The 55,145-nt window shown below is 69.5% G+C and carries 54 protein-coding genes and 1 tRNA gene (2 of these 55 only partly in view); 20 read left to right on the top strand and 35 right to left on the bottom strand.

Annotation, left to right across the window (positions count from 1 at the left end; translation table 11 throughout):
- Both ligA and FGM06_RS06810 read right to left on the bottom strand, forming a co-directional pair.
- Positions 1 to 7: the start of an NAD-dependent DNA ligase LigA gene (ligA, locus tag FGM06_RS06815; RefSeq protein WP_144798354.1), read on the bottom strand. 2,147 nt of this gene lie to the left of the window's left edge; 7 of the gene's 2,154 nt are visible here — the first part of the coding sequence; its start codon is at positions 5 to 7; the stop codon falls past the left edge of the window.
- Positions 8 to 78: 71 nt separating this feature from the next.
- On the bottom strand, positions 79 to 1,272 hold the full coding sequence (locus tag FGM06_RS06810) for a metal-dependent hydrolase family protein (protein ID WP_144798353.1): 1,194 nt from the start codon (positions 1,270 to 1,272) through the stop codon (positions 79 to 81).
- Positions 1,273 to 1,390: 118 nt separating this feature from the next.
- Here FGM06_RS06810 and FGM06_RS06805 point away from each other — a divergent pair, with 118 nt between their 5' ends.
- The gene (locus FGM06_RS06805) at positions 1,391 to 3,073 is read left to right on the top strand and encodes an HVO_2922 family protein (protein WP_144798352.1); all 1,683 of its coding nucleotides are present in this window, start codon (positions 1,391 to 1,393) and stop codon (positions 3,071 to 3,073) included.
- Between the two features lie 37 nt (positions 3,074 to 3,110).
- Here the strand turns inward: FGM06_RS06805 and FGM06_RS06800 are convergent, their stop codons facing one another.
- Positions 3,111 to 3,377: a glutaredoxin family protein gene (locus FGM06_RS06800; protein WP_144798351.1), complete on the bottom strand. Its 267-nt coding sequence runs from the start codon at positions 3,375 to 3,377 to the stop codon at positions 3,111 to 3,113.
- Between the two features lie 125 nt (positions 3,378 to 3,502).
- Positions 3,503 to 4,684 (bottom strand): CBS domain-containing protein, encoded by a 1,182-nt coding sequence (locus FGM06_RS06795; protein ID WP_144798350.1) that lies wholly within the window; start codon positions 4,682 to 4,684, stop codon positions 3,503 to 3,505.
- Between the two features lie 194 nt (positions 4,685 to 4,878).
- On the opposite strand from FGM06_RS06795, the gene FGM06_RS06790 reads away from it, so the two are divergent.
- Positions 4,879 to 5,289: a cupin domain-containing protein gene (locus tag FGM06_RS06790; RefSeq protein WP_144798349.1), complete on the top strand. Its 411-nt coding sequence runs from the start codon at positions 4,879 to 4,881 to the stop codon at positions 5,287 to 5,289.
- Between the two features lie 24 nt (positions 5,290 to 5,313).
- Here the strand turns inward: FGM06_RS06790 and FGM06_RS06785 are convergent, their stop codons facing one another.
- Complete coding sequence (locus FGM06_RS06785) at positions 5,314 to 6,117, bottom strand: M14 family metallopeptidase (protein WP_144798348.1); 804 nt, start codon at positions 6,115 to 6,117, stop codon at positions 5,314 to 5,316.
- A 69-nt stretch (positions 6,118 to 6,186) separates the two neighbouring features.
- The gene (locus FGM06_RS06780; RefSeq protein ID WP_144798347.1) at positions 6,187 to 6,741 is read right to left on the bottom strand and encodes a DUF309 domain-containing protein; all 555 of its coding nucleotides are present in this window, start codon (positions 6,739 to 6,741) and stop codon (positions 6,187 to 6,189) included.
- Between the two features lie 129 nt (positions 6,742 to 6,870).
- Between FGM06_RS06780 and FGM06_RS06775 the strand changes: the two genes are divergently transcribed.
- Both FGM06_RS06775 and FGM06_RS06770 read left to right on the top strand, forming a co-directional pair.
- Positions 6,871 to 7,788: an EamA family transporter gene (locus tag FGM06_RS06775; RefSeq protein ID WP_144798346.1), complete on the top strand. Its 918-nt coding sequence runs from the start codon at positions 6,871 to 6,873 to the stop codon at positions 7,786 to 7,788.
- Between the two features lie 81 nt (positions 7,789 to 7,869).
- Positions 7,870 to 7,953 (top strand) — tRNA-Leu (locus tag FGM06_RS06770).
- 208 nt (positions 7,954 to 8,161) lie between these two features.
- On the opposite strand, the gene FGM06_RS16005 is transcribed toward FGM06_RS06770, so the two are convergent.
- Positions 8,162 to 8,596: a hypothetical protein gene (locus FGM06_RS16005; protein WP_186310983.1), complete on the bottom strand. Its 435-nt coding sequence runs from the start codon at positions 8,594 to 8,596 to the stop codon at positions 8,162 to 8,164.
- Positions 8,597 to 8,712: 116 nt separating this feature from the next.
- Between FGM06_RS16005 and FGM06_RS06760 the strand changes: the two genes are divergently transcribed.
- From FGM06_RS06760 to FGM06_RS06740, 5 genes are all read left to right on the top strand, one after another.
- Positions 8,713 to 9,984 carry an outer membrane protein assembly factor BamB family protein gene (locus FGM06_RS06760; protein ID WP_144798345.1) on the top strand — a complete coding sequence of 424 codons (1,272 nt, stop codon included), beginning with the start codon at positions 8,713 to 8,715 and terminating at the stop codon, positions 9,982 to 9,984.
- A gap of 134 nt (positions 9,985 to 10,118) precedes the next feature.
- A complete protein-coding gene (locus FGM06_RS06755; protein WP_144798344.1) occupies positions 10,119 to 11,774 on the top strand; it encodes a CTP synthase in 1,656 nt (551 codons plus the stop codon).
- Positions 11,775 to 12,692, top strand: a complete 918-nt coding sequence (gene guaA, locus FGM06_RS06750; protein WP_144798343.1) for a glutamine-hydrolyzing GMP synthase — start codon at positions 11,775 to 11,777, stop codon at positions 12,690 to 12,692.
- Complete coding sequence (locus FGM06_RS06745; RefSeq protein ID WP_144798342.1) at positions 12,692 to 13,078, top strand: DUF7126 family protein; 387 nt, start codon at positions 12,692 to 12,694, stop codon at positions 13,076 to 13,078. The genes guaA and FGM06_RS06745 overlap by 1 nt, the downstream gene beginning before the upstream one ends.
- A gap of 396 nt (positions 13,079 to 13,474) precedes the next feature.
- A complete protein-coding gene (locus FGM06_RS06740; RefSeq protein ID WP_144798341.1) occupies positions 13,475 to 14,782 on the top strand; it encodes an acetamidase/formamidase family protein in 1,308 nt (435 codons plus the stop codon).
- A gap of 10 nt (positions 14,783 to 14,792) precedes the next feature.
- On the opposite strand, the gene rdfA is transcribed toward FGM06_RS06740, so the two are convergent.
- Positions 14,793 to 15,440, bottom strand: a complete 648-nt coding sequence (gene rdfA / locus FGM06_RS06735; protein WP_144798340.1) for a rod-determining factor RdfA — start codon at positions 15,438 to 15,440, stop codon at positions 14,793 to 14,795.
- 150 nt (positions 15,441 to 15,590) lie between these two features.
- On the opposite strand from rdfA, the gene lhgO reads away from it, so the two are divergent.
- Both lhgO and FGM06_RS06725 read left to right on the top strand, forming a co-directional pair.
- Positions 15,591 to 16,799, top strand: coding sequence for an L-2-hydroxyglutarate oxidase (lhgO, locus tag FGM06_RS06730; RefSeq protein WP_144798339.1), 1,209 nt, complete (start codon positions 15,591 to 15,593; stop codon positions 16,797 to 16,799).
- Between the two features lie 214 nt (positions 16,800 to 17,013).
- Complete coding sequence (locus FGM06_RS06725; RefSeq protein ID WP_144798338.1) at positions 17,014 to 18,486, top strand: acetyl-CoA hydrolase/transferase C-terminal domain-containing protein; 1,473 nt, start codon at positions 17,014 to 17,016, stop codon at positions 18,484 to 18,486.
- A 36-nt stretch (positions 18,487 to 18,522) separates the two neighbouring features.
- On the opposite strand, the gene FGM06_RS06720 is transcribed toward FGM06_RS06725, so the two are convergent.
- The 8 genes from FGM06_RS06720 to FGM06_RS06685 all read right to left on the bottom strand — a co-directional run bounded on the left by FGM06_RS06720 (position 18,523) and on the right by FGM06_RS06685 (position 26,061).
- Complete coding sequence (locus tag FGM06_RS06720) at positions 18,523 to 18,756, bottom strand: hypothetical protein (protein ID WP_144798337.1); 234 nt, start codon at positions 18,754 to 18,756, stop codon at positions 18,523 to 18,525.
- Positions 18,753 to 20,744: a TRAP transporter permease gene (locus tag FGM06_RS06715; RefSeq protein WP_144798336.1), complete on the bottom strand. Its 1,992-nt coding sequence runs from the start codon at positions 20,742 to 20,744 to the stop codon at positions 18,753 to 18,755. Before FGM06_RS06715 ends, FGM06_RS06720 begins: the two co-directional genes overlap by 4 nt.
- Before the next feature lie 155 nt (positions 20,745 to 20,899).
- Positions 20,900 to 22,033: a TAXI family TRAP transporter solute-binding subunit gene (locus FGM06_RS06710; protein ID WP_144798335.1), complete on the bottom strand. Its 1,134-nt coding sequence runs from the start codon at positions 22,031 to 22,033 to the stop codon at positions 20,900 to 20,902.
- Positions 22,034 to 22,144: 111 nt separating this feature from the next.
- The gene (locus FGM06_RS06705; protein WP_144798334.1) at positions 22,145 to 22,573 is read right to left on the bottom strand and encodes a universal stress protein; all 429 of its coding nucleotides are present in this window, start codon (positions 22,571 to 22,573) and stop codon (positions 22,145 to 22,147) included.
- A 106-nt stretch (positions 22,574 to 22,679) separates the two neighbouring features.
- A complete protein-coding gene (locus FGM06_RS06700) occupies positions 22,680 to 23,501 on the bottom strand; it encodes a fumarylacetoacetate hydrolase family protein (protein ID WP_144798333.1) in 822 nt (273 codons plus the stop codon).
- Between the two features lie 39 nt (positions 23,502 to 23,540).
- Complete coding sequence (locus FGM06_RS06695; protein ID WP_144798332.1) at positions 23,541 to 23,888, bottom strand: cupin domain-containing protein; 348 nt, start codon at positions 23,886 to 23,888, stop codon at positions 23,541 to 23,543.
- The gene (locus FGM06_RS06690; protein WP_144798331.1) at positions 23,885 to 24,673 is read right to left on the bottom strand and encodes an SDR family oxidoreductase; all 789 of its coding nucleotides are present in this window, start codon (positions 24,671 to 24,673) and stop codon (positions 23,885 to 23,887) included. Before FGM06_RS06690 ends, FGM06_RS06695 begins: the two co-directional genes overlap by 4 nt.
- A gap of 62 nt (positions 24,674 to 24,735) precedes the next feature.
- On the bottom strand, positions 24,736 to 26,061 hold the full coding sequence (locus tag FGM06_RS06685) for a DUF362 domain-containing protein (protein ID WP_144798330.1): 1,326 nt from the start codon (positions 26,059 to 26,061) through the stop codon (positions 24,736 to 24,738).
- Between the two features lie 114 nt (positions 26,062 to 26,175).
- Between FGM06_RS06685 and FGM06_RS06680 the strand changes: the two genes are divergently transcribed.
- The 3 genes from FGM06_RS06680 (at position 26,176) to FGM06_RS06670 (ending at position 29,816) form a co-directional block, all read left to right on the top strand.
- Entirely contained in the window at positions 26,176 to 27,285 is a 1,110-nt protein-coding gene (locus FGM06_RS06680; RefSeq protein ID WP_144798329.1) for a mandelate racemase/muconate lactonizing enzyme family protein, read from the top strand.
- A 28-nt stretch (positions 27,286 to 27,313) separates the two neighbouring features.
- Positions 27,314 to 28,531, top strand: coding sequence for a mandelate racemase/muconate lactonizing enzyme family protein (locus FGM06_RS06675; RefSeq protein ID WP_144798328.1), 1,218 nt, complete (start codon positions 27,314 to 27,316; stop codon positions 28,529 to 28,531).
- 124 nt (positions 28,532 to 28,655) lie between these two features.
- Entirely contained in the window at positions 28,656 to 29,816 is a 1,161-nt protein-coding gene (locus FGM06_RS06670) for an acyl-CoA dehydrogenase family protein (protein ID WP_144798327.1), read from the top strand.
- 40 nt (positions 29,817 to 29,856) lie between these two features.
- Here FGM06_RS06670 and FGM06_RS06665 read toward each other — a convergent pair whose 3' ends face one another.
- On the bottom strand, positions 29,857 to 30,816 hold the full coding sequence (locus FGM06_RS06665; RefSeq protein WP_144798326.1) for a D-2-hydroxyacid dehydrogenase: 960 nt from the start codon (positions 30,814 to 30,816) through the stop codon (positions 29,857 to 29,859).
- An 88-nt stretch (positions 30,817 to 30,904) separates the two neighbouring features.
- Positions 30,905 to 32,155: an MFS transporter gene (locus FGM06_RS06660; protein WP_144798325.1), complete on the bottom strand. Its 1,251-nt coding sequence runs from the start codon at positions 32,153 to 32,155 to the stop codon at positions 30,905 to 30,907.
- Positions 32,156 to 32,302: 147 nt separating this feature from the next.
- On the opposite strand from FGM06_RS06660, the gene FGM06_RS06655 reads away from it, so the two are divergent.
- A complete protein-coding gene (locus tag FGM06_RS06655; RefSeq protein ID WP_144798324.1) occupies positions 32,303 to 33,088 on the top strand; it encodes an IclR family transcriptional regulator in 786 nt (261 codons plus the stop codon).
- 635 nt (positions 33,089 to 33,723) lie between these two features.
- On the opposite strand, the gene FGM06_RS06650 is transcribed toward FGM06_RS06655, so the two are convergent.
- Complete coding sequence (locus FGM06_RS06650; protein WP_144798323.1) at positions 33,724 to 35,019, bottom strand: MFS transporter; 1,296 nt, start codon at positions 35,017 to 35,019, stop codon at positions 33,724 to 33,726.
- Positions 35,020 to 35,131: 112 nt separating this feature from the next.
- Positions 35,132 to 36,004 carry a zinc metalloprotease HtpX gene (gene htpX / locus FGM06_RS06645; RefSeq protein WP_144798322.1) on the bottom strand — a complete coding sequence of 291 codons (873 nt, stop codon included), beginning with the start codon at positions 36,002 to 36,004 and terminating at the stop codon, positions 35,132 to 35,134.
- 147 nt (positions 36,005 to 36,151) lie between these two features.
- Here htpX and FGM06_RS06640 point away from each other — a divergent pair, with 147 nt between their 5' ends.
- Positions 36,152 to 37,090 (top strand): NAD-dependent epimerase/dehydratase family protein, encoded by a 939-nt coding sequence (locus FGM06_RS06640; protein WP_144798321.1) that lies wholly within the window; start codon positions 36,152 to 36,154, stop codon positions 37,088 to 37,090.
- Between the two features lie 192 nt (positions 37,091 to 37,282).
- Positions 37,283 to 37,735, top strand: coding sequence for an OsmC family protein (locus FGM06_RS06635; RefSeq protein WP_144798320.1), 453 nt, complete (start codon positions 37,283 to 37,285; stop codon positions 37,733 to 37,735).
- 56 nt (positions 37,736 to 37,791) lie between these two features.
- On the opposite strand, the gene flaJ is transcribed toward FGM06_RS06635, so the two are convergent.
- From flaJ to FGM06_RS06585, 10 genes are all read right to left on the bottom strand, one after another.
- The gene (gene flaJ / locus FGM06_RS06630) at positions 37,792 to 39,528 is read right to left on the bottom strand and encodes an archaellar assembly protein FlaJ (protein ID WP_144798319.1); all 1,737 of its coding nucleotides are present in this window, start codon (positions 39,526 to 39,528) and stop codon (positions 37,792 to 37,794) included.
- A 57-nt stretch (positions 39,529 to 39,585) separates the two neighbouring features.
- Positions 39,586 to 41,259, bottom strand: a complete 1,674-nt coding sequence (locus tag FGM06_RS06625; RefSeq protein ID WP_144798318.1) for a type II/IV secretion system ATPase subunit — start codon at positions 41,257 to 41,259, stop codon at positions 39,586 to 39,588.
- Between the two features lie 73 nt (positions 41,260 to 41,332).
- A complete protein-coding gene (locus tag FGM06_RS06620; RefSeq protein WP_144798317.1) occupies positions 41,333 to 42,085 on the bottom strand; it encodes an ATPase domain-containing protein in 753 nt (250 codons plus the stop codon).
- Between the two features lies 1 nt (position 42,086).
- Positions 42,087 to 42,584 (bottom strand): flagellar protein G, encoded by a 498-nt coding sequence (locus FGM06_RS06615; protein ID WP_144798316.1) that lies wholly within the window; start codon positions 42,582 to 42,584, stop codon positions 42,087 to 42,089.
- Positions 42,585 to 43,046 (bottom strand): flagellin, encoded by a 462-nt coding sequence (locus FGM06_RS06610; RefSeq protein ID WP_144798315.1) that lies wholly within the window; start codon positions 43,044 to 43,046, stop codon positions 42,585 to 42,587.
- On the bottom strand, positions 43,036 to 44,892 hold the full coding sequence (locus FGM06_RS06605; RefSeq protein ID WP_144798314.1) for a FlaD/FlaE family flagellar protein: 1,857 nt from the start codon (positions 44,890 to 44,892) through the stop codon (positions 43,036 to 43,038). Before FGM06_RS06605 ends, FGM06_RS06610 begins: the two co-directional genes overlap by 11 nt.
- 146 nt (positions 44,893 to 45,038) lie before the next feature.
- On the bottom strand, positions 45,039 to 45,590 hold the full coding sequence (locus tag FGM06_RS06600; protein ID WP_144798313.1) for a chemotaxis protein CheD: 552 nt from the start codon (positions 45,588 to 45,590) through the stop codon (positions 45,039 to 45,041).
- The gene (locus FGM06_RS06595; RefSeq protein WP_144798312.1) at positions 45,587 to 46,795 is read right to left on the bottom strand and encodes a chemotaxis protein CheC; all 1,209 of its coding nucleotides are present in this window, start codon (positions 46,793 to 46,795) and stop codon (positions 45,587 to 45,589) included. The genes FGM06_RS06600 and FGM06_RS06595 overlap by 4 nt, the downstream gene beginning before the upstream one ends.
- Positions 46,795 to 47,151 (bottom strand): chemotaxis protein CheY, encoded by a 357-nt coding sequence (gene cheY / locus FGM06_RS06590; RefSeq protein ID WP_144798311.1) that lies wholly within the window; start codon positions 47,149 to 47,151, stop codon positions 46,795 to 46,797. Before cheY ends, FGM06_RS06595 begins: the two co-directional genes overlap by 1 nt.
- A gap of 118 nt (positions 47,152 to 47,269) precedes the next feature.
- Positions 47,270 to 49,651, bottom strand: a complete 2,382-nt coding sequence (locus FGM06_RS06585) for a BGTF surface domain-containing protein (protein WP_206668671.1) — start codon at positions 49,649 to 49,651, stop codon at positions 47,270 to 47,272.
- A gap of 250 nt (positions 49,652 to 49,901) precedes the next feature.
- Between FGM06_RS06585 and FGM06_RS06580 the strand changes: the two genes are divergently transcribed.
- Positions 49,902 to 50,375 carry a zinc ribbon domain-containing protein gene (locus tag FGM06_RS06580; protein WP_144798310.1) on the top strand — a complete coding sequence of 158 codons (474 nt, stop codon included), beginning with the start codon at positions 49,902 to 49,904 and terminating at the stop codon, positions 50,373 to 50,375.
- A gap of 15 nt (positions 50,376 to 50,390) precedes the next feature.
- On the opposite strand, the gene FGM06_RS06575 is transcribed toward FGM06_RS06580, so the two are convergent.
- From FGM06_RS06575 to FGM06_RS06560, 4 genes are all read right to left on the bottom strand, one after another.
- Positions 50,391 to 51,062, bottom strand: coding sequence for a DUF7500 family protein (locus FGM06_RS06575; RefSeq protein ID WP_144798309.1), 672 nt, complete (start codon positions 51,060 to 51,062; stop codon positions 50,391 to 50,393).
- A gap of 85 nt (positions 51,063 to 51,147) precedes the next feature.
- Entirely contained in the window at positions 51,148 to 51,837 is a 690-nt protein-coding gene (locus tag FGM06_RS06570) for an archaellin/type IV pilin N-terminal domain-containing protein (RefSeq protein WP_144798308.1), read from the bottom strand.
- Between the two features lie 2 nt (positions 51,838 to 51,839).
- A complete protein-coding gene (locus FGM06_RS06565; RefSeq protein WP_144798307.1) occupies positions 51,840 to 52,430 on the bottom strand; it encodes an archaellin/type IV pilin N-terminal domain-containing protein in 591 nt (196 codons plus the stop codon).
- A gap of 350 nt (positions 52,431 to 52,780) precedes the next feature.
- Positions 52,781 to 53,119 (bottom strand): hypothetical protein, encoded by a 339-nt coding sequence (locus tag FGM06_RS06560; RefSeq protein WP_144798306.1) that lies wholly within the window; start codon positions 53,117 to 53,119, stop codon positions 52,781 to 52,783.
- Positions 53,120 to 53,305: 186 nt separating this feature from the next.
- Between FGM06_RS06560 and FGM06_RS06555 the strand changes: the two genes are divergently transcribed.
- Positions 53,306 to 53,644, top strand: coding sequence for a helix-turn-helix domain-containing protein (locus FGM06_RS06555; RefSeq protein ID WP_123113422.1), 339 nt, complete (start codon positions 53,306 to 53,308; stop codon positions 53,642 to 53,644).
- A 65-nt stretch (positions 53,645 to 53,709) separates the two neighbouring features.
- Here FGM06_RS06555 and FGM06_RS06550 read toward each other — a convergent pair whose 3' ends face one another.
- Positions 53,710 to 54,438, bottom strand: coding sequence for an RAD55 family ATPase (locus FGM06_RS06550; RefSeq protein WP_144798305.1), 729 nt, complete (start codon positions 54,436 to 54,438; stop codon positions 53,710 to 53,712).
- Positions 54,439 to 54,587: 149 nt separating this feature from the next.
- Between FGM06_RS06550 and FGM06_RS06545 the strand changes: the two genes are divergently transcribed.
- Positions 54,588 to 55,145, top strand: the 5' portion of a protein-coding gene (locus tag FGM06_RS06545) for a HalX domain-containing protein (protein WP_144798304.1). Its footprint extends 6 nt past the window's final position; 558 of the gene's 564 nt are visible here — the first part of the coding sequence; its start codon is at positions 54,588 to 54,590; the stop codon falls past the right edge of the window.

Genomic DNA, 55,145 nt, shown 5'->3' with positions numbered 1-55,145 from the left:
TCGTCATCGGCCGACCCTTGCGGCGGCTCGGGTTAAAAACGCGGGTTCGCTCTCGCGGCCCCGGCGCGGAGATCTACCCTACGCGACGCGGTCGCCGGCGGCGAACACCGCCTCCGGCTCCTGCCACGCCGCGACGTCCTCGGTCGGGTCGGCGTCGAGGAGGACGAGGTCGGCGCGGTATCCTTCCTCGACGCGGCCGACGTCGTCGAGCCCGAGCAGGTCGGCGGCGTTGACGGTGGCGGCCTCCAGCGCGCGCTCCGGCGAGAGGCCGTAGTCGACCATGTACGCCAGCTCCCGGGGAATGTCCTCGAAGAAGTTGAACGGCGTGCCTGCGTCGGTGCCCATCGCGATCGGCACGTCGGCCGCCAGCGCGTGGTCCCACGCGTCGTCGAAGCGGTCGGCGGCGTCCTCGGCCTTCGCGACGGCGTCTTCGGGGATCCCGGCCTCGATCCCGTTGTCGACGATGCCGCGGAGCGCGCTCGCGGTCGGCACCCAGTAGGTGCCCCGGTCGGCCATCATTTCGGCGGCCTCCCGGTCCATGAACGTCCCGTGCTCGATACTCGTGATCCCGGCCTCGACGGCGTTCTTGATCCCCTCCTCGCCGTGGGCGTGGGCCGCGGTCGGCGTGTCCGTCGGCGCGGCCGCGTCGGTGAACGCGGCGAGCTCCTCGGGCGTCAGCTCGGGGGCGCCGGTCACCGCGCCCTCGGTGAGGACGCCGCCGGTCGCCATGCACTTGAGCACGTCCGCGCCCGCCTTCAGCTGCTCGCGGGCCGCCTTCCGGACCTCCGCCGGGCCGTCGGCCTCGCGCCCGAACCAGTTGCCGTGGCCGCCGGTCATGATCACGTTGCGGCCGCACGCGACGACCCGCGCGCCGTCGATCTCGCCGGCGGCGACCGCCTCGCCGGCGTCGAGCGCGAGCGTCCCCCGGCTCCCGAGGTCGCGGACCGTCGTGACGCCGGCCTCGACCGCCGCCCGCAGGTTGCCCGCGGCCCGGTAGCTCGCGGTGTAGTCGCTGTCCGACACCGCGGTCGCGACGTCGGGGCGCCCGTCCATCATCACGTGGACGTGCGCGTCGATCAGCCCGGGCGCGACGACCTTCCCGGCGGCGTCGACCTCGGTGACCTCCTCGCCGCTCCCGTCGGCGACCTCCGCCACCGCCTCGTCGATCGCTTCCGAATCGCCGACCGCGACGATCTCGCCGTCCGCGACCGCGACGTCTGCCCCGCGACTCCCGGCCGCGTCGACGACTCGTCCGCCTCTGAGAACGTGCATACCCCTACGAGGGACCGTTCGACGGGTAAACGCTCGGGTCGCGGTAGTCCGGTACTAGGTATATGTTATTGTGTCACACACCACCACTTATAACCGGACGGCCGGAGTCTCCGAACTCATGGCAACAGATGATCGGCCGGACCGAGGCGGCGGACTGTACGCGCGGCGGATCGGCACGCCGACCACGAACGACGAGGTGAACGGCTACTGGCTGTTCGGGTTCGGGGTTCTGCTCGGGCTGGCCGGGGTCGCGCTGTTCTTCCTCACCGAATCTGCGACGTCGACCCGCGGCATCGCGTACGCGCTGGCCGCGCTGGCGCCGCCGTTCATCATGCTCGGGGCCGTGATCCGGTTCCCGCTCCGCCGAACGGGGACCTATCTCGGCTACCTCGGGACCGCGGTGAGCGTCCTCGGCGTGGTGTGGTTCGTGAACATCTTCCCGGAGGGGTGGTTCACCGCGTCCGGCGATTCGACCGTGATCGCGCTGTACGGGGTCGGACTGCTCCTCATCGGGCTCGCGGGGACGGTCGTCCCGCTGCTCTCCGACCCGGTGTACGAGGATTACGAGCGGATGCGAGGCGAGACGGACGCCGCCACGGCCGAGCGCGACGAGACGAGCGCCGAGCTGGAGGCGACGCGGGAGGAGCTCGCGTCGACGGAGGGCGAACTCGCGTCGACGCGCGAGGAGCTGGCCGCCGCGGAGGAGCGGGCCGAGGGCCTCGACGCGGAGGCCGCGGCCGCGCGCGCCGAGACCGAGTCGCTCCGCGAGAGCAAGGCGCGCTTCGAGCTGTTCGAGGACGCGAGCGGGAAGCCGCGCTGGCGGCTCCGGCACCGCAACGGCAACGTCGTCGCGACGTCCGGACAGGGGTACAGCAGCCGCGGGAAGGCCCAGCAGGGGCTCCACAGCGTCCGGCGGAACGCGCTCGGCGCCGGGATCCTCCGGATCGAGACGCCGGTCGAGGAGGCGGCGGCCGTCGCGGCGGACGACGGCCCGGAGCCCGAGGACGCCGCGGCGCCGGACGTGGCGGTTCCGAGCGAGGACGAGTCGATCGAGAGCGCGGCGACGTTCGAGCTGTTCGAGGACGCGAGCGAGGAGTGGCGCTGGCGGCTCCGGCACGACAACGGGAACGTCGTCGGCGACTCCGGCGAGGGGTACGCCTCGAAGTCGAACGCGAAGCGCGCGCTCGCGAGGGTCCGCGAGCACGTCGCCGCCGCGGACTACCTCCGGGTCGATCCGACGGCCTTCGAGATGTTCCGCGACGCCGCCGGCGAGTGGCGCTGGCGGCTCATCCACGAGAACGGGAACGTGCTCGCCGACTCGGGCGAGGGATACTCCTCGCGCTCGAAGGCCCGTCAGGGGCTCGACAGCGTGCGGTCGAACGCCGCCGAGGCCGCCCTCGACGACCTCGACGCCGAGGACGCGGCAGCGGGCGCGAGCGACGCGAGCGCGACCTTCGAGCTGTACGAGGACAGGGGCGGCGACTACCGCTGGCGGCTCCGGCACCGCAACGGGAACGTTATCGCCGACTCGGGCGAGGGGTACGCCTCGAAGTCCGGCGCGGAGGACGCGATCGAGCGCGTCCGCGACTACGCGCCGGACGCGTCCGTGCTGGAGGTCGGCGACGCGGCCTTCGAGATCTACGAGGACGCGAGCGAGGAGTGGCGCTGGCGGCTCCGGCACCGCAACGGCAACGTCGTCGCCGACTCGGGCGAGGGGTACGCCTCCCGGTCGAACGCGGTCGAGGCCGTCACGAGGGTGAAGGCGAACGCCCCGGGCGCCGGCGAGGAGACGGTCGCGTAGGGGTCTCGGTCGGTCGCCGAACCGATTTTTCTCCCTCTCAGGACGCCGCGAGCAGCTTCAGCCGCAGCTCGCGCTCGTCGACCTCGTACTTGAACGCCGGGTGCCCGTCGATCAGCACGTAGGGGACGCGCTCGCCGTACTCGTCCGCGAGCGCGGGGTCCTCGTCGACGTCGACCATCTCGAGGTCGATCGCCACGTCGAGCCCCGCGGCGGTCTCCTCGATCGTCTCCCGTGCGGCGTCACAGAGGGTGCACTCCTCGCGAGTGTACACCGTGACGGGGACTGCGGAGTCCGAATCGCTCATGGGCGTCGGTAGGGCCGTCGACGCCGAGTCGCTTTCGGTCGACGGTCGACGACCGGCGATCGCCCCCAGTCTCCCGATCGACGCCCGCTCCCGAGCCGCCGGACGCGACGCGGGCTCGGTCCGTCTCAGAACACGTCGGGGTCGTCGCCGATCTGTCGCCGCCCGCTGATGATGCTCGGGGTGCCGCCCGTCTGGATGATGTTGAACGCGGTCATCAGGTCCGATCGGGAGATGATCCCGACGAGTCGCTCCTCGCGGTCGACGACGGGGAGGCGCCCGACGCCGTGCTCCTGCATCGTCTGGAGCGCGGTCATCGCGTCCGTCTCCGGGCCGACCGCGACCACGTTCGTCGCCATCACGTCGCCGACGGTGTACGCGTCGCGCTCCACCTCGCGGACCGACCGCGCGTCCTCTAAGGTCACCATCCCGACGAGGTCGTCGCCGCGGAGCACGGGGTAACCCGTGTGCCGCTCCTCGAACATCCGGCTCATCAGCTCGGCGACGGAGGTGTCCTCCGCCACGGTGTGGAGTTCCTCGCGCCCGGTCATCACGTCGCCGACGGTCACGTCCTCGAAGGCGGCCTTCAGTGTCGTCTGCTGGGCCTCGCCGGAGGCGGCGATGTAGATGAAGAAGGCGAGGACGATCAACAGCAGCTGGAAGTTGAGCAGCCCGATGATCCCCATGACGAACGCGAACGCCTTCCCGACCGCGGCGGCGCGCTGGGTCGCCTGCGCGTGCGGCTGGTTCCGTGCCAACAGCGCCCGGAGGACGCGCCCCCCGTCCATCGGGAACGCGGGGAGCATGTTGAAGACGGCGAGCACCACGTTCAGCAGCGCGAGGTAGCCGAAGACGAAGAGGACGGCGTTCGACCCGGCCGGCGCCAGGACGAACACGGCGTAACAGCCGACGCCGACCGCGACGCTGACGATCGGGCCCGCCACCGCGATCCAGAACTCGTGTTTCCAGTCCTCCGGGAACTCGGTGAAGCTGGCGAGCCCGCCGAGCAGCCACAGCGTGATCGACTCGATCTCGTAGCCGTATCGCATGGCGACGACCGAGTGGCCGAACTCGTGGAGGAGGACGCCCGCGAACAGCCCCAGCGCCGCCGACAGCCCGAGGATCCACGGCGTGAGCCCGCCGGCGAGCGCGGCGGGGTCGATGCCGGCGCCGAGCGCCTCGTTCATCACGTCTGCGATCATCTCGACCTGCGACCCGATGAGGTAGGCGAACAGCGGCAACACGATCAGGAACGTCCAGTTGAGCCTGACCGGGATCCCGAGCACGGTCCCGATTTTGAGTCCTCGCATGTCATCGAGTTAGTCGGGTGGGCGGTTAAACGTCCGGGGGTGGCGACGAGAATGCGTGACAGCGGCTTCGAGGCCGGAGCGCGACGGCTTCGGGATCGGCGGGCGACGGCTCCGAGGCGTGCGGCGATCTCCGGAAATCGCGACGCCGACTCGCTCGCCGTCGCTTATAACCGCCCCGCCGCCGATCGGTCGGTATGGACGACGCCACCAACGCCACCACCGACGACGCGGCCGCAGCCGCGTCGGACGCGGTCGTGAAGCGCGGCGACGAGATCGGTTACGAGGCGGTCGACGCCGCCGACGGGCTCCGGAAGGGCGTGCTCCTCGACGCGTCGGACGGCGCCCCGAACTTCGCGATGCGGCGGTTCGAGCTCGCGCCCGGCGCCGCGGTCCCCCGCCACACGAACGCGGTCGAACACGAGCAGTACGTGCTCGCCGGCGAGTACGTGGTGGGGATCGGCGAGACGGAGCACGTCGTCTCCCCTGGCGACGCGCTCCTCATCCCGGCGGGCGTCGAGCACTGGTACCGGAACGACGGCGACGAGCCGGGCGCGTTCATCTGCGCGGTGCCGAACGGCGACGACGAGATCGAACTCGTCGAGTAGGCTCTCCCGCCCGCACGCCCGCGGTCACTCGATCGTTCCGACTCGGTCGGCGACGTAGCCGAACTGGTCGCGGTAGCCGTACGGCGAGAGCAACACGGGGTAGAACGGCTCGTCGGCGCGGAGCTGCTCGTCGCCGGCGGCCGCGAAGGCCTCGCCGACCTCGACGCGCTCGAAGTTGCGCGCGAACACCTCGTACTCCTCGGCCTCCGGCTTCGGGATCCGGTCGCGGAGCCGGAACACCTCGACGTCGTCGCGGCCGCCCGCGTCGACGACGTCGTCGGCTCCCGGCGCCGGGAGCGCGCCGGTGGCGGCCAGGAACGCCCGCGTCAGCCAGTAGGCGTTGTCGGCGGCCCCGTCCGAGCCCTGCAGGCCGGCCTCCACCTCGAGCGTGTGCGGGTGCTCGATGAGCCGGCCCTCGGTGAACGCGTCCGTCTCGATGACGACGTCGACCGGGAGGTGGGGGGCGACCGCGCGGGTGACCTCGTCCATCGAGTCGATCACCGCGAACGGCTCGGCCGACGACTGCGTCGAGTGGATCGCGAGGGTGGTACACCCCTCGACCTCGGCCGCCAGCTCGGCGGCCAGCCGCTCCTCGTGGGCGTCCGAGTCCGGGTCGCCCGGGAACGCCCGGTTGAGGTCGGCGTCGAGGTAGCGCACCCCGGCGTCGAGCGCCGCCTCGTTGGCGACGATCAGCCGCACGGGGCGCTCGACGTCGAGGTCGCTGTCGCGGAGCCGTCGGATCGCTCGGGCGCCGCAGGGCTCGTCGCCGTGGATCGCGCCGACGACCGCGACCTCGGGCTTGCCCTCGCCCAGTTCGTACACGTCCATATCCGCACGAGGCGCTCGGCGGATAAGTCGCGTTCGGATCGGCGCGGTCGCCCGCGCCGCACGGACCGCTCAGTGCGCCTCGTCGATCCGCTCGGCGTACTCGTAGTCGGCCGGATACGCCTCCGGGCGGGCGTCGTCCAGCGGGATCTTCCACCCGTCGATCGCGGCCGGATCGCCGAGCGCGTCTCGGAGCGTCGCGCGCACCTCGGCGACGTCGACGCCGTAGAAGTCGTCCGGGACGCCCCGGAGGTACTCCAGCGCGGTCTCGAACAGCGACCGCATCCCGTCGTCGCTCTCGAAGTCGACGCGCTTGTACGCGCCCGCCGCGACCTGCACCATCCCGTGGAGATAGGCGCTCTCCGTGGTCCCGCTCCCGTAGTTGTACCACTCGTCCTCGAAGCAGTCGTGCGACTCGTGGTACGCGCCGGCGTTGAACAGCCGGACTCCGTGTTCGGTCGCCCGGCGCAGCGTGGCGTGCTCCCAGTGGCCGCCGGCGAGCCGGGCGTCGTCGGGGGCGGCGTCCGCGTCGCCAGCGGCCGAGTCGCCCTCCCCGTCGGCCGCGTGCCACCCGGTCGGGTCCCCGAGCGGCGGGGCGACGCCGGGGTCACGGGTGTGCTCGTCCATGCGGACGCCTCTCGGGCCCAGCGACCTAACCGTTTCGCGGCTCGTCCCCGTCGGCCGTCGCCAGGTCCGCTCGCGCGACGCGGTCGGGAATCGAACGCTTCTTTCCCCGACCGGGAGTCGGGTCGATCGATGGAACTCGGTCTCCTCTCCGCGCTCGGGGCCGCGGTCGTCTGGGGGGCGTACATCTTCGTGCTCAAGCGCTCCTTTTCGGGCTATCCGCCCGCGGGACTCACGGTGCTGATCAACGCGTCGGCGATCGCGTGGTTCCTCCCCGTGACCGTCGCGACGAACGACCTCGGCGGGGCGGCACTCGCGGCCGATCCGCTCGGCGCGCCCGGGACGCTCGCGCGGTCGCTGGCGGCGGTCGACCCCGCGGCGGTCGCCGTCGTCGCCGGCACCGCGGCTGCGACCGCGGCCGCGTTCGTGCTCTTCCTCCGGGCGATCGCTCACGGCGACGTCTCCTACGTGACCCCGATCAACAAGGTCGTCCCGATGTTCGTGCTCCCCCTTGAGGTGCTGTTGCTCGGCGAGGTGCTCGCGCCGATACAGGTGGCCGGCGTCGTCGTCGCCACCGCGGCGGTGTACGTCGCGAACTACGAGCCGGGGAGCCTGCTCGCGCCCTTGGTCGGCGCCGTCCACTCCCGGCCCGCTCAGCTCGCCTTGGTGAGCGCGGCGTGTTACGCCCTCGCCGATCTCGGGAAGCGCGTGGCCCTCCAGGAGCTCGCGATCCCCGGGACGCTGTGGGTGCCGCTGCTCCTCGCGGGGGCCGGGCTCGTGCTGCTTCCGAGCGCGCTCCGCACTCCGCCGACGGTCAGCCGCCGCGACGCGCCGAAGTTCGTCGCGGCCGGCGCGCTCGTCGCGCTCGGCGAGCACCTCACCACCGTCGCCTTCGCGTCGCTCCCCGCGAGCGTCGCCTCGCCGGTGATCAACACGCAGGCGATTATCGCCGTCGTGCTCGGCGGAATCGTCCTCGGCGAGCGCTACTTCCGCGTCCGCCTCGTCGCCGCCGCCCTCGCCGTCGTCGGCGTGTCGATGATCGCGCTGTGAGGCGATCCACGGGACCGAGCCCGGCTCGGCCGCACCTAACCGACGAAATAAAGAGGAGCGACGCTGAATCGTCGAGTGCGTGCGAGGGTAGCCAAGCCCGGAAACGGCGGCGGACTCAAGATCCGCTCCTGTAGAGGTCCGTGGGTTCAAATCCCTCCCCTCGCATGAGCGCGTCCACAACGCGCGAATGCACAAGGGGGGAGGATTTGAATCAGGGAGCGCCTCTGGCGCGACCGTGGTTCAAATCCCTCCCCTCGCATCGCCGGGGTCCACCCCCGTGATGCGGAAGACGCTCTCGGAGCGCTCTTCCCTCGCAAAATTTCATACTCAACCCGACGAGCCGCGGGAAGGTCAGTTCGTCGTTTTATGTCCTTTACGCACCGGTTTGCCGACGATCCGCCAGCGCGAGCCCAGCGAAGGTGACGACGGCTAGGTGGACGCCGACGCCGGCGCTGCTCCCGAGACCGGCGACCGCGTTCGTGAGGACGCGACTCGGGTCGAGCACGAGCAGCACCGCGGCGCTCGCGACGAGGTACGCGACCGCGGCGAGGACCCCCGTCGCCAGCACGATCGCCGCGTCGCGGTCGGTCGACTCGCGACGAGCGCCGACGGCGACGGCGACCCCGAACAGGAGGCCGTAGATCAGAAGGAACGAGACGAACCGCCCGCCGAGCGCGTACAGCGCGACGCTCTCAGGCGACGGCGTCGGTATCGACGACCCGACGAGCAGGGGCGGGAGGCGACGCGTCACGGCGACCGCGGCCGCCGCGACGGCGGCGACCGCGGGAGGGAGCGGAGACCAGTTCATACCGGGCGTGCGGTGCGGCCGCGAGCAACGAGTGCTTTTCGCTCCGGGCGGCCCCCCTCCCACCGCCGCGCTCCCGAGCGGCATGGCTTTTTACCCTCACCCGCGAACCGGGATCCATGACCGAACGGACGCGTCGCGACTGGCTCCGCGTCGCCGGCGGCGTCGGCGTCGCGGGACTGGCTGGCTGTAGCGCGCTCGGCGGCGACCCGTCGGACGACGGCGACGACGGGGAGTCCGACTTCGAGGGCGCCGACCTCCCGCTGGACCTCGACGGCCGAGCGCAGTCGCCCGAGGGGCTCACCTCGCAGTTCCGACAGGGGCTCCGGAACCACGGCCACATCGACGCGACGATTCCCGAGACCGTCGACGTGGAGTGGGCCGTGCCGGCGAACCGCGGCGACCACACGGCCTCGAAGGGGAGCCCGATGCTCGCGCCGTCGGGCGACGTTCTCGTCGCCGACGACACGGGCCGCATTCAGTCGATCGCGACCGACGGGGAGCCGAACTGGTCGACCTCGATCTCCGACGACGACCGCGGGAGCCACGGCACCCCCGCGATCGCGGACGGGACGGCGTACGTGGGGACCTACGACGGCGTCGTCTCCGCGGTCTCGGTCGCGGACGGGGAGATCCTGTGGCAGACCGACGTCGGCGACGCGGCCGCCGCCAGCCCGACCTACCACGAGGGGCGGCTGTACGTCGCCGTCGAGTACGCGACCCCGAGCGGGACCGTCGTCGTCATGGACGCCGAGAGCGGCGACGTGGAGTGGCGCGACGACCGGCCGACCGACCACCCGCACTCGACGGTCGCCGTCGACCTGGAGCGCGACCGCTTCCTGTTCGGCTCCAACGATGGCAACGTCTACGCGTGGTCGTTCTCCGACCGCGAGCGCGCGTGGACGTACGACACCGGCGGCGACGTGAAGGCGCCGATCGCTGTCAGCCGCGGAATCGCGGTGGTCCCGTCGTGGGCCGAGACGGTCACCGCCGTCGACGTCGCCGACGGCACGGGGCTCTGGGAGTTCGAGACCGACGACATGGTCATGTGCGCGCCCGCGGTCCACGACGGGACCGCCTACGTCGGGAGCCACGACGGCAACGTGTACGCCATTGACCTCGCGACCGGCGAAGAGGAGTGGTCCACCCCGGTGAACGGCTGGGTGACGGGCAGCGTGACCGCGACGAACGAGCACGTGCTCGCCGGCTCGTACGACGCGCACCTCTACGCGCTCGACCGCGCCGACGGCTCGGTGACGTGGGCGGTCGAGGGGCGCGGCGACGTGACGAGCGCCCCATATGTCACCGACGACGCGATATACTACGCCGAGCGCGCTCCGGAGGGCTCCGACGAGGCCGGGATGTGCTACAAGCTCGCCGCGCCGGAGTAGCGCGGTCGGTGCCCCGTCTCGGCTTCGCGGCCGATTTCCGGCAGCGACCGTCGGTGCGCCGCGACAACGTAACGAACGCCCACCCGAAACGGAGGGTCCGAAACGGTTTTGCCGGCCCCTGACGGACGGTCGATATGCCAACGGATCCCGACACAGGGTACGACCCGTCATTGGGTCGGAAGTTCGTGTTCGTCACCGGCGGCGTCATGTCCGGGCTGGGGAAGGGGATCACCGCCGCCAGCACCGGGCGGCTCCTCGCGAACGCGGGCTTCGACGTCACCGCGGTGAAGGTGGACCCCTATCTCAACGTCGACGCCGGGACGATGAACCCGTACGAGCACGGCGAGGTGTACGTGTTGAAGGACGGGGGCGAGGTCGACCTCGACTTGGGCAACTACGAGCGCTTCCTCGGCACCGACATGACGTTCGACCACAACGTCACCACGGGGAAGACGTACCAGCACGTCATCGAGCGGGAGCGCGCCGGCGACTACCTCGGGAAGACCGTCCAGATCATCCCGCACGTCACCGACGACATCAAGCGTCGCATCCGGGAGGCCGCCGAAGGGTCCGACGTCTGCCTCGTCGAGATCGGCGGGACGGTCGGCGACATCGAGTCGATGCCGTTCCTGGAGGCGCTCCGCCAGTTCGCCCACGAGGAGGACGACGAGGACATCCTCTTTACCCACGTCACGCTCGTCCCCTACTCGAAGAACGGCGAGCAGAAGACGAAGCCGACCCAGCACTCGGTGAAGGAGCTGCGCTCGATCGGGCTCCAGCCGGACATCTTGGTCGGGCGCTCCGAGGACCGGCTTGACCCGGAGACGAAAGAGAAGATCGCCTTATTCTGCGACGTCCCCACGGACGCCGTCTTCTCGAACCCCGACGTCGAGGACATCTACCACGTCCCGTTGATGGTGGAAGACGAGGGGTTAGACGAACACGTGATGGAGCGGCTCGGGCTCGCCGAGGAGGCGCTCCCGAAGGCCGAGCGCTCGACGGAGTGGCGCGAGCTAGTCACCCGCGACCGCGACCGCGAGCTCGACGTCGCGCTCGTCGGGAAGTACGCCCTCGAAGACGCGTACATGTCGATCCACGAGGCGCTGAAACACGCCGGGATCCAGACCGGGACCGAGGTGAACGTGCTGTGGGTCGACGCCGACGAGACCACCGAGCGCCATGAGGAGCGGCTGGCGTCGGCGGACGCGGTCGTCGTCCCCGGCGGATTCGGCTCCCGCGGCACCGACGGGAAGATCGAGGCAGTCCGGTACGCCCGCGAGAACGGCGTCCCCTTCCTCGGGCTCTGTCTCGGCTTCCAGATGGCGGTCGTCGAACACGCCCGTAACGTCCTCGGGCTGGCGGGCGCCCACTCCGCCGAGATCGACCCCGACACCCCCCACCCCGTCATCGATCTGCTCCCCGAGCAGTACGAGACGGAGGACATGGGCGGGACGATGCGGCTCGGCGCCCACGAGACCGACATCGAGCCCGGCACGCTCGCGGCGCGGGTGTACGGCGCCGACTCCTGTACGGAGCGCCACCGCCACCGCTACGAGGTGAACCCCGAGTACATCGACCGGTTGGAGGCCGACGGGCTGACGTTCTCCGGCAAGGCTGACAACCGGATGGAGATCTTGGAGCGCCCGGACCACCCGTTCTTCTTCGGGACGCAGGCACACCCCGAGTTCCGGTCGCGGCCGGACCGCGCGAGCCCGCCGTTCGTCGCCCTCGTCGAGGCGGCGCTGGGATCGACGGACACAACCGAGCGGAACGCGGACGTGAGGCTATAGATGGTCGAGACGGAGGCATTCATCGACGAGGCGATTACGGAGATCCGGGAGGCGATCGGCGACGCGAACGCCGTGATCGCGCTCTCCGGCGGGGTCGACTCCTCGGTCGCGGCGACGCTCGCGTACGAGGCGGTCGGCGACCAGCTCACCCCCGTCTACGTCGACACGGGGCTGATGCGGAAAGGGGAGACCGAGGAGATCCGAGACACCTTCTCGTTCATGGAGTCGCTGCGGGTGATCGAGGCCCAGGACCGCTTCTTCGAGCGGCTGGCGGGCGTCACCGACCCCGAGGAGAAGCGCCACGTCATCGGCGAGGGGTTCATCGACGAGTTCGAGACGGTCGCCCGCGACGTCGACGCCGACTACCTCGTGCAGGGGACGATCTACCCGGACCGCATCGAGTCCGAGGGGAACATCAAGTCGCACCACAACGTCGGCGGGCTCCCCGAGGTCGTCGACTTCGAGGGGATCGTCGAGCCCGTGCGCGACCTCTACAAGGACGAGGTCCGCGAGGTCGCCCGCGAGCTCGGCCTCGAAGAGATCATCTCCGAGCGCATGCCGTTCCCCGGCCCGGGCCTCGCCGTCCGGATCGTCGGCGAGGTGACGCCGGAGAAGGCCGCCGTCGCCCGCGAGGCGACCCACGTCGTCGAGGAGGAGCTGGAGGAGTACGACCCGTGGCAGGCGTTCGCCGCCGTCCTCGGAAAGGCGACCGGCGTCAAGGGCGACAACCGCGTCCACGGCTGGGTCGTCGCCGTGCGCTCGGTCGAGAGCCGCGACGGGATGACCGCCCGGGCGCAGGAGCTCGACTGGAGCACGCTCCAGCGGATCCAGAGCCGGATCACCGGCGAGAACGAGAACGTCGCCCGCGTCGTCTACGACGTGACCCACAAGCCGCCCGCGACGATCGAGTACGAGTGATGGCGGGCGAATCCGCTCGCCCCGACGGCGGTCGCGCCGAGGGCGAAATCGCCGTCGTCGCCGGCCCCGACGAGCACGGCCTCGGCGAGGAGCTCGCCGCCCTCGGCGTCGAGGTCCGCCGGATCGAGGGGCTCGTCACCGCCGACGCGCTCTCCGACGCCGGGATCGCCGACGCCGACTACTTCGTCCTCACCGACGTCGAGGAGGCGACCGGCATCCCGATCGCCAAGGAGCTGCAGCCGTCCGTCCTCGTCGTGACGTACGCCGAGCGGTCGCTGCCGGCGTTCGTCGCGACCGTCGCCGACCTCGCTGTCGACCCGGCCCTGATGGACGCCGCGACCGTCGCCGAGGAGCTGGTCGACGGCGCCGCCGACCGCGCGGCGTAGTCGGGCCATCACGCAGACCCCGACGCCGATATTCGTAAGACATTCGAGTATTCTTCGAATTGTACCATTGTTCGAAATCGAAAGCTCAGCCGTCATCTCGGTTTCGGTGAGAACGCCGCTTCTGCCAGGCCGTGGCCCGCGTACGCTCGTGTCTCCGACTCACACCGGTCATCGTCGATCTCGCCGAAAATAGCGCTCCGAAACCCATTTTAACCGCGTCGAGCGGGCGGTACGGCTCAGATTCTCGTTCGGATCCCGGGCCGCCGACGTTTTGTGTCTCGGAATGACTATTCTCCCGTTTGCTATCCGTTTTGAAACGTTCTCTCTCCGCGCGACCGCCGCCGCGGTTCCGCGAGCAGTAGCGTTATTTCGGTGTGTCACGTACCCTGGTGTGTTATGTCACAGCAAGAGATCGAAGAGGAGCTGTACGTCGACCAGTACACGCTCGGGCTGGTCGGTCCCGACCAGGAGTGGGCCGGGACCGTCGCCGACGGCGGGACGATACGGACGTACACGCCCCCCGGGTGTTGGGGACCGATGGTCACCCCCTCGTTCCGGGGCGGCCACGAGGTGACGCGCCCGATCCGCGTCGAGGGCGCCGAGGTCGGCGACGCCGTCGCGATCCGCATCCGCGACGTGGAGGTGACGAGCATGGCGACGAGCACGGGGTCGATGGCCGAGCGCGAGGAGGCGTTCCGCGACGACCCGTTCGTCGACCACCGCTGCCCGGAGTGCGGGACGACCTGGCCCGACTCGGTCGTCGAGGGCACCGGCGAGGACGCGATCCGCTGTGCCGACTGCGGCGCCAACGCCTCCTCGTTCGGCTTCGAGTACGGCTACACCGTCGCGTTCGACCACGAGAACGCGGTCGGCGTCACGCTCGATAAGGAGGGCGCCCACGAGCTCGCGACCGACGCCGACGAGGTGATGGACATCCCCGAGAACTCCCGGCAACACCCGATCCTGCTGTACGAGCCCGACGGGATGCCCGGCACGCTCGGTCGCCTCCGGCCCTTTATCGGCAACATCGGGACGACGCCGTCGGTGACGATGCCCGACTCCCACAACGCCGGCGACTTCGGGCAGAGCCTCATCGGGGCCGACCACGACTACGGGGTCGAGACCGAAGAAGACCTCGAGAAGCGCACCGACGGCCACATGGACATCCCCGAGGTCCGCCCGGGCGCCACGCTGATCTGCCCCGTCGACGTCGACGGCGCGGGGATCTACGTCGGCGACCTCCACGCGAACCAGGGGGACGGCGAGCTCTCCCTCCACACCACCGACGTGAGCGGCACCGTCACCATGGACGTCGAGGTGATCGAGGGGCTCGAACTCGACGGCCCCGTGCTGCTCCCGAACGAGGAGGACCTCCCCTTCATCAGCGCGCCGTACACCGAGGCGGAGCGCGAGGCCGGCCGCGAGCTCGGGGCCGAACACGGCGTCGAGACGGAGACGGAGATGGCGCCGATCCAGGTGGTCGGCTCCGGCGCCACGGTCAACGACGCCACGCAGAACGCCTTCGACCGCGCGACGAAGCTCCTCGACATGAGCGAGGGCGAGGTCCGCGGGCGCTGCACGTTCACCGGCGGCGTCCAGATCGGGCGGCTCCCGGGCGTCGTCCAGCTCGACATGCTCGCGCCGCTTGACGTGCTGGAGGAGCGCGGCCTCGACGGGCTGGTCCGCGAGCAGTACGACCTGTAGCGCCGCCGAGCTACTCCTCCGGTTCCGGCGGCTCCACTTCCGCCGACTCCGACGCCTCGCAGTCGCACCCGCCCGACGAGAGCAGGTCGGCGACGCCGTACCGCGAGCCGCAGTCCGTACACAGCACGCTCACGTCGACCAGCACCCGGAACTCACCGAGCGTGAGCGCCGAGGTCTTCCGGAGCCCCCGGAGCTTCGACTCCGCGACCGAGACCAGCCGGCCGCGGAGCTTCCCGATCGCCCGGGCCGCGGTCGTCGCGCGGTCGCCGCCGTCGCGCTCGTACTCCGCGCCGCGGTGGTCCCGGAGGTAGCTCCGGACGGCCTGATACGTGACCACGTCGCAGTCGAGCGCGTCGACGTCGACGCCCTCGCGTTCGAGCCGGCGGCGGAGCTGCGTCCGGTCGGCTACGGCGACGTCGTCGCCCGTCAGCGACCGCACCACCGCGTCCAGCTCCCGCGCCGACAGCCGCACTCCGGTCTCGTCGAGTCGGGCCTCGACGAGCCTGCGGTTGAACTCGGCGGCGAGGTCGCGCAGGCTCGTGTGGTCGTCGCCGGTCGCCGTCCACCGCGCCTCCAGCTCGTCGCCGACGCCGTCCAGGTCGTACTCGTCGAGGAGGCGCGCCACCTTGTTCCGACGGCCGCCGTCCGTGTCGGTCATTCGTCGGTATCACGGGCGGGCAGCGACATAGGCGTTACCGTGGCCTCGACGGGTCGCGGCGGGACCGGTCGCGAACGGGGCCTCGAACCCGTTCCGGTATGCCCCGAACGGCACCTATATCCCACCGCCTCCGGATCCGTCGGACACCAAATGATGCGCCACGACGTCGCCATCGTCGGCGGCGGCTGCGTCGGGCTGTCGGTCGCCAAACACCTCGCCGAGCGCACCGACCTCGACGTCGCCGTCTTAGAGAAGGAGCACCACCTCGCCTCGCACCAGAGCGGCCGGAACTCCGGGGTGCTCCACCCCGGGTTCAACTACCCGCCGGACTCGAAGAAGGCGCGGTTCGCCACCGAGGGGACCGCCCGGATGAAGGCCTACTGCGAGGAGCACGACGTCCCCTGCGAGGAGCTGGGCGTCCTCGTCGTCGCGACGGACGACGAGGAGGAGGCGCGGCTCGACGACCTCGCCGAGCAGGCCGAGGCCAACGGCGTCGCCTACGAGCTGCTCGACTCCCGCGAGGCGATCCGCGCGCACGAGCCGCACGCCGAGGGACAGGCCGCGCTCCACGCTCCGGAGGCCGCCTCCGTCGACTCCGAGCAGTACGTCTACGCGCTCGCCCGCGAGGCCCGGGAGCTCGGGGTCACTATTTACACGGGCTACGAGGTCTCGCGGATCGAGGAGGCGGCCGAGGGGTACCGACTCGACACGAGTAACGGCCGGTTCGAGGTCCCGTACCTGGTCAACGCCGCGGGGCTCCACGCCGACACGCTGGCCCATCAGGTCGGCGTCGGCGAGGAGTACCAGGTGGTCCCGTTCCGCGGCGAGTACTACGAGGTGCGCCCCGAGCGCGCCGAGCTCTGCGAGACGATGATCTACCCGACGCCGAACCCGGAGCTCCCCTTCCTCGGCGTCCACTACACCCGCCGCACCGACGGCAAGGTGATCGTCGGCCCGAACGCGGTGCTCGCGTTCGGTCGCGAGGCGTACGACAACACCGACGTCGACCCCCGCGAGCTGCTCGAGACGCTCACCTACGGCGGCTTCCGGCGGCTGCTCTCCTCGCCGCTGATGCTCTCGGTCGCGTGGGCGGAGCTGAACAAGTCGTATCGCAAGGAGAAGTTCGCGGCGGCCTCCCAGAAGCTCGTGCCCGACGTGCGCGCCGAGGACTTACAGAAGAGCTACGCCGGGATCCGCGCGCAGCTCGTGAGCGACGACGGCGAGCTGGTGAAAGACCCGCTGTTCGTCGAACGCGAGGACGCCGTCCACGTCCTCAACGCCGTCTCCCCCGGGCTCACCTCCTCGCTACCGTTCGGGGAGCACATCGCGGAGCGGCTCGCAGCGAAGGTGACGGTTTAAGTCCCGGCCGTCCGACGTTGGGACCACCACTCGCCGGACGCCGCCGACGGAATCGTCGCTTCCGCGCGGCGCGTCCCGCTTTCAGGACCATGACACCCAACGCGTCTCCCCCGACTCGCGGCGGCCCCGCTCGGGCCGTCATCGACGGTCGCATCGCTCCTCACGAGCGTCCCGCCACTCGCGAACGCTTCACCCGCCCGGACCGAGGCGACCGATGAGCCGCGGACCCGACCGACTGCCGGTCGAGCGCCGGCTCCACGGCGACGTCCCGCTCGTCGACGCGGAGACGGCGGCCGCCGCGATCGACGCCGACGCGACGGTGCTCACGAGCGGCTTCGGCAGCGTCGGCTACCCGAAGGCGATCCCGCTCGCGCTGGCGGAGTCGCCCCGCGACCTGTCGCTCACGCTGGTCGCCAGCGGGAAGGTCGGCGACGAGATCGACGTCGATCTCGTCGGCTCCGGGGCCGTCGAGCGCCGGTTCTCCTACCAGTCGTCGCGGGTCGCCCGCGAGAAGACCGACGCCCGCGAGATCGCCTTCAGCGACCGCAACGCCTCCTCGATCGGCGACGAGGTCCAGTACGGCGGGCTCGTCGACCCCGACGTCGCCGTCGTCGAGGCGGTCGCGGTCGGCGAGGACTGGTTCGTTCCCTCCACGTCGCTCGGGCAGGTGCCCGCCTTCGTCGAGGCCGCCGACGAGCTGTACGTCGAATTAAACCGCCACCAGCCGCTCGAACTGCAGGCGCTCCACGACGTGTACCGACCGGACGCGCCGCCGGACCGCGGACCGATCCCCCTCTCCGACCCCGGAGAGCGAATCGGCACCCCACACGTCGAGTTCGACCCCGAGAAGCTCGCGGGCGTCGTCGAGACGGAGATCCCCGACTCGACGTACACCTTCCGGGACCCGACCGACGACGACCTCGCGATCGCCGCCAACCTCGGCTCGTTCCTCCGCGAGGAGCTGGAGCGGTCCCCCGTCTTCGACGACGCGGTCCACCTCCAGTTCGGCGTCGGCTCGCTCGGCAACGCCCTGATGGGCGAGCTCCAGGCGCTCGACTTCGGCGACCGCGAGGTGGTGTACTTCGGCGAGCTCATCCAGGACGGCCTCTTCGACATGCTCGACGCCGGCGGGCTGGAAGCCGCGAGCGCGACGTCGCTCGCGCTCACCGACGAGGGCCAACAGCGCCTCTTCGAGGACGTCGAGCGCTACGCCGAGGACGTGGTGCTCCGGCCGGCCGACGTCTCCAACCACCCGGGGCTCATCGACCAGTTCGGCGTGGTCGGCGTCAACAGCGCCATCGAGTTCGACCTCTACGGCAACGTCAACTCCACGCACGTCCGCGGCGAGCGCATGATAAACGGCGTCGGCGGCTCGGCCGACTTCAACCGGAACTCGCTGATCACGGTGTGTGCGCTCCCCTCCGCGCTCGACGACGGCGCGGTCTCGCGGGTCGTCCCGCAGACGTTCCACGTCGACCACACGGAACACGACGTCGACGTCTTCGTCACCGAGCAGGGCGTCGCCGACGTGCGCGGGCTCTCGCCGGTCGAGCGCGCGGAGCTGATAATCGAGCGCTGCGCGCACCCCGAATTCGCGCCCGAGCTGCGCTCGTACCTCGACGACGTCTGCGAGCGGGAGTACCACATCCCGCAGGACGTCGAGCGCGCGGCCGAGTGGTTCGAGTAAAAAAGCGTTCGGAGGGGCGCTACGTCGCGCGCCCGTTCACAGCAGTTCGAGGAAGATGAGCAGCCACCAGACGTAGCCGGCCGTGAGCGCGAGCGCGGTGAGCAGCTCGAGGGCGCCGACGTACTTCTCGCCGTGGGTCCGGCGGAACGCCTGCACCTTCTCGACCCGGTTCCACACCGGCATCAGCGGCTCCGGGATGATCTCCCCGAGACCGCCGGCCTGCTGTGCGGACTGCTCGGCGACCGCCTCGGGAGAGTCGTCGTCGCTCATTGGCTCGCCCCCCTGCCGAACGGCAGCTTGAGACCGCGGATCATCACCTTCTCGGCCACGAAGACGGCGGCGAAGACGGCGATCCCGGCGATCTTCGCGACGTCGCTCGGGTACGTCATGATGAGGACGCCGAGCGTCGCGAGCAGGGCCCGCGCGCCGAGCTTCCGTCCGGGGCGCATCTTGAACGGGTAGTTCAGCCCGTAGATGATCGTCACTGCGCCGAGCAGCACGAGCAGTCCGACGTACAGCGTGCCGAGTCCGGGTTCCATCGAGATCATGGCGGGGTTGTAGACGAACGCGACCGGGAGAACGAACAGCGGCGCGGCGATCCGGACCGCGGCGCCGCAGGTCCGCCAGAAGTTCGCCTCCGCGATCCCCGCCGCGATCACCGCCGCGGTCGCCACCGGCGGCGTGATCCCCGCGAGGATGGCCGCGTAGAACATCGTGTAGTGGGCCGTGATCGGCGCGACGTTGAAGTCCGAGACGAAGGTCGGCACGATGAGGATGGCCACGATGACGTACGCGGCGACCGTCGGCATGCCGACGCCCATCAGGATGGCGACGCCCATCCCGAGCAGCACCGCGAACAGCAGCACGCCGCCCGAGATGTTGATGAGCAGCAGCGCGATCTTCGCCGGGATGCCGGTCGTGCTGAACAGGTTCACGACGCCGCTGATGACGACCAGGATGATCGCGATCGGCGCCAGGATGATGGCGCCGCGCCGGATCCCGTGAACGGTGTTTTTCACCTGCGTGACGAACTCTCCGACCGGGCTGGTGCCCGAACTGTCCACGACCCGCTGGAGCGGCGGCATGAGCACCCCGGTGACCATCATCGCGACCACCGTGTACAGCGCGGACGTCATCACCGTGTACTGGACGATCCCGAGCAGGTAGATGAGCAGCGCGAACGGGACGCCGAAGCGGAGCGCCTCGAATATCTTCTTCTCCGTCGAGAGCTCTTCGTCGAAGAACTCGGAGAACTCCATGTCCTGGCTGCTGGAGTCGGCGATGGCGAGGTAGTGGACCGCGATGGAGATGGAGACGACCAGGATCGCGGCCGGCACGAGCCCGGCGACGACGATGTCGAGGTACGGGACGCCGAGGTACGACGCCATCACGAACGCGGACGCGCCCATCACTGGCGGGAGCACCTGCCCGGAGGTCGAGGCGACCGCCTCGATGCCGGCCGCGCGGTGGCCCTCCATCCCGGCCTCCTGCATCGTCGGGATGGTGAACGATCCCGTCATCGCCGCGTTAGCGGTGTATGAGCCGTTGATCGAGCCGATGACAGCCGAGGAGAGCACGGCGGTCTGAGCGATGCCGGACTCGATGTACTTCGCGGCCACGATGGCGACCCGCAGGATCAGGTCGAACGCGCCGTACGCGAACAGCAGGCCGGCGTACAGCAGGAACGGCGCGATCCACGAGGCCGTGATCTGCGTGAGGCTCCCGTAGAAGCCGTACAGGTCCGTGACCGTCGCCTGCAGCAGCGTCGCCTGTTGCATCCCCGCGTGCCCCAACACGCCCGGGACGTAGTTCCCGTACATCGCGTACGCGAACACGGCGAAGATGAGTCCGAGGAACACGTTGCCGAACTCGCGCCACGTGAGGTACATCAGCGAGAGGACGACGAGCCGCGCGAGCATGTACTCGTGCTCGAGCGCGTACCCCTGGCGCTGGAGGTAGACGTCCTGGAAGTTGATCGCGAAGAACGCCGACGCGGTCATCAGCGCCAGCGACGCGGGGATCAACACGGCGCCGTCGATCCAGTCTCCGTCGGCGATGGCGAGCCGCGTCTCGTTGAGCGCGTAGACGGTCAGGATACCGCCGACGAACGCGGTGGCGAACCGCACCTGCGAGATGGCCTGCGTCTGGGCCCAGTAGAGCACCCCCGCCCAGAACAGCAGCGCCGCCGCCGTGACCGTGACGTCGAGCCCCCGAAGCAGTCCGGAGTCGGGCTCCGTCGAGGCCGTTTCCGTGCTCATTGGTGCCAGCGTACGTTAGAGATGATATTCGTCCGCCCGGGCGTGGTGGGTCGTGTCATGGTTGGTGTCTGGATTGTCGATTACGTGTTCGAGGATTTTAAATTACTGATCGGTACGCCCCGGAGAGCGGGGAGGAAAGCCGGTTTACCCGCCGATCAGGCGCTGTCGCCTTCGGTCAGGCTGTCGTCCCACGCGTCGTTGTCCTTGTAGTACTGCACGGCGCCGCGGTGGACCGGGATGTTCTCGCGGGCCGAGCCGAGCATGTCCGCGGTGGATTCGAAGTCGTTGAACTGCTCTTCGCCCTCGTTGACCGTGTCGTTGTGCTCGTCGACGACGCGGCACAGCTCGTAGACGGCGTCCGGGTTCGCCTCGGGGTTGAACGTGTAGTTCACTTCGAGGTTCCAGTGGAACACCTCGTCGGTGCCGATGTCGGTGTCCGCGATGGGCCACTCGTCGTAGCTCGTGGTGCCGAACCCGGCGCCCGGGTACGACTCGGCGGACTCCCGAAGCGCGTCCGTCGGCTCGACGTAGTGGACGTCGATCCGGGAGGCGATCTCCTGAACGAACCCGGTGTACCGCACGCCGGGCGTCCCGTACGCGATGCAGGCGTCGATGTTGCCCTCCTCCATCGCGCCGGGCGCGGAGTCGACGCCCATGTTCTGGATGTTCATCTCCTCGTAGACGTCAGCCGTCGGCTCCTGCGACCAGACGTCGAGCGTCGTCGCACGCGTCGAGTAGCCCGGCTCCGCCGGGTAGACGTTCGCGCCGGCGAGGTCGTCGAACGTCTCGATCCCCGTGCCGTCGCGGGCGATGACGTAGATGCTGTACGGGAACGCGTAGAAGCCGTACTGCGGGATGCGCTCGACGCCCTGCTCCTCGAACGCGCCCCTGTCGTCGAGCGCCTTCGCCAGCGAGTTGTTGTCGGTGATGCCGGCGTTGAACTGGTTGTTCGCCATCCGGCGGATCGTCCCGATGTAGCCCGGGCTCTCGATCGTCGAGTAGCTCAGGGTGTCGCTCTCCTGGCTCACCGCGCGCTCGACGGCGAGGCCGACGTCCTGCGTCCCGCCGGCCGACGTCCCGACGCGCAGCGAGAGGTCCTCGCTGCCGCCGTCGGAACCGTCGGAACCGTCGGAACCGTCAGAGCCGTCGGAACCGTCGGAACCGTCGGAACCGTCAGAGCCGTCGGAACCGTCCCCACCGTCGCCGCCGCTACATCCGGCGAGTCCGGTGATGCCTACCGCGCCCGTGCCGTACAGGAACTTGCGTCGATTGACTGAGTTTTCTGCCATGCTCAACCGTGTAAAATCAGTCGATCATTAACAATGTATCTGTTTGTTTCAGTTTAAACGGGGAGAATATTCCCCGTCGTGACGACCGCCGAACACGTCGCGGCCGACGGGTTATTCGTCGAGGATGACCGTCACCGGTCGGTCGGCCGCGAGCAACACCGACTGGGTCGTGCTCCCGAACAGCATCTTGCCGGTCGGGCTCCGGCGGCGCCCGCTCATGGTGACGTTGTCGACGTCGAGTTCCTCGGCGACCTCGATGATCGTCTCGGCGGGGTCGCCGTGCTCGCGCCGCCTGGTCGTCTCGACGCCGGCCTCCGTCAGCCGGTCCTCGACGGCGTCGACGCTCTCCGGGTAGTTCTCCTCGTTCCACACGTCCTCGGAGTCGACGCGGCCTCCCTCGCCGCTGACCTCGAACCCCTCGTAGACGTTGAGTATCACCGCCTCGACCTCGTCGGCGGCGTTCGGCAGCGACGCGACGGCGTCCGCCGCGGCCAGTACGTGCTCGGCCTCCCCGCCGACGGGGAGCAGTACGCGGTACATACGGAAACCTAACCGAACAGCGGGTAATAAAGATGGCTGCCAGTGCCGGCCGACGACAACGGGCAGAGGCTCGGTCCGTCGCCGCCGCGGGTCGCGTCCGGCCCTCCTACCGCGTCACCGGCGCGTCGACCGTGCCGATCGACTCGACGACCGCCCGCACCTCGTCGCCGGGGTCGATGGGCGCCGCGCCGGGCGTTCCGGTGCTGAACAGGTCGCCCGGCTCCAGCGTCATCACGTCGGAGTGGAACGAGACGATCTCCGCCGGCGGGAACAGCATGTTCCGGATCTCGTTTTCCGCCCGGACCTCGCCGTTGACCTCGGTCCGCACCGAGAGCGACTCCAAGTCGAGCGGCTCCTCCGGCACCGCGAGCGCGGCGCCGGGCACGAGGAACGTGTCGTAGCTCTTCGCCCGCGTGAGGAAGCGCGGGTTCCGCTGGAGCACGTCCTCGGCCGTCATGTCGATCACGGGGAGGAACCCCGCGATCACGCCGTCCACGTCGCCCTCGTCGACGTTCCGGCAGGTTCGGCCCATCACGACGGCCAGCTCCGCCTCGGCGGTCACCCGCTCGCTCTGCTCGGTCGGCGGCAGCCGGATCGGGCCGCCCGGCCCCGTCAGGACCGACGACGGCTTCATGAAGCTCGCCGGCTCCGTCGGGCGCTGCTCGTCGAGGTCGCCGGCGTGCTCCTCGTAGTTCAGCCCGATCCCCCACAGCTTCCCGAACGATTCCAGCGGCGCGCCGAACGAGACGTCCTCGGCCGGGACGGCGTCGGCGGTCGCGTCGGCGACGTCGCCGAGCGTCCCCGCGGCCGCCCGGGGGAGCGCGTCGCGGACGCTCTCCAGGTCGGGCTCGACCGCGCCGAGGGGGACGTACCCCCTCTCGTCGCCGAGCAGGGGGTCGCCGGTCGCGGTGCGTGCGAGGTACTTCATCCGGAGACCGCCCCGTTTCGCGCGTTCGCTCCGTTCATCTCACTCCTCGCGGTCCGTCCAGAAGTCGAACGAGCGCCCGGGCGCGAACACGTCGAGGCCGACCGCGCGCTCGTCGCCGGTGTTCTCCACTCTGTGGGCCTCGTTGGACTCCAGCAAGACGGAGTCGTTCTTCTGGAGCGTCACTTCGTCGTCCTCGGTGGCGACCGTGAGCTCGCCCTCCAAGCAGAGGCAGACCTGCTCGTTCTCGTGGTCGTGCATCGGCGAGCTGTGTCCCGGCGGCTTCTCGAACCACTCGAAGGAGAACTGGTCGCTGCCGGCCATCGACACGCGCCGCCACCCCTTCTCGGGCTCGTACGTCTCCGCCTCGTCGAACGCGACCGGTCTCATAGGTTCGCCCCGGTCGAGCCGCCGTCGATCGGGAGCGCGGTGCCGTTGACGTAGCCGGACTTCGGCGACGAGAGGAACGCGACGGTGTTGCCGAGCTCCATCGGGTCGCCGATGCGCTCCAGCGGGTTCCCCGCCCAGTCGTCGAGCCCCTCCTCGTAGGAGTCGTAGTCGCCGCGCTCGACGGCGGCCTCGACGAGGTCGCGGATGCGGCTCGTCTCGTGAGGGCCGGGGAGGACGGCGTTCGCGCGTACCTCCGGCGCGAACTCCTTCGAGAGCGTCTTCTCTAACCCGATGACGCTCATCCGGACGGAGTTCGACAGCACGAGGCTATCGATGGCCTCCTTCACGCTCCGGGAGGTGATGTTGACGATGGTGCCGCCGTCGCCCTCCTTGAGGTGCGGGTACGACTCCCGCGCCAGCCGGACGACGCTCATCACGAGCAGGTCGTAGGCGTGCTGCCAGTCCTCGTCGTCGGTGTCGAGGAAGGCGCCCGACGGCGGGCCGCCCGCGCTCGTCACGAGGTGGTCGATCGTGCCGAACTCGTCGACCGTGGTCTCCACCAGGGCCGCCACCTCGTCGGCGTCGGTCAGGTCGGCCGGCTGCGCGACGACCTCGCCGGTCGCGACCGCCTCGACCTCCTCTTTCGCGGCCGCCAGTCGCTCCTCGTCGCGGCCGTTGATGACGACGTCGACGCCCTCGCGGGCCAACGCCTTCGCCGATGCCTTGCCGAGTCCGCTGGACGACGCCGTGACGAGGGCCGCGTTCCCGTCGATCTGTAGGTCCATGTCTCACTCATCCCGAGTGCGGCGTGAAAACGTTTCCCTAGAGGCAAGGGGCCGGGACCGCCCTACGCGCCCGAGCCGTCGTCGGCCGAGGCCTCGAACCCCGCCGTCCCGTCCTCGAACCCGACCGTCTCCCGGCCGACCACCGTCGCCGCCGCGGGGAGGTCGTCGACGCCGGCGTCGGAGACGCGGAGCTCCCCGAGGTCCTGCGTGTTCCGGATCCAGACGATGCGGACGGTCTCGGGGTCGTAGCCGCCGAGCGCCGCCAGCGCGGTCCGGAGCGCGAACTCGTCGTCCGGCGCCACCACGGGGAGCTTCGACTTCGCGAGCGACCCGCTGGTGAGCGCGTTCGCGTACGTCTTCTTCAGGTCCAGCTGGTCGACCGCGCTCCGCCGAGTGAGGTCCGCGAGCCCGATCCCGTTGCCGTTCCCCTTCGTCGCCTCGGTCAACCCCCGCACGTAGATGAGGTCGACGTCGGGCGTCTCCGGGTCGGGCGCGTTGAGGACGCGGTAGCGACCGATGACGTTCGTGTCCATCCCGGCGCCGGAGATCTCCTTGCCGATCTCGTCGACGACGAGGAGGTCGACGTCGTCGATCGGGAGCGTCGGCATCTCCTCGTACGCGCGCTCCAGCAGCTCCGGCTCGCGGTCGATGAACGAGCCCGCGGGGACGGCCTCCAGGTGCCCGACCTCCTCCTCGAAGTTCTCGACGAGCGCGATCCCGCCGAGGAGCGGCGTCTCGCGCTCGATGACGTCGAGCGCGGCCGTCAGCGCCTCGACGTACCCCTCGGCGATCGCCGTCGAGTGGAACGACTTCGCGCCGCGCTGCTTGCCCAGCCCGACGACGGTCATCTTCGCGAGCCCGCTCTCGACGGGTCCGGTGAAGTTGGTGTGCGCCTTCACGCGGTTCACGACGAGGACGGCGTCGGCCGCGAGCGCCGCCTCCGAGAAGTACACGGGGAGGTCGGCGTCGCCCACGGTCACCGTCGCCAGCTCCTCGGCTGCCATTCGGGCGTCGATCGGGGCGCCGACCGTCTCCTCGGTGACCCCGAGCGCTTCCAGCACCTCGCGTTGCCCCTCGGGGGTCGCGCCGCCGTGACTGCCCATCGCCGGCACCACCACGGGGTCGAGACCGCGCTCGGTGAGCCGGTCGACGACCGCCGCGGCGACCTCGTCGATGCGGTCGATCCCGCGGCTGCCGACCCCGACGGCCACGGTCGCGCCCGCGGGAAGGCCGTCGAGGTCGAGGTCGAGGTCGTCGAGCGCCTCGCGCGCCGCCCCGACGGGGTCGTCGAGGCGGTCGGTCTCCGGCTCGTACCGCACCCGCGCGAACCCCGGGAGCGGCTGCGGGTCGATGAGCCCGTCCACGTCGGATCGGTCGGGGAACTCCATGTGGGGCCCTCGCGGCCCCGATACAAAAGCTGCGGGTGAGCGGTCACGACCGCCGCGGCTGAGAGTGTTGCCGATACGGGGGTCTACTTGTACCCGTGTGACGCCGCTGCACGTATGCAGATAACCGAAGTCGAGTCGTTCCCGATCAAGCTGCCGCTGGAGTCGCCCGTCTCCTTCTCCAACCGGACGCTCACCTATCGGGACCACGCGATCACGTACGTGCGGACGGACACCGGCCACGAGGGTGTCGGCTACTCGCTGGGGTACGAGGGCGCCGGCCTCATCGCCGACGCGGTCGAGTCGCTGCTCGAACCGATCCTCGTCGGCGAGGACCCCCGCGACACCGAGCGCCTGTGGCACGAGATGTACGAGGGCAACGTCCAGATCGGCCGGACCGGCCTCTTCCTGCGCGCCATCTCCACCGTCGACATCGCGCTCTGGGACGTGAAGGCGAAGGCCGCCGACATGCCCCTCCACAAGCTACTGGGCGGCCACTCCGAGTCGGTCCCGTCGTACGCCAGCGGGGGCTACTACCGCGACGACAAGGGTCACGAGGCGCTCCGCGGCGAGATGCGGCGCTACCTCGACGAGGGCCACGACGTCGTGAAGATGAAGGTCGGCCGCCTCTCGGCCGGAGAGGAGGCCGAGCGCGTCGCCGCGGTGCGAGACGAGATCGGCGACGACCGAACCCTCCTGCTCGACGCCAACGGCGTCTGGGAGTCCAGCACGGAGGCGCTCCGCAACTGCCGGGCGTTCGAGCCGTACGACCCGTACTTCATCGAGGAGCCCGTGATGATCGACCGCGTCGACACGATGGCCGAGGTGAACGACGGGATCGACTACCCCGTCGCCACCGGCGAGCTGGAGGGAACGCGGCACAACTTCGCCCGGCTCGCCGACACGGGCGCGGCGACGATCCTCCAGCCCGACGTCACCGTCTGCGGCGGGGTGACGGAGTGGCTGAAGATCGCGAACCACGCCTCGGCGTACGACATTCAGATCGCGCCCCACTACAACTGGAACATCCACGCCTCCCTGCTCGGCGCCATCGAGAACGGCCTCTGGGTGGAGTACTTCTACCGCGACATGGATGTGAAGGCGTTCGACGACGTCGTCGCCGATCCCGTGAAGCCCGGCGACGACGGCACCATCGACCTCCCGGACCGCCCCGGTCACGGCGTCCCCTTGGACGAGGACGCGCTGGAGCGGTTCAGAGACGACTGACCCCGACGAATACCATTCAACCACACACATGCGAGACTACTCAGACCAGATCGACACCCGCGACCCGGACCGAGACGTACAGATCACGAACATCGACGCCTGCGTCGTCGAGGGGAACTTCGAGTGGAACCTGATCAAGGTGGAGACCGACGCCGGCGTCACCGGCATCGGCGAGTCGTACCGCGGCGGCGGCGTCCCGGAGCTCGTCGAGTACACGAACCGGTTCCTCATCGGCGAGAACCCGCTCGACGTCGAGCGCCTCGTGCGGTACATCTTCCAGGAGATGTCGGGCCACGGCGGCACGACCGGGAAGGTCGTCACCGCGGCCTCCGGCATCGAGATCGCGCTGCTGGACGCCGCCGGGAAGATCCTCGGCCTCCCGGTCTACCAGCTGCTCGGCTCGAAGTACCGCGACGAGGTCCGGCTCTACTGCGACTGCCACGCCGGCGAGGCGTACGCGGTGGAGGACGGCGCCACCGCCTACGCCGAGGCCGAGGCGTACTCCCCGGAGGCGTACGCCGCCGAGGCCGCCCGCGTCACCGACATGGGGTTCGAGGCGCTGAAGTTCGACCTCGACCTCCCCGCGGACAACGAGAACGACCCGTACAACGGGCGCCTGACGAACGCGGCGATCCGGGAGAAAAAGGAGATCGTCGCGGCCGTGCGCGAGGAGATCGGCTACGACGTCGACCTCGCGTTCGACTGCCACTGGGACTACTCCGTCGAGAGCGCGAAGCGGCTCGCCCACGAGTTAGAGGAGTTCGACCTGATGTGGTTAGAGGACCTGATCCCGCCGGAGAACATGGAGGCCCAGAAGGAGGTGACGAAGGCCACCCGGACGCCGGTCGCGACCGGCGAGAACCGGTTCCGCGTCTTCGAGCTGTCGGACCTGATCTACGAGCACGGCGTCGACGTCGTCACCCCGGACCCGGCCACGGTCGGCGGCCTCACGGAGACGATGCGGATCGCCGACCGCGCCGAGGAGAACTACATGCCGATGTCCCCGCACAACGTCTGTAGCCCGGTGGGGACGATGGCCTGCGTCCACCTCGGCGCGGCCACGCCGAACTTCGACCTCCTGGAGTACCACGCGCTGGAGGTCGACTGGTGGGACGACCTGCTGGCGCGCGACGAGCCGCTGATCGAGGACGGCCGCATCGAAGTCCCCGAGACGCCCGGCCTCGGGATCGAGCTGGACATGGACGTCGTCGAGGAGCACCTCCTCGAGGGGACCGACGGGTTCTGAGGCGGTTTCGGTCGCCTTCGCGGGGCCGACCTCGGGCACCCCTCGGCGCCCGTGGCGACGCCCGATCCCGACCGCTCGGCCGCCGAGAGTATACTTATTTATCCTTGGGATCGCAAGCGATCGTATGCTCGATTACTTCGACATGGAGTCGACCCTGTCCGAGGAGGAGCGGATGCTCGTCGACTCCGCCCGGTCGTTCATCGACGGCGAGGTCGACGACATCGGCCAGCACTGGATCGACGGCACGTTCCCCGAAGAGCTCATCCCGAAGATGGGCGAGATGGGATTCTACGCGCCGAACCTGGAGGGGTACGGCCTGCCGGGCGTCAGCGAGACGGCGTACGGCCTGCTGATGCGCGAGCTGGAGGCGTGCGACTCCGGGCTCCGCTCGATGGCGAGCGTGCAGGGCGCGCTGGTGATGTACCCGATCCACGCGTTCGGCAGCGACGAGCAGAAGGAGGAGTGGCTGCCGAAGCTCGGCACCGGCGAGGCGGTCGGCTGCTTCGGACTCACGGAGCCGGAGCACGGCTCGAACCCCTCCGCGATGGAGACGCGCGCCGAGGCCGACGGTGACGATTACGTCTTGAACGGCTCGAAGACGTGGATCACGAACTCCCCGATCTCGGACGTCGCCGTCGTCTGGGCGAAGGACCACACCGAGGACGGCACCCCCGTCCGCGGCTTCCTCGTCGAGACCGACCGCGACGGCGTCACCACCAACAAGATCGACGAGAAGCTCAGCCTGCGCGCGTCGATCACGGGCGAGATCAGTCTCCAGGACGTGCACGTTCCCGCCGAGAACGTCCTCCCCGAGGTGACGGGGATGAAGGGGCCGCTGTCCTGTCTGACGCAGGCCCGCTACGGCATCGCGTGGGGCGCGGTCGGCGCCGCGCAGGACTGCTTCGAGGTCGCTCGGCAGTACGCCACCGACCGCGAGCAGTTCGGCAAGCCGATCGGCGGCTTCCAGATGCAACAGCAGAAGCTCGCGGAGATGGCGACGCAGATCACGCTCGCGCAGCTGCTCGCCCACCGGCTCGCGGACCTCAAGGAGGCGGGCGAGATGCGGCCGCAGCACGTCTCGATGGCCAAGCGCAACAACGTCCGGACCGCCCGCGACCAGTCGCGGATCGCCCGCGAGATGCTCGGCGGCAACGGGATCACCGCCGACTACTCGCCGATGCGCCACATGACGAACATGGAGACGGTGTACACCTACGAGGGCACCCACGACATCCACACGCTGATCCTCGGCGAGGACCTCACCGGGATGCAGGCGTACCAGTAACGCTCTCTCCCGCTCTCCCCCGATTCGGCCGCTCTCTCGCCTACGCGACCTGATTCCTCAGCCCCTCGTACTCGCCGGTCTCGCCGACCCGTTCGAGGTTCTCGACGACGATGTCGGCGCACCGCTCCCAGTACTTCGGCGTGTGGCCCGCGACGTGCGGGGTCAGGAAGACGTTCTCGAACCCCCACAGGTCGTGGTCGCTCGGGAGCGGCTCGGGGTCGGTGACGTCGAGCGCGGCGCCGTGGAGCGCGTTCGCCCGGAGCGCGTCCACGAGAGCCGACGTGTCGATCACGCCGCCGCGCGCGACGTTGACGACGATCGCGTCCGTCGGCAGCGCGGCGAGCTCGGCCTCGCCGACCAGCCCCTCGGTCGTCTCGGTGAGGGGACACGCGAGGACGAGCACGTCCGTCCCCGGCAGCACGTCGGCGAGGTCGTCGTACCCGACCACCTCGTCGGTCGGGCCGCCCTTCGCGACGGTGTGGCGGACCCCGATCGTGTCGACGTCGAACCCGCGGAACCGCTCGACCACGGCCTCGCCGATAGAGCCGAGGCCGACGACGGTCACGGTGCTGCCGGCGAGCTCGGTGAACGACTGGAAGCGGCGCCACTCTCGGCGCCGCTGGCGGCGGCGCCCCTCGTCGAGCCGCCGCGCGAACGTCAGCACCGAGCCGAGCACGTGTTCGGCGATGCACGGCCCGTGGACCCCGGAGGCGTTCGTCACCGCGACGCCGCGCTCGGCGAGCGCGTCCAGCGGGAGGTGGTCGACGCCGGCGGCGTTGCACGCGAACAGCCGCAGGTTCTCGGCGGCCGCCACCTCCTCGGCGTCGATGTACTTCCCGGCGATCACCGTCGCCTCCCGCAGGTAGCGGTCGTGCTCGTCGGGCGTGGCCGCGAGCCGCACCTCGCGGTCCGGGAGGCGGCGGTCGAGTATCTCCGCGTAGTCGGCCGCCGGGATCCCGTGCGCGTCGTCGTCGAGCACCGCGACGTCGATGGTGGACATGGTCCACGCGTCGCGGTCGGCCGATAAAGTACCCGTGGGTGCCGGTGGTCGGGGTCGCGGGTCGACGCCGCGGGGTCGCCTCCGAGCGCTACTCCCCCATCCGGATCGGCGGCGACGCGCTCATCAGGAGGAGGCAGACGATTCCGACGCCCCCGCCGAGCAGGCCCGTGCCGACCCCGACCGCGCGGACCGCCGTCTCGAACCCGAGCGGTCCGGTCGCGACCGCGACGGCGACGCCCATGAACACCGGAGTCGCCGTCGCCGCCGCGCGCCCGCTCCCCTCGCCGAGGCTGACGAGTCCGCCCCGCAGGTCCGCGGGCGGGAGCGTCGTGATGACGCTCCGGTAGATGGAGAGCACGAGCCCGAACCCGATCCCCATGAAGGCGACGCCGACGGCGGCGACCGGGAGCGACGGGGCGAGGAAGGCCAGCGCGAGACCGGCCCCCATCGACAGGTTCGTGGCGACGAGCGGGTAGAGCCGGTCGTCGAACACGTCGGCGATCCGGCCGGCCTGCGTCGCCGCGAGCGCGTACGTGAGGCTCGCGAGCGCCGCGAGCGCCCCCGCCTCCGCCGGCGTGTAGCCGAGGACGTTGACGACGAGGATCGAGTTGTACGTGAGGAAGCCGAACCACGCGACGTTCGCGCTCCCCCGCGCGACGACCATCGTCCACGCCCGGCGGTGCGCGACCAGCGCGCGCATGTCGCCGAGCTGCGCCCGGAGCCCCGCCTCCGACCCCTCGTCGGCCGCCTCGTCGAGCGGCTCCTCGAAGTACAGGTAGACGACCGCCGCGATCGGGAAGGCGACGGCGTACAGCAGGAACGGGTACTGCCACGCCATCCCGACGAGGACGCCCGCGGCCAGCGGGAACGCCGTCTGCGAGAGCCCCGAGCCGGTGAACCGGAGCCCCTGTGCGGTCGCCTCCTTCGTCCCCGCGTACAGGTCGCCGAGGCTGGTGATGATGATCGGCGTGAGCGCGGCGAAGCCGATCCCCTGGAGCGCGCGGAGGGCGAGCGCCGCGGCGAACGTGGAGACGAAGGCGATGGCGGTCCCGGTGAGCCCGAACCAGACGAGTCCGAAGATCAGCACCGGGCGCCGCCCGTACCGGTCGGAGATCACGCCCGCGATCGGGATGACGACGATCGACGGCGCGGTGAACGCCGACATCATGAGCCCGATGTTCGCCGTCGACGCGCCCAGCGGCTCGACGAGCGAGCCGAGCACCGGCGAGAGGAGCGCGGTGCCGAGCGGCGGGAGCACGTTGATGAGCAGCAGGAGCTGGAAGGGCCGCTCCCGGACGATCCCCGAGTCGGCTCCCGCGATCGACGAGAACGATACCACGCTTGGCCGCAGACGGTCGCCCGAATTAAACCTACGCGTTGGGGCAGTCGGCCGCGTGTCGGCGCGTCGCCGCCGGCGACGGCCGCGACCGTCAGTACGCGTTCGACGGAATCGAACGCTTATGTGGCCGGAGTCCGACGCGTGTGTATGGACGAACGGCCGACAGGCGCCGACGAGCCGGAACGAGACGCGGTACGGACCGCCGAAACGATGTTCGACGTCGTGCAACGGCTCGTCGACAACGACGGCGCGTCGCTGGCCGAGCTGGCGGCCGAGCTCGACTACGCGAAGAGCACGGTGCACCGCCACCTCCACACGCTGGAGGACCTCGGCTACGTCGTCCGGCGCGACGGCGGCTACCACGTCGGGCTCCGGTTCCTCGAGGTCGGCGTCACGGCCCGGAGCAGCTACCGCGGGTACGACCTCGTCCGCCAGAAAGTCGAGGAGATCGCGGCGGTCACCGGGGAGCGGGCTCAGTTCTTCGTCGAGGAACACGGGAAGGCGGTGTACCTCGCGCGGGCCGTCGGGGACCAAGCGGTCCGCACCGACCCCGGTATCGGCAGTCGCATCCCCCTGTACGCGGCGTCGGCCGGGAAGGCGATCCTCGCCGAGCTGCCCGAGTCAGAGCTGTCCGACATGTTCGAACGCATGTCGTTCGATCCGGTGACGGAACACACCATCACCGACCCGGACGAGCTCCGCGCGGAGATCGAGGCGGGGCGCGAGCGCGGCTACTTCTTCAACAGGGAGGAGTCGCTTCGCGGGACCCACGCCGTCGGCGTCGCCATCTGCGGCCCCGACGGCGAGGTGATCGGCGGGCTCAGCGTCACCGGGCCCTCTCATCGCCTGAACGGGGACCGACTCGAGTCCGAGATACCGGATCTCCTCCTCGGCGCGGCGAACGAACTCGAACTCAACATCGCGCACTCGTAGCGCCGGACTGAGGCCGTTCGCGGCCGTTTCTCCGTTCGACGTGCTCGAATGCGATGGTCCGCCGTCCGACGACCGCCCGCCTGCGCTCCGTCGCGGCTTCGACTAACACGAGTACTGTTGTTATTCTGACCTCACTCGGACGCCGACCGTTTCCAGCGAGGGCCGATCCGCGCCCGCGTATCTCGACCGAAGCTCCGCCACGAGAATATAACTACAATCTGATGTATCGAAAATACGCTCACATCTCGTAAACTTCGTACTAGCTCGTTCCGCGAGCGCTCGCCGGTGGAGAGGCCGTCGCACGCGTTCCCGGAGTGCGTCGGCATCGATCACGGACGCCTCACGGCGGCGCTTTGAAGTGACAGATCGATCTATTATCCATGTTTTATTTAAATATTGCCGCCCCATCCCGATTTCATCCGAGCGTTCGATTCATTCTGCCGAGCCCGCTCGCCCCGTTCGTTCGAAGAGCGAGTCGGACTCTCACCGTCTGCTCGCGGACTCATCTCGGATCTCCTGTCTCCGGTCGTACTCTATCGGCCTATGCCTCAAAATGAGTGAGTGTATGTAGTTTTGGTACTATCTCGAACTATCGCGGGATCACCGACCGGGACGGCGGAAGCGCGTCCGGGGCTTCACCGACCGCCCGCGCTCGGTCGCCGTCGCTCTCGGACGGCGAGCCAGACGGCGCTGCAGAAGGCGAGGCCGACGGCGACCGTCGTGAGCGAGAAGGCGATCCGGTAGCCGAGCTCGGTGTAGGCGACGGCCCCGGAGACGACGTCGCCCGTCCGGTAGCCGTCGAGGACGAACCCCATGGCCGTCGGGAGGACCGCGCCGCCGACGAATCCGGCCCCGTTCACGGTCGCCGTGGCGACCCCGCTCGCGCCGGCCGGGTACTTCTCCTTGATGATCGGGAGCGCGAGCATGACGAACCCGAGGCTGAACCCGATCAGGAAGAACGTCGCGCCGACGACGGGAAGCGGCGGGTCGCCGAAGACGGGGACGACTCCGAGCACGAGCGTGAACAGACCGAGTCCGGCGATCATCGGGCCCAGACGCGTCCCGAGCCGATCCGAGACGCGCCCCGTCGCCGGCGCGCCGAGCAGCATGCCGATCGCCCCGACGAGCGTGAACGACGAGGCGGTCGTCACGTCGAGCCCGTAGACGACGACGAGATACGGGACGCCCCACAGGCCGATCACGGTGAGGATCGAGCCCATCGCCGAGAAGAACACGACCGAGAGCAGCCACTGGTCGGGGTCGGACAGCAGCGCGCGCAGGTGCCCGACGGTCTCGTCGAGCGTTATCGACGGCTGCTCCGGGACGTTCTCGATCGGGTCGAGCCCGGCGTCGCGCGGCGATCGACGCACGAGCGCGAAGACGGCCACGGCCGCGAGGAAGCCGACGGCCGCGAGCGCGAGCACCGTCGGACGCCAGCCGACGCGGTCGATGGCGACCGCCAGGGGCACCGTGGCGAAGATCGCGCCGAGCCCGGCGATACCGGTCGTCACGCCCGTCATCGTCGCGAACTCGTCGACGCGGAACCAGTTCGCGCAGAAGCGGAGCGTGGAGACGAAGATCACACCGCTCCCGAGCCCGATCGCCCCGCGGAAGAGGAACGCCGAGAGGTAGCTCCCGCTGAGCGTGAAGCCGATCGCGCCGACGCTGAGCACGACCGCGCCCGCGGCCCCGACGTACCGCGCGCCGTACCGGTCCGCCAGCACGCCGGTCGGGATCTGGACGGCGGCGTAGATGATGAAGAAGGAGGCGTGCAGCGTCCCGAGCTGCGCCGCCGTGATGCCGAACGCGTCGATCAGCTGCTCGGACAGCACCGCCGTCGAGAGCCGGTGCACGTTGACGAGCAGGAAGACGACCGCGAGCGACCCCCACCCGAGCCAGCGTCGCTTCGTCGGATCGGCGAGCAGACCCATGGCTGCCGTGCTCGGCCCGACGACAAAAACGGCGCACTTCGCGTTCGCGTTTGCCGGGTCCGGACGGCTCACCCGACCGGCCGCCGGACCGCGACCGATCGATCCCGCCGACTCAGGCGGTCTCCATCTCGCGTTCGAGCTCGCGGAGCCGCTCGACGCGGTTCTCGGTCGACGGGTGCGTCGAGGCGATCTTGCCGATGAAGCCGGAGCGGATCGGGATGATGAAGAACGCGTTCATCTCCGCCTCCTGCCGGAGGTCCTCCTCCGGGACGCGGTCCATCCGCCCGTCGATAGTCATCAGGGCCGACGCGAGCGCGCCGGGCTTCCCCGTGATCAGCGCGGCGCCGCGGTCGGCGGTGTACTCGCGGTACCGCGAGAGCGCCCGGATCAGCAGGAACGAGACGATCCAGACGAGGATCGAGACGACGATGGCGACGATGACCGGCGCGCCCTGTCGGTTGTTCCCGCTGAACAACCATCCCCATCGGACGATGAAGAAGGCGATCGTCGAGAGGAACGAGGCGATGGTCATCACCATCACGTCGCGGTTCTTCACGTGCGCGAGCTCGTGCGCGAGCACGCCGTCGAGCTCGTCCTCGTCTAACGACCGAAGCAGCCCGGTCGTCACCGCGACGGTCGCGTTCTTCTTGTTCCGGCCGGTCGCGAACGCGTTCGGCACCTGCGTGTCCGCGACGGCGACCGTCGGCTTCGGGAGGTCGGCCTGCTGGCTCAGGCGTTCGATCCGGCGGTGGAGGTCCGGGTACTCGTCGGCGCTCACCTCGCGGGCGCCCATGCTCCGCAGGGCGAGCTTGTCGCTGAAGAAGTACTGGGCGAACGAGAACGCGCCGAACATCGCGAGCGTGAAGATGATCCCGACATTGAACACCTCGATGAGGACGCCGATGAACACGACGTAGAGGGCGAACAGCAGGAACATCGTGAACCCCATGCGTCCACGGAGTCCCCAGTCGGTCTTCCATTCCATACTCCGGGTTTACCGTTCGCCGGATTAAAGCCTGCCGGGGTTCCCGGCAGGCCGCCGCGGCCGTGCGGTCGCCCGACGACGATCGGTCCCGCCCGCCCGCGACGCGACGACGGTGCGCTTTTCCCCCGCCGCGGGCGACCCGCACGCATGGAGACCGTCCTCGTCACCGGCGGCCGCGGCGCCTCCGGGCGCTGGGTCGTCGACCGACTCGCCGGCGACCACGAGGTCGTCGTCGTCGACTACGACCACCCGGGCCTCGACGCCGACCCGGCCCCGCACGTCTCGTTCCGCGCCGCCGACCTCGCCGACCGCGGGGAGGCGCTCGACGTCGTCCACGCGGTCGACCCCGACGCGGTCGTCCACTGGGCGGCGATCCCGGTCGCGGGCACCCACCCCGACGGGCGCGTGTTCGAGACGAACGTTCACGCCGCGAAGAACGTCCTCGACGCCGCCGGCCGCGCCGACGCCCGGATCGTGCAGGCGTCGAGCGACGGCGCGTACGGCTTCTTCTTTGCCGACCCGACGCCGTTCCCGGACGAGCTCCCGATCACCGAGGATCACCCTCTCCGCCCCGAGGACCCGTACGGGCTCTCGAAGGTGACGGCGGAAGCGGCCGCCGGCGCGGTCGCGCGCCGCGAGGGCGTCCCCGCGGTCTCGATCCGACCGTCGTGGATCCAGTTCCCCGGCGCGTACGCCTGCCGGAGCGACGGGTACGTCGACGACCTCGACGCCGGCGCCGGCAACTTCTGGTCGTACGTCGACGCCCGCGACGTCGCCGACCTCGTCGCCGCCGCGCTCGCGGGGACGGGAGGGTCGGACCCGGCCGTGACGTCCGGCGCCCACGAGGCGGTCAACTGCGTCGCGGCCGACAACGCGCTCGGTCGCCCCCTGCTCGACCTCCTGCGCGAGTCGTACGGAGAGATCCCGGCCGACTGCGCGATCGACGGCAACGTCCTCTCCGAGGGCGACGACCGAGGCGCGTACGCGGTCGCGAAGGCCGAGCGGCTGTTCGGGTGGAATCCGAGTCGGTCGTGGCGCGAGGCGGCGGACGAGGAGGTGCCCGAGCCGACGCTGTTCGAGGGGTAGCCAGCAGCGAACGCTCTGCTCCGCTCTCAATACTTGCCGCGATGAACGACCTCTGACAGGTCCCAAGATACGCAGTATCGATAGTATGAGCCGCTTTCGACGGCGAATCGGCTGACCAACGAACGTCACGGACGTCAGCGTATATGCCCACTGCCGGTCGCTTGAAGCGGTGACGTCCCGTCGAATGAATCTATGAGCGAGGCAGGTCACACCGAGCGGTTCGCAGTATCGGCCGAGAGCGAGAGCGAAACGAAGACGGTCGTCGAGGCACGCGAGTTCGCGTTCGTCGTCGATGAGCCGTCGTCGCTCGGGGGGACGAACGACGGACCGAACCCCGTCGAATACCTCATCGGTGCGTGGGCCGGCTGTCTCAACGTCGTGGTGCACACCGTCGGCGAAGAGCGCGGAATCGACCTCGAAAACGTCTCGATAGATATCGAAGGCGACCTCGACCCCCGGAAATTCCTGGGCATCGACGAGGACCCCCGAGCGGGATATCAGGAGATCGACGTGCGCATCGAAGTCGAGTCCGACGCCGACGAGGAAGCGCTGGAGGCGTTGGCCGCGGAAGTCGAGCAGCGGTGTCCGGTCGGCGACAACATCGAAAATCCGACTCCGACAAACGTGGCTATCGAAGCGGCTTGAGACGCGGCTACCGAACCGGTACGACCAGTCACGCGACGCGAGCGCTCTGTCCGACGTTAAATCGATAAGATCGCGTTCACCAGCGTCCGGGTCGCGATCGCCGTCGCCGCGCCGAGCCACGTCAGCAGGACGAAGTGGATGTACCCGTTCGCGGGGTTGCCGCCGTCGATCCGCCGGATCATCTGCGAGGAGAGCGCGGCGTTGAACAGAACCACCGTGAGCAGCAGGTACTCGATCAGCGGGATGTCGTACGCGCCGGGGTAGACGATCTGGCCGATGTCCATCTGTTCAAGTCCGAAGTCGGCCGTGAGATCCGCCAAGATCGCGACGATCTCCAACCCGATGAAGAAGGCGAACGTCGCCGCCGCCGTGATCCCGTACAGCAGCCCGATGAACGTCATCGCCGCCTGCCGCCGCTGCTCGCGGAGCTGGTTCACGGCGTTCATGTTCTTCGATATCAGCTCGCCGAGCATCTTCGGGTCCCCGCCCATCCGCCGGCCGACGAGGTACATCTCGGAGAACTTCTGGATGAGGTACGACCGCGTGTCGTACGTGAACTGCTCCCATGCGCCCTCGGTGCTGATGCGCATGTTGAGCCGGCGGTAGAGGCGCTCGATGGCGGGCGAGAGGTCGCCGAAGTTCTTGTCGCGCAGCGTCGTCAACACGTCCGTCGTCGTCGACTGCTTGGCGCTCTCGGTGGCCCCGAGCGCCCGGACGAAGGAGGGGAACTCGCCGTCGCGGGCCGTGATCATCCGTTCCTCCTTCCGGAGGACGATTCCGGTGACGATCAGCGGCGAGATGGGGACCGCGAGGTACAGCGGGAGCCGGACGTCGTCGACGAACCAGAGCAGGCCGGGGAGCCCGGGGCCGTAGCCGAACATCCCGGCCGCGGTGATCCCGATGATCAGGAAGGAGAGCCCGCCGCCGACCCCGAGCGACGCCCACAGCTTCAGGTCGCCCGGCGCGCGCTCCTCCGGGTGGAACCAGATCGGGTCGTACGGGGAGGTCGCCCGGATCATCGCGTAGAAGCCGAGCTGGACGAAGACGAACAGGACGATGACGGCCGCCACCGTCGCCGTCGGGTCGTTCCCGGTGAGGATCGGGAGGACGATGGCGAAGACGAGGGCGAACGTCATCGAGAGGATCATCGACATGTACAGGTCCTTCATCACCTCTAAGTTCGCCAGCGAGGACTCGTACACCGTCTCGTACTTCGCGAGCATGACGTCCTGCTCGGAGACGAGGAACTCCTCTAGCGACTGGCCCGCCCCCATCGTGTAGCCGAGGCGGTCGAAGAAGTCGGCCATCGCGTCGGAGGGGACCTCCTCGGCCCGCCGGCGACACGCGTCGTCGAGGCTCTGGTTCCACGTGTCGACGAGGTGGACGACGCGGGCGATCTCCTCGGCGGCGACCCCGTACTCCTCCTCGTTCGCCAAGGTCCGGAACACCTCCATGCGGTCGATGTTCGTCGTCGACAGCACGGTCATGTGCGTCATCACGAGGTGGAGCTGGTTGTCGATCTGGTTCTCTAAGCTGGAGAGGTAGATCTTCGGGTAGATCACCGCCGCGACCAGCACGAGCCCGCCGAACATCGGGACGGGGACCCGCGCCGCGAACGGCAGGGGGAGGACGAACAGGCCGACGACGCTCGCGGCGAAGACGAGCACCGCGGGGAGCAACACGAGCCCGACGTACTTCCGCTTCGAGATGTCGAGCCTGTCGTACGACTCCATGACCGCCGAGGTCAACTCGGCCGCGGTCGCGAGCCCGTTGCCGACCCCTTTCACCGACATGCTACCGTACGACCCCCTTCATCTCCGCCGTCCCGGTCGACTCGACCATCGCCGCGATCACCTGACGTTCCGGTGCATGTCGAAGGGGAGCCCCTCGACGCCGTCGCGCTGGAAGGAGTTGATCGCGTCGTTCACCTCGTGGTAGCCCAAGATGCCCTCCTGGATCATCCGCTCGATGAGCTCCGCGCGGAACTCCAGGTCGTCGTAGATGTCGCGGGTGTCGGCGTAGCCGAGCAGCGTCGCGATCTGCTCTTCGAGCACGTAGGAGTTGTTCATCCCCTGGAAGACGATCTCGTCTTCGACGGGGTCCCAGCTGAACACCTCGCGGGTGACGACCCCCTCCATCTCCTTGGAGTACCCCTCGATCTCTTGGACGCTCGTCACCCGGCGCAACACCTTGTCGCCCTGCTTCACCCGGTTCTGGAACAGCGCCACGTCCGCGTTGTCCATGAACGTCTCCGGCACGTTGATCGGCTCGGAGGTGAACCGCTGGATCATCGAGACGATGTCCGACGCGTGGAACGTCAGCATGACCGGGTGGCCGGTCTGGGCCGCCTGGAACGCCATGCGCCCCTCGGCGCCCCGGACCTCGCCTACGATGATGTAGTCGGGACGCGACCGTAGCGCCGCGGCGACCAGATCGAACATGTCGACGTCGGAGCTGCCCTCGCCGCCCCCCTCGCGGGTCAGCAGCTGCTGCCAGGTGCTGTGCGGCGGGATGACCTCGGCGGTGTCCTCCGCGGTGTATATCTTCGAGTCGTCGGGGATGTACGAGAGGATGGCGTTCAGCGTCGTCGTCTTCCCGGACGCCGTCTCCCCGACGACGAACACCGTCTGCTCGTTCTCCAGACAGAGCCAGAGGTACGCCGCCAGCTGCGGCGACAGCGTCCCCCAGTTGGTGATCTGGTTGATCGACAGCGGCACCTCGTCGCCCTGTCGGATCGTGAGCGAGGACCCCTTCAGCGAGACGTCGTCGGAGTAGATGATGTTGATACGCGATCCGTCCGGCAGCGTGGAGTCGACGATGGGGTCGGAGTCGGAGAGCGGGTCGCCGATCCGCTCGCCCATGTTGCGCAGCCAGTTGTCGAACTCCCCTTTGGTGCCGAAGTCGACGGTCGTCTCCAGCATGCCGAAGGTGCCGTGGTCGACGTGGCACTCCTTCGGGCCGATGACGTGGATGTCCTCGTTGGCCGGGTCGCGCATCACCGGTTCGAGGGGGCCGAGCCCGACGATGTCGCGGTTGAGCCGGTAGCGGATGTTCTCGTACGTCTCCTCCGTGACGGAGAGCCTCCCGAAGTTCCGGATCTTCGAGAGCCCGCGGCGCCACCCGGTGGTCCCGTCGTCGACGTGGGTCACCTCCTCTAACAGCTCCTCGATGAGGTCGTCGTACTCCGCCTCCGAGTCGGGAGCGCTGTGCTGGCCGCTCGCGGAGAGCAGCCGGCTCTTCACCTGATTGAGGATCTCGGCCTGCGGGCCGGACACCTCCGGTTCGATGGCGTAGTACTTCGTGTCCTGCCCGAGGTCGCCGTAGATGTGGCTGTAGATCGGCCCGCCGACGGGGTAGATGACGTTCGGGCGGTTCGACTCGTACTCGTCTTTCGGCTCCTCGATGAACTGCGGGAACTCCCCCGTGATCTGCTTGAACTCCCGGAGGTGTTCCCGGAGGTGCGGCCGCCGCATGGCGGCCTTCCGGAGCTCTTCCGACGGTTTCGCGGTTCCGTGTTCGGTCATGGTCTCCTCTCTGCTCCGTCGTTCGCCTCTCGTCCGCCCGAGACGGCGGTCCCGTCGCAGACGGTCGGCGCCATCACGCGACGCTGCGGCTCTCGATCACGATTCCGGTGCCCGACCGGACCGAGAACCCGATCGTGTCCCCGACCTGTTCGCCCATCCCCGCGAAGCGCTTCACGTTGATCTGCCGGCGGATGTCGTTGCCGACCTCGATCATCTCCAGCTGGAGGAACACGTCCGCGATCGACCGGAACGGGCCGATGGCGTCGTCGTCGACCGCCGAGGGGTCGACGGTGAGCACGACGACCTTCCCCTGCGAGATGATGTCGCGGAAGAAGGAGATGATCTCCAGTGCGGCCTGCCGCTCCTCGTTCTTCCGGACGAGCGCCTCGAACGTCGGGTCGTTCCGGAAGATGGCGTCGAACGTGTCGAGGAAGACGACGTCGGAGTTCCACATCGCCTCGGCGTTCATCAGTCGCTTGAGTAGCTCCTTTCGCTCGCCGTCGCCGTCGGAGAACGCGCCCCCGGAGTCGAAGTCGGCGTGGAGGAAGAGCAGCTCCTCGTTCAGGAGCGGCTTCACCATGTCGTACTCCAGCGAGTGCATCTGGTCGATGAACCCGCGGACGGTGAGCTCCGTCGACATCATCGTGACGGACGCCCCCTCCTCGACGAGCCCGTAGGCGAACCGCTGGGAGATGGCGCTCTTGCCGGCGCCGTAGTCGCCCTCCATGAGGACGATGCTGCCGCGGGGGATCCCCCCGCCGAGCTCCTTGTTCAGCCGGTCGCGCTCGCCGAGTCCGATCGAGAGCAGGTTGTCGGTGCGGGGCATCTCAGTTCGCCTCCGTGCGGAACTGGAACAGCTCCTCGTCGCCGTTCACCGTGAGGTACACCCGGTGGTCCGTCCCCGGATCGAGGCCGTCGTTCGTCTCGCCCAACCGGTTGGTGTCGATCGTGAGCCGCAGCACGTCCCCGCGGTCCCACGCCGCGCCCGAGCCGGCGGAGAGGAGCTCCCCCTCCGTCGCGCTCGGGGGGACGTAGCTCCCGTCGAAGACGACGTCGATCCCGGAGCCGTCGGGGTTGAGCCGCTGCGTCCCGGTGTTCTTTATCAGCAGCGTCACGTTCTCGTTCCCGCTCTCGTTGTACACCCCGGCGCTCGCGTCGGAGATGACCGTCACGTCGGTCCGGAGCTGCTCGGTCGCGTCGATCCCGGCGTCCTCGACGGCCGCGCTCACGCGGTCGACGCCGGTCGTGATCGTGCCGACGACGCCGGCGGCGATCACGAGGCTCGCGATGAACAGGATGAGGTGCGACACCGGAACGCTGGCCATCTACGCGCTCACCTCCGCGGCGTCGCGGACCCCGGACTCGACCACGAGGACGACGCGGGTCTCGTTCGCGACCACGTCGGTCGAGAGGTCCGTCTCGTTCACGGTCACCGTCAGCGTCTCGCCGCCGAGCCAGAGCTCGGTGTCGCCGTCGCCGTCGACGGTCGTGGTCGCGTTCGGCCCGCCCACGTCGACGTACTCGTTGCCGACGACGAGCGTCGCGTCGCTCGCGACCAGCCCGACGGAGCCGTCGTTGGTGGCGTTGACCGTCAGCGTCGTGCCGTCGTACGTCGCGTTCGTCACGGCGAAGTCGGTGTTCTGCCGCTCCAGCGAGCGCTCCTGGATCCCCTGTTGCGCGTCGGTGACGCGGTCGAAGCCGTTGGCCGCGACGGGGTAGAACGCGGTGAACGCGAAGAACAGCCCCGCGACGATGATGGCCGTCGACGCGGAGACGCTAACGCCCATCGCCCCACCCTCCGTCGGCCGGATCGGCGCGGTCGGAACGCGGGTTCGGGTCGTTCATGGGCCGCGGGGAGCCGCCGTTCCGATCGCGTCCGTCGGGTCGGTCGTCGCCGCGATCCGCGACTCCGTCGCGGCCTCCCGCGTCGCCGCGGCCGTTCGCTCTGCGGTCGTCCCGTCGCTCCGGGGCGTCGTCGCGCTGGGGCTCCGGGGTGTCGTCGCGGGAGCGCCCCTCGCCGTCGTCCCGCCGACGCCCCTCTGGCTCGTCGCGCCGCCGACCGCCGCGGTCCTCCCGTCGGCCGCGATCACGACTGCGGTCGCGTCCGCCGACGGGGGGCGGGCCGCCGCCGACCAGCGAGCCGCCGGCGAGGTCGTCCCATCGATCGAGCAGCAGGAGGTGGCCGCTCGTCCCGTTGAGCTGGGTCACGTACCGGAGGCTGCGGGTGTGGTGCTCCCGGACGAGCCGGTCGGTCCCCGGTCGGTCGACGAGGTTGCGGTCGATCGTGCCGAACCCGGAGAGGAAGTCGCGGAGCCGCGCCGCGGCCTCCGGGCCGACCCACTCGATGCGCTCGTAGTAGTTGATCGCGCGCACCGCGTCGGTGACGTCGCTCTCGGAGACGAGGAATTCCAGCCACTCCATCACGAGGAGATCGCCGACGTAGTCGCCGGGAAGCGACGTGAGGTACGGCTTCCCGCGGCTCCCGGAGAGGTCGTCCTCGCCGACGTACTCGAAGCCGCCGCCGTTCGCCTCGGCCGGGTCGCCGCCGGGCTGCGGACCGCGCGCCCGCTCGGCCGCCGGCTCGGGCTCCGGTTCGGGATCTCGTTCGTGGCCGTTCGTCGCGGGCTCGGCGTCGCTCGCCGCTCCCTCGTCGAACGAGTCGACGCCGTCGTCGAGGTCGTCGAACGAGCCGTCCTCGCCGTCGAACGGATCCGTCTCGTCGCCGAGGTCGTCGAACGAGTCGTCCCCGTCGTCGAACGAGTCGGCCTCGTCCTCGAACGGGTCCTCGTCCGCGTCGCCGTCGTCCCCCTCCTCGTCGGCCCAGTCGGCCTCCCCGGCGTCGTACTCCTCTTTCAGTTCGCTGAAGCTCTTTCCGTCGTCGTTCATGTCGTCTCCCTCGTCCGCCGCCGCGGCCTCGGACGAGGCGTCGGCGGAGTCGCCGTCGTCCGTGTGGTCGTCGTCCGGTTCCCCGTCCAGCTCGTCGAACTCGTCGCCGCCGTCGTCGAACCCGTCGTCGAGCATCTCGTCGTCGAAGAAGCCGTCGGCGTCCGCGTTCGCGACGTCCTCGTCGAGCTCGTCTCCCCCGTCGTCCGCCTCGTCGTCGTCGAAGAGCCCGAACGACCCCTCGCCGCCGCCGCTGACGCTGTCGAAGCCGCTGGAGTCGTCGACGAAGGGGTTGATCCCGCGGGTGACCATCTCGTAGATGTCGAGCAGGTTCCTGACGTCCTCCTCGATGTCGTCGACCGCGGCCGAGATCTCCTCGTTCTCCGACCGGACCGTGGACACCGTCGAGGAGAGCGAGGCGACCTCGTTCTCCAAGTCGTCGAGCCGCTTCTCCAGCTCGTCGGTGTCGGCGCCGCCGCCACCGCCGCCGTCGTCGAAGCCGTCGTCCCACTCGTCCATCCCGTCGAAGTCGTCGAAGTCGTCGCCCATGCCGCCACCGCCGCCCATGCCGCCACCGCCGCCCATCCCTCCGCCGCCGAAGGGGTCGTCGTCGCCGCCCATGCCTCCCGAGTCGTCGTCGGAGCCGCCGTCGTCGAGGAAGCGGTCGAGGACGCTCGCACCGACGAGCCCCAGCGTGGCGACTGCCCAAGCGGCCGTTGGAGCTCCCCACACCGGTAGTTCGAGGCCCATTACCGAGTACGACCCGCAGAACACACTTCAATTCACCCCTCAAAATATCAACAGTGAGAAGAACAGAACTCGGGGACTGCAAGCGCGTGTCCCGCCGGTGACGGGGCGAGGACCGTCCCGCTCGGCGGGTGCGCCGACCGGCGCGTTCACAGGGTGCGCTCGAACCCGTCCGCCGCCCGGACGACGAGCCCGCCGTCCGGTCCGAACCGGACCGTCCGACCGACGCCGTCGCCGACGTCGCTGGCGACGATCGGGACGCCGGCCGACGCGAGACACCGCTCGGTTCGCTCGACGTTCCGCGGGCCGACGGCGTCGGTGAGGTCGAGCATCTCGGCGCCGCCGGCGACGCGAGCCTCCAGCCGCCCGGGCGCCGCGCCGGCCGCGACGAGCTCGTCGACGAGCGCGTCGATGCCGGCGTCGACGTACTTCCCCCGGCGGGCGGCGGCCGTCCGCGTCTCGTCGCTCGCGGGTAACATCGCGTGGAGGAGCCCGCGGACGCCCGCCCGCTCGTCGGCGAGCGCGACGGCGACGCAGGAGCCGAGCCCGCTCGTCGTCAGCGTCTCCCCGTCGGTCGCCACGGCCAGTTCGCCGACGCCGACCCTGATGCGCCCCCCGCCGCCGTCGCCGCGCCGCCCCTCGTCGTCGCTGCCGTCCCGGTCTCGCGACCCGCGACCGCGGGACGACGAGGGGCGGCTCACGTCTCGGAGAGGCGGTCGAGGGCCCGAGCCAGTTCGCGCTCGTCCGGGAGCGCGTACACGTCGCAGCGCGCCTGCACGCCCTCCGTCTGGATCGCGGCGTCGATCACGAATCCGTAGTCCTGCCGGCGGCTCAGCTTGGCGACCAGCGGGCTGATCGCCGCCGAGCCGATGTCGTGGACGAACTCCGGCGGCGAGTGGCTGATCGAGGTGCCGAGCACGTTCGCCCAGCCGTCGATGAACCCGCTCGTCATCACGTTGCCGAGCTCGCAGAGCGCGTTCTCCGCCATTCCCCCGAGCGGCTCGTCCGGCTCGCTCGGCAGCATCGCCGCCGCTATCTTCGCCGCCGACTCCTCCTCGAAGAGGATCGCGAGGTAGCCGCTCGGCTCCCCCTGCAGCTCGAAGACGGTGCCCGCGTGGGGCTCGACGCCGACCTCGGCGGGGACGTCCGCGAGCGGGACGAACCGCAGCCGGCTCACGTCGACGGTCGTGTCGAGGCCGGTCATCATCGCGATGTTGTCGGCGGCGTTCGCCGACCCCCGCTTCGCCAGCGACGCGAACGTCGACAGCGACTCGTACGGGACCGCGGTGCTCCCGGTGTCGCCTTCCGCCGCGCCCTCCCTCGCCGCCTCGGCGCCCGGGGCGGCGGCCGGCGCCGTCTTCCCGACGACGAGGTCCCGGAACTGCCCGGAGTCGGGGAGCATGTAGATGGAGAAGTCGAGGTCGGTCGTCGTCGCGTCCAGCCGGCTCTCGAAGAGGAAGACGCCGTCGCCGGCGAGCGCGCCGTCCGGGAGGACGGCGGCGCCGTCGGCCTCGAAGTAGCGCGGCGGCGTCATGTCGATCGCCTTCCCGAGGTAGTTCGCCCAGCCGTCGAGGAAGCCGCCGAGCGCGATGTTGCCGACCTCGGTCACCGCGCTGCGCTCCATCGACGCGCCGCCGGGTAAAAGCGAGAGCAGGGCGTCGACGTTGGCGGCGTCGAACGCGAGCACCGCCTCCCCCTCTAGGCCGCCGCGAAGCCCGACGCTCACGCCGATCGACTCGCGGCCCGCGAACGCCTCGGCGAGGTCCTCGCCGCTGGCGACGCTCGCGCCCGTGACCTCCACCGCGAGGTCGGTCCCCGTGAGGTCGGCGAGCGCGCCGGCGGCCTGTTCGGCCCCGCGCTCCGCCAGGCGGTTGCACGCGCCGAGCGCCCGGACGTCGACCCGCATTATACCGCCGATCCGATGGCGTCGAGCACGTTCGGCTTCTGGAACGGCTTCGTGATGTACCCCTCCGCGCCGGCCTTGATGGCGGCCTTCATCTTCTCCTCCTGGCCCACGCTGGTGCACATGATCACCGTCGCCTCCGGGTTCCCCTCGAGGATCTCCGTCGTCGCCTCGATCCCGTCGCGGATCGGCATCACGATGTCCATCATCACGAGGTCCGGGCCGTGCTCCTCGTACATGTTGACCGCCTCCACGCCGTTCTCGGCCTCGCCGACGATCTCGAACTCCCCCTCGAGGATCTCCCGAAGGAGGTTCCGCATGAACTCCGAGTCGTCCGCGATGAGCACGCGCGTTGCCATTGTTGTCTGAAGCGGGGCGCAGCGATCACTTAACGGCTCCCCTGCGGTTCTCAGCGATGAGAACCGCCGACGCCGGCGTCGGCTCGACCCCCGCTGACGGCGCCCGCGGCCTCCGCCCTCAGACCCAGTGGCCGAGAATGTACGTCGCGCCGACGAGGACCGTCCCGCCGAACGTCTCGCGCGTTCCGATCCCGAACGGGAGGAGCGTCGCCGGCGCCTCGTCGGGAGGCCCTTCGTCCGGCGCCTCTCCGTCGTCGTCGAATTCCTCCCCGGATCCGCCGTCCGAGCTTCCGTCGCCGTCGGTGTCGTCCGGCTCCCCGCCGCCGTCGGTGCCGTCCTCCGCATCGCCGGTGCCGTCACCCGCTTGGTCGGTCGCTCCCTCACCGTCCGCGTCGCCGTCGTCCACCCGCGTCACCGCGGGGTCGGCCTCCACGATCAGCGTTCCGTTGACCCTGTCCCCGTCGATGGTCAGCGAGTACGGGTACTCGCCCGGTTCGAGGTCGGCGTCGAGCCCCTCGAACGTCTCGTTCCGTTCGTCCCCCGGCGCGACCGTGACGCGTCGCTCCTCGACGATCTCCCCGTCGTCGACGTCGAGCGTCAGGCGCTCCCTGTTCCGCAGTTGGCCGACGTTCCGCACCGCCGCGGAGAGGTTCCCCAGCGACTCGCCGCGGGTCACAGTCAGATTCGTCGTCGTCGCGTTCGCCAGCCGCAACCGGTCGGGGTCCGAGGCGTTCTCGACGACGATGACCGTCCGGCTGTCCTGCAGGGACTGGCCCCTGTAGAGTCGGTAGCTCGCTCTCGCACCGGGCGGCACGCCGGCGAGTCCGCTGTCCACGGTGAAGTTCCCGTCCTCGATCGCCAGCTCGGACTCGGTCCGGTTCGGGGTCTCGTTCGTGTCCCGAACGATCGTCGCCGACAGCTCCGTAACCGGGAGGATCGAGGTCGTCCCGGTGATCGTCCCGTCGTCGGTCTCGACCAGGAGGTCGCCGTCGTCGGTGACGTCGTCGTACCGGAGGTACCGCTCCCGGACGCCGAACGACGCCTCGGCGCTGACCCGACCGTCATCGGTCCCGTGATACGGGTACTGCTCCGAGATCCGGTCGTCCGTCGCGGACGCCGGGTCGAACGCCGCGGGCGGTTCCCCCCCGTCCCGGAACGCGTAGCGCTCGCTCTCGGTCCCCTCCAGGGCGAACTCGACCGCGAACTCGTCGCCCGGCTCGACGTCCTCGGTGAACGGTCCGCCGTCGCTCGTGTCTATCGCGAGGTAGAACCGACCGGGCAGCCCGCTCCTGTCGGCGTCCCCGCGTCGGAGTTGCTCCGCCTCCGCGAGGAAGAGGGTGACGTCGTCGGGGTCGGCGTCCGCGAGGTCCAGCTCCGCGCGCCGTTCGTTCCGGCCGGGGTTCGTCTGCCGGACCGTCAGCGAGACGCCCTCCTCGGCCTCGAGGAGGTCGACGAGGACGCGATGGTCGATCGCGGTCCCGGCCTCGATCGCGGTCCCGTCCTCGCCCGACTCGCCGGACCGCCGATCCGCGAAGTGCGAGAGGGCGCCCCAGATCCCGGTCGCCTCGAAGCCGAGCACGACGCGGTCGCCCTTCGTCACCGCCGTGCGGTCCAGCCCGTTCTCCCTGAGGGCTCCGACGGATTCGTCCCCCTCCTCGCCGTCGGCGATCACGTCGGCGTCCGCGGTCGTGAACACCTCGACCTCGTCGCGGAACGACGGCTCCCGCAACACGAGGTCGGACTCCGCGGCCACCTCGACCGGATCGACCGCTCCCGAGTCACGGACGACGAAGGTGCCGTTGGTGATCGCGAGCCGGTACCGCTCCGGGACCAGGGGCCGCGCGAGGCCGCCCGCGCCGGTCGAGCCGACCCCGGAGAGGTTCCCGAGGCTATCGGCGATCACGTCGCCGTCCCCGTTCCTGAACTCGAGGTCGCAGGACACGTCGTCGTCGCTGCAGCTGTCGACGTCGCTCTCGTTCGTCCCGATGAGACGCGTGTTGATCGTCGTCGATCCGCCGCTCACCCGGAGCACGTCGACGAAACCGATCGTCCCGCCGGAGTCGGTGAGGCGGTTCCCGCCGACGAGCAGGTAGGCTGTGTCGTCCCCCGAGGCGTCGACCGCGTGTCTGATCTCCACGACGTCCCCGGCCGTCCCGGTGTACGTCGGTCGGCTGAACGACCCGTCGATCTCGCGACTGACGGCGTCGCCCCGTTCCGCCGCTCCGTCGGTCTCGATCGCCGAGACGGCGTCGCCTCCCCCGACCGCCACCGCGTCCTCCTCCGAGACGGTCGCCGCGGCGGTGGCCGTGGCCGCGGCGCCGAAAAGCGAGAGGCACACCGCGAGAGCGACCAGGACGACGCTGAGAGTCGAAAGCCAGGCGCGCAGCGCGGCTCCCCCGCTTTCGTCCTCCGTCACCTCCTCGCGCCGGCAGCTTCCGGAACCGGCGCTCGTCGTCCTCTCGGACGGATCCGCGCCGTCCGGTGGAGCTCTGGAGGTCATCGTGGTGTCGAGGCGGTCATCGTGGTGTCGGTCTCGTCGCAACGGGGCCGAACCGCGTGAACGGTGCGCCGTCGTGTTGCTACATCGTCGGGATCTCAGCGACTAAAGCGTACCCTCCCGATTATCGCCTCGGAGAACCGGCGCCGACCGCCGCGCTGCGAATCGCGATGAATCGACCGACTGCGGCCGGATCGATCGCGGAGACGAGCCCCGAAGAGTTAAGCCCGACCGCGGTGCCGTTCCGATGAGGATGAAGACCTGTCCCCGGTGCGAGTCGTCGATCGACGACGAGGCCCGCTACTGCGTCGACTGCGGCGCCCCCCAGACCGAGGCGGCCGCCGAGGAGCTCGACGAGTACGTGCAGCAACAGGCCCGGCAGGTCGCCGCCGACTCGGGGGCGGCGGGCGGCGGAGGTGGAGGTAGCGGCGGAAGCGACTCGGGCGGTGACGGCGTCGCCGGCTTCGTCCCGACCGAGGAGCTCACCGACCGCGAACAGCTCTGGCGGCGCGGCTGCTACGTCGCGGGGTACGGGACGATCGTCGTCGCGCTCACGCTGGTTCCGCAGGTCGGCGCCTTCCTCCTGATCCTCGGCGGGATCGCGATCCTCCCGCCGGTCCGTCGACTGACGGCGGAGCCGCTCGGGAGCCCGCTGAAACGCGAGGTGATGGCCGGGTTGTACGCGATATTCGGGGTGCTCGGCGCGGCGCTGCTGGCATTCCTGTAACTTCCGCCGCCGGCCTCACTCGATCCGGAACCCGTCCGCCTCCTCCGCGGCGCGGACGAGGTCGCCGATGCTGTCGCTCGCCGTGAGCCCCCGGCTCGCGGCGAACCGCTTTATCGCCACCGGCGGCACGTCGACGGTCGTCTCCGAGGCGACGAGGAGGAGCCCGAGCGCCTCCGGCGTCGGCGAGCTCGGGCCCGCGTTCGACGCGAACCACGTCACGAGCGAGTCGAACGTCGCCGTCACGTCGTTCGACACCATCCGCTGGCGGCTGGTGTCGCCGTCGGCGTGGAGCGTCGCGTCGATCCCGTAGGTGAAGCCGTCGCCGTCGAAGGAGCTCGCCAGCCACCGGCTCACCGCCTGTCGGTCGACGCCGACGTCGCCGCGAGCGCCGCGATCTCCCTCGGTCGCACCGGGATCCGCGACGCCCGGACCGGCGGCGTTCGCCTGCGGGTCCGCGCCCGGCGGGCGGCGCTCCGCGGGGCTCGCGGGGTCCGCGGCGGTGAACCCGGACTCGTCGGCGGGTCGCCGCTGCGGCCGCGATCGACCGACGTTGGGCCTGCCGTTCGTCCCGACGACGTACCTCCCTTCCCCGATCTCGACGACGCTCTCGTCGTCGGTGAAGTCGAGCTCGTCGGGGTCCGCGGGCGGCGCGTCCGGGTCGGACGCCGGTGCGTCGTAGTCACTCATGGAGTAGCCGTCGTGGTGCGAGAAAATAGGTGTTCCGGGCGGAGGGATCCGCCGGGACGCTAGTTAGGGGGCTGTTCGAGGCTCGTTAGAGCCGGACCGCTTCGCCGTCCTCGTTGAAGAGGTCGGGGGCACGGAGTTCAACGGAGGTCGTCGCGCCCGAGGGCGAGACGATGTCGAGCGACGAGGTGTCGCCTTCACCGAAGTACACGCCGTTCCCTGCACCGGTACCGAACGGCTCCGTCTCGGGGTTGAACACGACGGTGAACCGCTCCTCGTCATTCAGGACTGCTTCGCTCGCGTTGACGAAGTTACCGGAAGAGTTCTGGACCGCGAACGTGCCGTCGGGTATCGCACTGATCTTTGACCCCTCGGAGAGGTCGCTCAGTGGGGTCCCGGAGTCACCGGTCACGTTCGTGTCGGTGAAGATCAGGTTCCGCTGCCCGTTCGGGCCGACCGCCTGTATGGTCGCGGAGCTCAAGTCGATCTGGTTGGAGCCGGCCGCGCCGGCGACGCCCACGCGGATCTCCTGTAGATCGCCGGTCGAGGCACCGTCAGTCTCGTTCACGATGCCGACCGTGCTCGTGACGTCGATGCGCTCGGAGACGAGGTCCGTACTTTCTTGCCCGGTCGCCTCAGCCTGCGATTGCAGGAAGCCGGCGGTGTTGATCAGCACACCGGCGGCGATGGCAGCGACGAGCACCATCGCGATGAACACGATGAGCGTGCCGATACCAACTTGGCCGCGTTCGTCGTTGTTGTTGATAAATTCGAACATTGTTACAGCCTCACCGAGGTCTGGTCCTTCGTCAGCGTCGTCGGCACGCGAATCTCCGTCGTCGTCGTCGCGCCGGACGCCGTCGTGAACGTCACCGACAGCCGGTCGCCGGTGGAGAGGTTCCCGTACGTGACCTGGTCGTCGAGGTCGACGCTGACCTCCGCCCGGTCACTGCTGTCCGTCAGGACGACGGTGTCCTGGTCCGGGCTCGTGAAGATCTCGACGTTTTCGGAGCCGATCTCGTCGAGCTGGAACGTCTCCTGCCCGTTCGCACCGATGAGTTCGACGCTCGTCTGGTTGAGATCGATGCTGCCCGCACCCGGAGCCTTCGCGACGACGAAATCAATGTCTGTGACGTTGATCTGATCGCCGCTGCTGTTGACGATGCCGGACTGGCTCACGACCTGTAGCCGGTCGCTCACCTGTGATGTACTCTCTTCGCCCGTCGCCTCCGCCTGCGTCTGGAGGAAGCCGGCCGTGTTGATCAGGACGCCGGCGGCGATCGCCGCCACCAGCACCATCGCGATGAACACGATGAGGGTCCCGATCCCCACTTGACCGCGCTCTTCCTCGTCCAGTATGGTTTCGAACATTGTGTGTTGCGTTGGCCCCCGGCCTGCCCGGCGGGCGTTATCAGTTGAGTGCGGAATTTCCCTATTAAAGACTCCGTGCCGATTATTCGACCTGATAAAACGCTGCAGTCATGCGATTATAGAGATATTTACGAGTATATAATTCCTACAATTATCAACGATATGTCGCCTCGGTTATCGGACCAGATAATCCGGGCGTCGATGCACGGGCGCGCAGACACCGGGCGATCGACTGTCGACGCGACTGTCGATCGAGAGTCGAGCCTGACCGGCGGACGTCGCGTTTGAACCGTGAAAATTCGCCGAGACGAACCCTCTTCCCGCTCCGCGCTTCGCGCCTTCTAGGGCCGCTACCGGTCTTGGATCCGCGCGAGTTCGGACTCAGGAATCACGAACTCCTGCGTCCCGGGCTCGTAGACGGCGAGACTCCCCGCGACGAGCGCCATCGACGCCGCCAGCAGCCCGGTGTTGATCAAAAGCAGCGCCTCCGCGTTGGCGAACGACGTCCGGAAACCGGCGACGGGCGTCGCGACCGCCGCGACGACGACGAGCCCGAAGCCGACGGCCAGGTACGCCATCGCGGTGCGGCCCGACGACCGGTACGCGGCGACCGCGAACGCCGCCAGCGTCGCGCTCGCGCCCGCCAACACGGTGGTCGTCACGAGATACAACCCCTCGATGAGCTCCATACCCGGCCTGCTCGGAGTCGACACATAAACCCACGGTGGCGGCTATCACCGGCGATAACATCGCCTTTCGCGACCGCGGGGTCGCAGAACCCGATACGGCCACCGTCGCGGGCTCGTCCCGGGATCTGTGGCGCCCGTAACCACCGGTATCCTTTTAAGCCGCAAAAATCAACAGCGATAACGTGAATGGTGGGGGACGACCTGATCACGGTGCTCGGTAACAAGTACAACACGGACATCCTGACGGCAACCGGCGACGCGATGTCCGCGCAGGACCTGAGCGACGAGCTCGACGTCCCGATCGCGACGTGTTACCGCCGGATCAACGAGCTCGAGGAGGCTGACCTGCTCGAGCTCCACGACCGTCCGCTCTCGGACGAACACCGCCGCGTGAAGGTGTACCGCCGGAAGGTCGACGGCGTCGAGGTCGACTTCCGCGACGGGCTCACGATCGAGGTCGAAGAGCGCTCCGCGGTGAAGAACCGGCTCGACGACGTGTGGCGCGACCTCTCGTCGAGTCAGTAGCGCCGCAGCGACCACCCCGTTCCCCTTTCGCGCCGTCGATACCCGCGGTCTCTCCCCGGTCCGAATCAGAACGACGGCTCGTCGGACCGCCCCATCATCGAGAACCCGCCGGCCCGCTCGTGGACGGTGATCCCGCCCTCGCCGATCTCCATCGGGAAGATGTCGGTGTCGATGTCCTGTTTCCGCATCTTCGCCACCCAGACGTACCGGTTGACGCCCGAGTCCGTCGGCGTCTGGATGAAGTAGATGTTCCCGTCCGTGAGGAAGTTCTCCAGCCCGACCTCCGTGTCCGGGAACACGGCGCCCTGTTCGTTGATGAGCAGCGAGGTCAGCCCGTTCGCCTTGAGGATGTCGGAGAACTTCAGGAGGTACGTCCGCTTCTCCTGTTCGGCGTCGAAGAAGAGCTGGAACATCGACAGCGAGTCGAGCACGAGCCGGTCGAACTCGCCGTCCTCGATGGTGTCGAGCAGCCGGTCGACCGCCGTCGAGAAGTCGGTCTCGCGGAGCATCTCCCGCTTGTCCAAGATCACGATGTCGCCGTCGTCGACGGCGTCGCCGAACCCGTCGAGACCGATCGACTCCGCGGCGCCGCGGATGTCCGCCTCGTCTTCCTCGAAGGAGACGTAGACGCCGCGCTCGCCGTGTTCCGCGACGCCGTGATAGAGGTACTGAATCCCGAAGATGCTCTTTCCGGTCCCGGGGTTCCCGGAGACGAGCACCGTCGACCGCTCCGTGATGCCGCCGGTAAGGATCGAGTCGAGCCCCTCGACCCCGGTGGAGACGAGTTCTGACATTCGTCCCACCATTAGCGACGGGAGTATATAAAAGACGATCCGACGCGGCCGGTCGACCGAATCGACGGCGACAGCTTTATTTCTCGACACGCCGCCCGTTCGTATATGCCTGGTGAAGCGCCCCCCGTCGACCCCGGCGGTGATCGGCGGTGAGCGATCCCTCGGTCCTCGTCGTTGAGGACGAACCCGACATCGCCGCGCTGTACGCCGGCTTCCTCGAGGGGGAGTACGACGTCGACCTCGCCGAGACCGTCGCGGAGGCGATCGACCGGGTCGACGCGAGCGTCGACGTGGTGCTTCTCGACCGCCGACTCCCGGACGGGAGCGGCGACGACGTGCTCGCACGCATCCGCGAGGCCGGCTACGACTGCCGGGTCGCGATGGTCACCGCCGTCGAGCCCGACTTCGACATCATCGGCATGGGGTTCGACCTCTACCTCACCAAGCCCGTCAGCCGCTCGAAGCTGCTGGCGGCGATCGACACCCTTCTCACCCGCAGCGAGTACGACACCCTCGTCCAAGAGGCCGCGGCCCTCGCGAGCAAGCGCGCGGTGCTCAGCTCACAGAAACCCGCCGCCCAGCGCGAGGGCAACGAGGCGTACGCCGAGCTCGTCGACCGGCTGGACGACCTCGACGCCGACATCGACGACCTCGGCGAGTCGCTGTCCTCCGACGACTACCGTGCGATGTTCCGAGACCTCGGCGAG

Origin of the sequence: Halorubrum depositum, assembly GCF_007671725.1 — an archaeon.
GTDB lineage: Archaea > Halobacteriota > Halobacteria > Halobacteriales > Haloferacaceae > Halorubrum > Halorubrum depositum.
The sequence above is the reverse complement of the archived record's forward strand: the minus strand, read 5'-3'. Positions and strand labels throughout refer to the sequence as shown.

Bases quoted from the DNA above. Each gene is read 5' to 3' on its own strand.
- flaJ (WP_144798319.1), bottom strand. From the start codon at position 39,528: ATGTCGGTGAAAGGGGTCGGCAACGGGCTCGCGACCGCGGCCGAGTTG.
- FGM06_RS06690 (WP_144798331.1), bottom strand. From the start codon at position 24,673: ATGGACCTACAGATCGACGGGAACGCGGCCCTCGTCACGGCGTCGTCC.
- FGM06_RS06555 (WP_123113422.1), top strand. From the start codon at position 53,306: ATGGTGGGGGACGACCTGATCACGGTGCTCGGTAACAAGTACAACACG.
- FGM06_RS06570 (WP_144798308.1), bottom strand. From the start codon at position 51,837: ATGTTCGAATTTATCAACAACAACGACGAACGCGGCCAAGTTGGTATC.
- FGM06_RS06655 (WP_144798324.1), top strand. From the start codon at position 32,303: ATGGACGAACGGCCGACAGGCGCCGACGAGCCGGAACGAGACGCGGTA.
- FGM06_RS06575 (WP_144798309.1), bottom strand. From the start codon at position 51,062: ATGAGTGACTACGACGCACCGGCGTCCGACCCGGACGCGCCGCCCGCG.
- FGM06_RS06805 (WP_144798352.1), top strand. From the start codon at position 1,391: ATGGCAACAGATGATCGGCCGGACCGAGGCGGCGGACTGTACGCGCGG.
- FGM06_RS06595 (WP_144798312.1), bottom strand. From the start codon at position 46,795: ATGCGGGTCGACGTCCGGGCGCTCGGCGCGTGCAACCGCCTGGCGGAG.
- FGM06_RS06585 (WP_206668671.1), bottom strand. From the start codon at position 49,651: ATGACCTCCAGAGCTCCACCGGACGGCGCGGATCCGTCCGAGAGGACG.
- FGM06_RS06625 (WP_144798318.1), bottom strand. From the start codon at position 41,259: ATGACCGAACACGGAACCGCGAAACCGTCGGAAGAGCTCCGGAAGGCC.
- FGM06_RS06795 (WP_144798350.1), bottom strand. From the start codon at position 4,684: ATGCGAGGACTCAAAATCGGGACCGTGCTCGGGATCCCGGTCAGGCTC.
- FGM06_RS06695 (WP_144798332.1), bottom strand. From the start codon at position 23,888: ATGAGACCGGTCGCGTTCGACGAGGCGGAGACGTACGAGCCCGAGAAG.
- FGM06_RS06620 (WP_144798317.1), bottom strand. From the start codon at position 42,085: ATGCCCCGCACCGACAACCTGCTCTCGATCGGACTCGGCGAGCGCGAC.
- FGM06_RS06675 (WP_144798328.1), top strand. From the start codon at position 27,314: ATGCGAGACTACTCAGACCAGATCGACACCCGCGACCCGGACCGAGAC.
- FGM06_RS06725 (WP_144798338.1), top strand. From the start codon at position 17,014: ATGAGCCGCGGACCCGACCGACTGCCGGTCGAGCGCCGGCTCCACGGC.
- FGM06_RS06560 (WP_144798306.1), bottom strand. From the start codon at position 53,119: ATGGAGCTCATCGAGGGGTTGTATCTCGTGACGACCACCGTGTTGGCG.
- FGM06_RS06610 (WP_144798315.1), bottom strand. From the start codon at position 43,046: ATGGGCGTTAGCGTCTCCGCGTCGACGGCCATCATCGTCGCGGGGCTG.
- FGM06_RS06775 (WP_144798346.1), top strand. From the start codon at position 6,871: ATGGAACTCGGTCTCCTCTCCGCGCTCGGGGCCGCGGTCGTCTGGGGG.
- FGM06_RS06755 (WP_144798344.1), top strand. From the start codon at position 10,119: ATGCCAACGGATCCCGACACAGGGTACGACCCGTCATTGGGTCGGAAG.
- FGM06_RS06700 (WP_144798333.1), bottom strand. From the start codon at position 23,501: ATGAAGTACCTCGCACGCACCGCGACCGGCGACCCCCTGCTCGGCGAC.
- FGM06_RS06635 (WP_144798320.1), top strand. From the start codon at position 37,283: ATGAGCGAGGCAGGTCACACCGAGCGGTTCGCAGTATCGGCCGAGAGC.
- FGM06_RS06810 (WP_144798353.1), bottom strand. From the start codon at position 1,272: ATGCACGTTCTCAGAGGCGGACGAGTCGTCGACGCGGCCGGGAGTCGC.
- FGM06_RS06565 (WP_144798307.1), bottom strand. From the start codon at position 52,430: ATGTTCGAAACCATACTGGACGAGGAAGAGCGCGGTCAAGTGGGGATC.
- FGM06_RS06605 (WP_144798314.1), bottom strand. From the start codon at position 44,892: ATGGGCCTCGAACTACCGGTGTGGGGAGCTCCAACGGCCGCTTGGGCA.
- FGM06_RS06580 (WP_144798310.1), top strand. From the start codon at position 49,902: ATGAAGACCTGTCCCCGGTGCGAGTCGTCGATCGACGACGAGGCCCGC.
- FGM06_RS06780 (WP_144798347.1), bottom strand. From the start codon at position 6,741: ATGGACGAGCACACCCGTGACCCCGGCGTCGCCCCGCCGCTCGGGGAC.
- FGM06_RS06685 (WP_144798330.1), bottom strand. From the start codon at position 26,061: ATGGAGTTCCCCGACCGATCCGACGTGGACGGGCTCATCGACCCGCAG.
- FGM06_RS06740 (WP_144798341.1), top strand. From the start codon at position 13,475: ATGTCACAGCAAGAGATCGAAGAGGAGCTGTACGTCGACCAGTACACG.
- guaA (WP_144798343.1), top strand. From the start codon at position 11,775: ATGGTCGAGACGGAGGCATTCATCGACGAGGCGATTACGGAGATCCGG.
- FGM06_RS16005 (WP_186310983.1), bottom strand. From the start codon at position 8,596: ATGAACTGGTCTCCGCTCCCTCCCGCGGTCGCCGCCGTCGCGGCGGCC.
- FGM06_RS06550 (WP_144798305.1), bottom strand. From the start codon at position 54,438: ATGTCAGAACTCGTCTCCACCGGGGTCGAGGGGCTCGACTCGATCCTT.
- FGM06_RS06745 (WP_144798342.1), top strand. From the start codon at position 12,692: ATGGCGGGCGAATCCGCTCGCCCCGACGGCGGTCGCGCCGAGGGCGAA.
- FGM06_RS06615 (WP_144798316.1), bottom strand. From the start codon at position 42,584: ATGGCCAGCGTTCCGGTGTCGCACCTCATCCTGTTCATCGCGAGCCTC.
- FGM06_RS06680 (WP_144798329.1), top strand. From the start codon at position 26,176: ATGCAGATAACCGAAGTCGAGTCGTTCCCGATCAAGCTGCCGCTGGAG.
- htpX (WP_144798322.1), bottom strand. From the start codon at position 36,004: ATGGAATGGAAGACCGACTGGGGACTCCGTGGACGCATGGGGTTCACG.
- FGM06_RS06790 (WP_144798349.1), top strand. From the start codon at position 4,879: ATGGACGACGCCACCAACGCCACCACCGACGACGCGGCCGCAGCCGCG.
- FGM06_RS06650 (WP_144798323.1), bottom strand. From the start codon at position 35,019: ATGGGTCTGCTCGCCGATCCGACGAAGCGACGCTGGCTCGGGTGGGGG.
- FGM06_RS06670 (WP_144798327.1), top strand. From the start codon at position 28,656: ATGCTCGATTACTTCGACATGGAGTCGACCCTGTCCGAGGAGGAGCGG.
- FGM06_RS06665 (WP_144798326.1), bottom strand. From the start codon at position 30,816: ATGTCCACCATCGACGTCGCGGTGCTCGACGACGACGCGCACGGGATC.
- FGM06_RS06785 (WP_144798348.1), bottom strand. From the start codon at position 6,117: ATGGACGTGTACGAACTGGGCGAGGGCAAGCCCGAGGTCGCGGTCGTC.
- FGM06_RS06705 (WP_144798334.1), bottom strand. From the start codon at position 22,573: ATGTACCGCGTACTGCTCCCCGTCGGCGGGGAGGCCGAGCACGTACTG.
- lhgO (WP_144798339.1), top strand. From the start codon at position 15,591: ATGATGCGCCACGACGTCGCCATCGTCGGCGGCGGCTGCGTCGGGCTG.
- FGM06_RS06760 (WP_144798345.1), top strand. From the start codon at position 8,713: ATGACCGAACGGACGCGTCGCGACTGGCTCCGCGTCGCCGGCGGCGTC.
- rdfA (WP_144798340.1), bottom strand. From the start codon at position 15,440: ATGACCGACACGGACGGCGGCCGTCGGAACAAGGTGGCGCGCCTCCTC.
- FGM06_RS06800 (WP_144798351.1), bottom strand. From the start codon at position 3,377: ATGAGCGATTCGGACTCCGCAGTCCCCGTCACGGTGTACACTCGCGAG.
- FGM06_RS06715 (WP_144798336.1), bottom strand. From the start codon at position 20,744: ATGAGCACGGAAACGGCCTCGACGGAGCCCGACTCCGGACTGCTTCGG.
- FGM06_RS06640 (WP_144798321.1), top strand. From the start codon at position 36,152: ATGGAGACCGTCCTCGTCACCGGCGGCCGCGGCGCCTCCGGGCGCTGG.
- FGM06_RS06720 (WP_144798337.1), bottom strand. From the start codon at position 18,756: ATGAGCGACGACGACTCTCCCGAGGCGGTCGCCGAGCAGTCCGCACAG.
- cheY (WP_144798311.1), bottom strand. From the start codon at position 47,151: ATGGCAACGCGCGTGCTCATCGCGGACGACTCGGAGTTCATGCGGAAC.
- FGM06_RS06710 (WP_144798335.1), bottom strand. From the start codon at position 22,033: ATGGCAGAAAACTCAGTCAATCGACGCAAGTTCCTGTACGGCACGGGC.